This window comes from Kitasatospora sp. NPDC018619 (assembly GCF_044391605.1).
Taxonomy (GTDB): domain Bacteria; phylum Actinomycetota; class Actinomycetes; order Streptomycetales; family Streptomycetaceae; genus Kitasatospora.
The window spans coordinates 111,414-165,900 of the sequence record NZ_JBISAI010000003.1 but is presented as its reverse complement, the minus strand read 5'-3'; the positions used below and the strand labels follow the sequence as shown (position 1 = coordinate 165,900).

The following is a 54,487-nucleotide window of genomic DNA, read 5'->3' as shown; positions in this document are numbered from 1 at the left end:
TGGCCGCCGGTCTCGGCGGCGCGGTGGAAGTAGGCGGCCGGGGCGACCGCCCCGGAGGGCTCGGCGACCAGCCGGCCCCGGCGGGCCAGCACGGCCACCGTGGCGCGGATCTCGTCCTCGGTGACGGTGACGATGTCGTCCACGTGGGCGGTGACGTGCTCGAACGGCAGCACGCCGAGCGAGGGGGTGCGCAGCCCGTCCGCGATGGTCCGGTAGGTGTCGGCGACCGGCCACTCGACCAGGCGGCCGGCCCGCAGGCTGGCCCGGGCGTCGGCGGCCAGCTCGGGCTCCACGCCGATCACCCGGATGCCGGGGCGGGTGAGCTTGAGCGCCGCCGCCGTCCCGCTGATCAGGCCGCCGCCGCTGACCGGCACCAGGACGGTGTCCAGCTCCGCCGGGGCGTCCTCGGCGATCTCCAGGCCGACCGTGCCCTGGCCCGCGATGACGAACGGGTCGTCGTACGGCGGCACCCAGACGTAGCCGTGCTCCGCGGCCAGCTCGGCGGGCAGGGCGTCCCGCTCCGACGGCGGCACCAGGACCACCTCGGCGCCGAACGAGCGGGTGGCGTCCACCTTCACCGCGGGCGAGGTGTCCGGCATGACGATCACGGCCTTGATGCCGAGCTCCCGGGCCGCGTACGCCACCGCCTGGGCGTGGTTGCCGCTGGACTGGGCGACCACGCCCCGGGCGCGCTCGTCCGCGGTGAGCGCGGCCAGCCGGTTGTAGGCACCGCGGATCTTGAAGGCCCCGGTCGGTTGGAGGTTCTCGGGCTTCAGCCAGAGCCGCCGCTCCCCCTCGGCCGCCCAGGGGGCGGGAACCAGCGGGGTGCGCACGGCGACCCCCGCGATCCGCTGCCGGGCCGCGCGCAGCTCCTCCAGACCGACCAGTGCCATTGCGTCACTCTCCTACGGGAGGAAGTTCACTCACCCGGTTTTCCCACTTGGTGGAGAGTACGACGGTGGTACGGGTCCGGGCCACGCCTTTCGTGCCCGAGATCCGCTTGACCACCGACTCCAGGCCGGCCACGTCGGCGACCCGGACCTTCAGCATGTAGGAGTCGTCGCCGGCGATGAACCAGCAGTCCTCGACCTCGTTGAGGTCCTTGAGCCGGAACGCGACGTCCTCGTGGTCCGCCGCGTCGGTGAGTTGAAGGCCGATCAGGGCCGTGACGCCGAAGCCGAGCGAGGCCGGGTTGACCGTCGCCCGGTAGCCGGTGATCACCCCGGCCTGCTCCAGGCGGTTGATCCGGTCCGTGACGCTCGGCCCGGAGAGGCCGACCAGGCGGCCCAACTCGGCGTAGGACGCACGGCCGTTCTCCCGGAGCGCCTGGATGAGCTGTCTGTCCACCGTGTCCATATACCGTCCGCGTCCTTCCGAACCTCACCAGACCCACAGATCATTATCCGGATTCAAAGGCGCTTCGCGCCGACCGACCCGGATATCGCAGAGAACATACTCTCCCGCCCCCGGTCTCCTTACTCCCCCTCAGCCGGTGCGGCGTCCCCGGCGGGCGCCTTCCGGGCGGCCGCGCCCAACTCCCCTTCCCAGCGCAGGTACAGGGAATGCGGCACGTCGACGGCGTCCAGCACCCGCCCGGCCACGAAGTCCACGAGTTCGCGCACGGTGGAGCCGCCGGCGTAGAAACCGGGTGAAGCCGGCAGCACGACCGCCCCCTGCGCGTCGAGCTCCACCAAGTGCTTCAACGTCACCCCGTTGAGTGGTGTCTCGCGGACGCAGACGACGAGGGGCCGCCGCTCCTTGAGGGTGACGCTGGCGACCCGCTGCAGCAGGTCCTTGCTCAGGCCGAGCGCGATCCCGGCCACCGCGCCGGTGGTCGCCGGGACCACGAGCATGCCCTTGGCCGGGTAGGAACCGCTGGACGGGCCGGCCGCGAAGTCCCCGGCCGGCCAGTAGCGGACGTCGTCCAGGCCCTCGTCGCTCCCCAGCCAGGCGGCCAGGTCGGCCCGCCAGTGGGCGTCCCGGAAGGAGATGCCGGTCTCGTCCAGGATGGTGAGCCGGGCGGCGCGGCTGACGATCAGGTCCACCGCCTCGCCGGCGGCCAGCAGCGCGCGGACCACCGAGGCCGCGTACGGCGTCCCCGACGCCCCCGAGACCCCGACCACCCACGGCTGACGCTTCGCAGTTCCCATGGGGCATTTCTATCCGGCCCCGCCGGTTGCGCTCACCCGGCCCCTCGCGGCGGCGCGGCGGGGCGCGCGCCGGAGCCGGGGGGGTCCACGGGACGCTCGGGGGCTGGGAGGATGGGCGGCATGGCAGCGACCCTCGTCGACCTCACCCATCAGGTGACCACCGCGATGCCGGTCTACCCCGGCGATCCGGCCGTCCTGCTGGAGCCCGCGCTCACCACGGCCACCGCCGGGGTGAACGTCCTGGCCCTGCACCTCGGCTCGCAGTCCGGGACGCACGTGGACGCGCCGTACCACGTGGACGTCACCTGGCCGACCCTGGACGGGCTGCCGCTGGAGCGGTTCACCGGCCCCGCCGTGGTCGCCGACCTGCGCGGACTGGAGCCCCGGGCGGCCGTCACCCCCGCGCTGCTGGCACCCGCGCTGGAGCGGGCCGCCGAGGGCACCGTGCTGCTGCTGGCCACCGGCTGGGCCCGGCACTGGGGCACCGACACCTACCTGGCCCACCCCAGCCTGACCCCGGCGGCCGCCGAGGCGATCGTCGCCGCCGGGGTGCGGACGGTCGGGGTCGACGCGCTCAGCGTGGACCCGACCCCCGATCCCGGCCCGGGGGACCCGGCGGTGGCCGCCCTGCTCGCCGACCTCACCGACGAGCACGACCACGGCGCCGCCGACGAGCCCACCCTCGCCGCCCACCGGGTGCTGCTGGGGGCCTCCGGCGGCGGGGTGATCGCCGAGAACCTGACCGACCTGCGGCCGCTGCTGGCGGCCCAGGAGGCCGGCCGGCCGGTGGAGGTCTCGCTGTTCCCGCTGCGGCTGGTCGCGGCGGACGGCGCCCCGGTGCGGGCGGTGGCCCGGCTGGGCTGAACCCGCGGGTAACCCCCCGCGCACTTGGTCTAGACCATCCCCGGTTGACGCCAGTACGCTGTCCGGCCATGGCTGAGATCATCGGAGTGATCGAGCGACTCTGGCGCTACCCCGTGAAATCCACCGGCGGCGAGCGGCTCGACTCCGTCGAGGTGGACGAGCGCGGCCTCGCCGGCGACCGCCTCTACGCCGTCCGCGACGCGGCCGGGAAGCTCGGCTCGGGCAAGAACACCCGCCGCTTCCGCCGGATGGACGGCCTGCTCCGGCTCTCCGCCCGGCTCGGCCACCGGATCGACGGCCCCGAGCTGTTCGATCCGCTCGGCCGCCCGGTCGACCGGCCGAACGCCTTCCTGCGCGCCTACCTCCAGCGCGCGGACGTCGAACTCGCCCGCGAGGACGGCGTCTCCCACTTCGACCGGCTGCCGGTCAGCGTGCTCAGCACCGCCACCCTGGACTGGGTCCGCGAGGCCGTGCCCTTCGCCGTGGTCGACGAGCGCCGGTTCCGCCCCAACATCGTCCTGCGCACCCCGCCCGGCACCCCGCCGTTCGTCGAGGACGCCTGGCTCGGCCGCCAGGCGACCGGCGAGGCCCCCGGCAGCGCCCGGCTCTCCTTCGTCGCCTCCAGCGAGCGCTGCGCGATGACCGGCGCCCCGCAGCCCGGACTGCCGCACGCCCCCGAGATCCTCAAGGCGGTGGTGCACGCCCACGACGGCCTGCTGGACGCGCTCGCCGAGGTCGCCGCCCCGGGCCGGCTGCGCGTCGGCGACCGGCTGCTGCTCGGCTGACCGCGGCCTCAGGACGCGCCGGCCCCGGACTCCGGGACGGCGACCGCGCGCAGGTAGGCCGCGACGAAGATCTCGACGCTCTCGTCCATCGGGGGCAGCCCGGCCCCCGGGAGGGGCTCCAGCACCGGCCGCATCAGCACGTGGTTGAGCAGCGGGCCGAGCAGCAGCTGGACCAGCACCGGCGTGGGCAGCGGCCGGAGCCGGCCGGCCCGCACGTGCGGGCGCAGCAGCCGGTCCAGGCTGTCGAGCATCCGCGGCAGGTTGGCGGCCATCATCCGGGAGGCGGGGCCGTCCGGGCGGCCGAGCAGGTCGGCGAAGACCGCCGGGACGATCCGCGGCTCGTGCGCGAAGGCCGCGACGAAGGTGGTGTGCAGCGCCCGGACGGTCTCCTCCAGACCCTCCGGCGGGTCGGCGGCCAGGGCCTCCAGGGCGGGCAGCGCGGAGTGCCGCTCGAAGACGGCGGCGAGCAGGCCGTCCCGCCCCTCGAAGACGGCGTGCAGGCTGGGCAGCGAGCAGTCGGCCCGGTCCGCCACGGCGTCCAGGGTCACCCCGGCCAGTCCGCGCTCGGCCACCAGCTCCGCCGCGGCCGCGACCGCGCGCTCGCGCACCGGCGGGCGCCCGCCCGGGTCGACCCCCGCCGCCCGGACCGCCTCGTCCAGCGCCGCCCGGGAGCCGCCGAGCCTGCGCAGCAGCGTGCTGCGGGAGATCCCGGCCGTGGTGGCGATCGCCGTCAGCGGGACGTCGGCGACGTCCTGGCCCCGCTCCTTCGCCGCCGCGAGGGCGGCCGTCACCAGCTCCTTCATGTGAGGCATCGTACTACTTGACACCTGGGACGGTTCCAGAGAGTCTATATAGGCAGGATCCACACGGACGGTGATCGACCGAACACCGAAGGGGGAGAGCCATGAGCGTCGTGATCTCCGGGGGCGGGCCGGCCGGGATGATGCTCGGTCTGCTGCTGGCGCGCGCCGGCGTCGAGGTGACCGTGCTGGAGAAGCACGGGGACTTCCTGCGCGACTTCCGCGGCGACACCGTGCACGCCTCCACCGTGCGGCTGATGGACGAGCTCGGCCTCGGCCGGGAGTTCGCCGCCCTGCCGCAGAGCCGCCTCGGCAACCTGGTCGTCCGGGTGCCCGGCGCCGGCCCCGTCGCCCTGAGCGCCTACGAGCGGCTGCGGCCCCCGTACAACTACATCGCCATGATCCCGCAGTGGGACCTGCTGACCTTCCTGGCCGAGCAGGCCCGGAAGGAGCCCGCCTTCACCCTGCGGATGAACACCGAGGCGACCGGCCTGCTCCGGGACGGCGACCGGGTGACGGGCGTGCGCTACCGCACCCGGGACGGCGAGGAGGGCGAGCTGCGCGCCGACCTCACCGTCGCCGCCGACGGCCGGCACTCCACCCTGCGGCGGGCGGCCGGGCTGACGCCCGAGGAGTTCCCGGTGCCCTTCGACGTCTGGTGGTTCCGGCTGCCCCGGCACGACCACGAGCGGGCCCTGCCGCCCACCCTCGCCACCGGCTTCGGGCGCGGCGACCTGGCGCTGAGCTTCGCCCGGTCCGACTACTTCCAGATCGCCTACTTCCGCGCCAAGGGCTCCGACCCGCAGCTGCGCGCCGAGGGCGTCGAGCGGTTCCGCGGCCGGATCGCCGAACTGCTGCCCCAGTACGCGGACCGGGTCGACCGGCTGGCCGGCCTCGACGACCTCCACCTGCTCGACGTCCGGCTCGACCGGCTGCACCGCTGGCACCGGGACGGGCTGCTGCTGATCGGTGACGCCGCCCACGCGATGTCCCCGGCCGGCGGGGTGGGCATCAACCTCGCGATCCAGGACGCCGTCGCGGCCGCCACCCTGCTCGCCGAACCGCTGCGGCGCGGCCGCCCGACCGCGGCGGCCCTGGCCCGGGTCCGGCGCCGCCGGTGGGGGCCGACCGTGGTCATGCAGGGGGTGCAGCGGATCCTGCACCGGGTGATGTTCGAACCGGCCCTCGACGGCCGGCGGGCCGGGCCGCCCACCCGGCTGCTGCGGGTCGTCCGGCACGTCCCCGGCATCCCGCTGCTGCTGTCCCGGGTGATCGCCTTCGGTCCGCTCCCCGAGCACGCTCCGGCCTTCGCCCGGCGTGACGCCTGAAATTCACTCGATCGAGTGCGCGTCGCGCCGGAGGGGGCGGCGGCTGCGGCAGGCTTCTACGTCGTCGCGCCCGACCGGACGTCAGGCCGCCCCGGCAGCAAGGAGACCACCATGTCCGCCATCCCGACGCACCTGAGGTACACCAGGGACCACGAGTGGGTGGAGGCGGTGGGGAAGGACCGCGTCCGCGTCGGCCTCACCGACTACGCCCAGCAGCAGCTCGGCGACATCGTCCTCGTCGAACTCCCCGAGGCGGGAAGCAAGCTCGAGGCCGGCCAGGAGTTCGGCAACGTGGAGTCGGTCAAGTCGGTGAGCATGCTCTACGCGCCGCTCTCCGGTTCGGTCGCCGCGACCAACACCGACCTGGACTCCGAGCCCGAGGCGATCAACTCCGACCCGTACGGCGACGGCTGGATCATCGAGATCACGCCCTCCACGGCGGACGAGCCGAAGCAGCTGCTCACGGCCGCCGAGTACGAGGCCCTCCTCCGCGCGGAGTGACCCGGCCGCCGTCCCCGTGGACCGTCCGTTCGGACGGGCGCTCCACGGGGAACGCCGTGGGCATGACGCTCCCTCACCGCCTGATCGGCACCGGCGACCACCACGTCCTGGTCCTGCACGACTGGTTCGGCACCAGCGCGGGCTGGGGCCCGTTCCTCGACTACCTCGACGGCGACGCCTTCAGCTACGCCCTCCTCGACTACCGCGGCTACGGCCGGCGCAAGGACGTCCCCGGCGCGTACACCCTCGCCGAGATCGCCTCCGACGCGCTCGCCCTGGCCGACCGGCTCGGGTGGGACCGCTTCTCGCTGGTCGGCCACTCGATGGGCGGCAAGGCCGTCCAGCAGGTGCTCGCCGAGGCGCCGCTGCGGGTGCGCAAGCTCGTCGGCGTGGCCCCGGTCCCGGCCGGGGCGTACCCGATGGACGCGGCCGCCGAGGCGCTGTTCTTCGGCGCGGCCGGGGACCGCGAGAAGCGCTTCGCGATCCTCGACCTGGTCACCGGGCAGCGGGCCGGCCGGGTCTGGCTCGACCGGATGGTCGACCAGTCCCTGCGGGAATCCACCCCGGAGGCCTTCGGCGCCTACGTCCGCGACTGGGCGACGGCCGACCTCCGGCGCCGGATCGACGGCAACCCGGTGCCGGTCAAGGTGATCGTCGGCGAGCACGACCTCGCCCTCACCGCCGAGGTGATGCGCGGCACCTTCCTGACCCACTACCCCAACGCCGAGCTGGAGGAGCTCGCCGGCAGCGGGCACTACCCGATGTACGAGGCCCCGGTGGCGCTGGCCGCGTCGGTGGAGGGCTTCCTGCACGGCTGAGGGCGCTGCCCGGGCCGGGCAACCCGTACGGCGGCCCGACCGGGAGCGGCGGCGGGCGCCGTCAGTCGTGGAGGGTCACGCCGGGCAGCGGGTCACCGGCGGCGTCGAACAGCGCCGTCCCGCACTCGCAGCGCTCGCCGGCCAGGGTCTCGGTCGGCGGCAGCTGCCAGACCAGCATCCGCGAGCAGCCCGGGCAGTTCAGGCTGACCAGCTGCTCCTCGGGCTCCGAGCCCCAGGGCAGCACCGGCAGGCCCTCGTGCAGCAGCCCGGCCGGCTCGTGCCCGCCGGTCCGCGCGACCAGCAGCGCGTAGGCGTCGGTGCCGCTGTGCCACTGCAGGAGGGTGCAGCCGAGGCCGCTCAGCACCTCGGCCAGGTGGTCGAGCTGGCGGACCGGGAGGTCGCCGCGGCGCAGCGCCGGATCGGCCTCGGCCGCCTGCCGGACGGCGGTGGTGTCGACACCCGTCGGCTCCACCCCGTGCGCCCGGACCCGGCCGGCCGCGAACGCCGCCAGCTCGCCCGGCTCCTCCTCGCCGGTCCAGTCCAGGTCGAACACCACGTCGTCGACCCGCACGCCGCGGGCGCGCTCGTCGGGGGTCAGGACCAGTTCCGCCAGTTCCGTCAGCTCCGTCACGGCGGCCACGGTACCGGCGGCCGGCCGGCCCGGGCACCGCGGGGGCCGCGCCGGCCGCGCCCTATAGGGCGTGTCTGACAATTCTCGCCGGGTGCGCGGCGAATTGTCAGACACGCCCTAGACGCAGACGCATGGACCGGAGACCCGCGAGCATGGGGCGTCTCATCCTCGTCCTTTACGTTCGATACATGACAGATGAGCGAGTGGACGACACACCGCCGGTGCTGCTGATCGGCGTCGCCGGCGCGGTCAGGCGGCACGTCGGGCTGCAGGTCGCGGCCTCCGGGGCGCGGACGCGGACGCTGTCCGAGCGTGAGCTGCTCGCCCCGGCGTCGCTGGAGGCGGCGGTGCAGGGCGCCGGCGCGGTGCTGCTGGGGTGGCCGTTCCCGACGGCGGACGGGGCGACGGAGGCCGTCGGCGTGCTGGCCCGGGAGGTCGGGCGGGTGGTGTTCCTGGCCCCGGCCGCCCCCGGCCCGCCGGAGGACGGGATCGGGGCGCTGCTCGCCCGCAGCGGCGTGCGGCACACGGTGCTGCGGGCGCACGGCTTCGCCGCCGCCCTGCAGTGGGCCGAGGAGATCAGGGCCGGGGGCCCGGTCCGGGGCTACGGCGGCGCGGCCGGGCTGACCCCGGTGGACGAGCGGGACGTCGCGGCGGTGGCCGTCCGGGCCCTGGTGGAGGACGGCCACGACGGCGCCCGGTACCTGCTCACCGGGCCGGAGGCGCCGACCCAGGCCGAGCAGGTGGAGATCATCGGCGCGGCCGCCGGCCGCCCGGTCACCTGGCAGGAGATCCCCCGCGAGGCCGCCCGCCGCCGGATGGCCGCCACCGGCCGGCCCCCGGCCGCCGTGGACGGCGCCCTGGACTTCGTCCACGCCCGGCTCACCGCCCCCGAGCCGGCCACCACCACCGTCCAGGACGTCACCGGCCACCCCGCCCGCAGCTTCCGCGCCTGGGCGCGGGACCACGCGGCGCTGTTCCGCTGAGCCCGGCCGCCACGGCGGCGGAACGGCGCGGTTCGGCGGAACGGCGCGCCGGGGTCAGACGCCGAGGCCGCGGATCACCAGGTCGACGAGGGCGAAGAAGAACAGCGAGACGCCGACGAAGCTGTTGGTCTGGAAGAACGCCCGGTTGAGCCTCGACAGGTCGTTCGGCCGCACGATGGTGTGCTCGTAGACGAACGCGCCCGCGACGACCAGCAGGCCGGTCCAGAACGCGGCTCCGGCATCCGTCAGGTACCCGAACCAGCCCAGCAGCAGCGTGGTCAGGACGTGGCACACCCGCGCGCCCCGGATGGCCGCCGGCACGCCGTACCGCGCGGGCACCGAGCGGACCCCGTTCTCGCGGTCGGACTCGACGTCCTGGCACGCGTAGATCAGGTCGAAGCCGCCGATCCAGATGCCGACGGCCGCACCCAGCACGACCGCGTCCCACGACCAGCTGCCCGTCACCGCGAGCCAGGCGCCGACCGGCCCCATCGCCTGGGCCAGGCCGAGGATCGCCTGCGGGAAGTCCGTGAACCGCTTGCCGTACGGGTAGACCACCATCGGCACCACGGCGACCGGCGCGAGCGCCAGGCAGAGCGGGTTGAGCAGCGCGGCCGCGCCCAGGAAGACCGCCAGGGCCACCGCCGAGCCGACGTACGCGGTCCTCATGGACACCGCGCCGGTGACCAGTTCGCGGGTGGCGGTCCGCGGGTTCCGGGCGTCGATCTCGCGGTCGATGATCCGGTTCGCCGCCATGGCGAAGGTCCGCAGCCCGACCATGCACACCGTGACGACGAACAGCTCGCCCCAGTGCACCCGCTCGTCGGCGAGGAACATCGCGGTCAGCGCGGCGGTGTACGCGAACGGGAGGGCGAAGACCGAGTGTTCGAACACGACGAGGCGCAGGAAGGCCCGGGTGCGCCCGGGGGTCTCGGCGGCGGCGGTGCTCACAGTCCGTACTCCTTCCAGCGGCGCGACACCAGCGCGGCCGTGGCCGGGTCCGAGGACACCATCTCCGGCCAGCCGCCGTCCCGGGTGTACCCCTCCTCCGGCAGCTTGCGGGTCGCGTCGATGCCCGCCTTGCCGCCCCAGAACTGCTGGTACGAGGCGTGGTCCAGGTGGTCCACCGGGCCCTCGACCACGGTGAGGTCGCGGCTGTAGTCGACGTTGCCGAAGGCCCGCCAGGCGACCTCCTGGTAGTCGTGCACGTCGCAGTCGGAGTCCACCACGATGATCAGCTTGGTGAGCGACATCATGTGCGCGCCCCAGATCGCGTGCATCGTCTTCTGGGCGTGCTTGGGGTACTTCTTGTCGATCGAGACGATCACGCAGTTGTGGAAGCCGCCGGCCTCGGGCAGGTCGTAGTCCACGATGTCCGGGATGATGATCTTCAGCAGCGGCAGGAAGAAGCGCTCGGTGAACTTGCCCAGCGGGCCGTCCTCCGTCGGCGGCCGGCCGACCACGATGGACTGGAGGATCGGGCGGCGGCGCATCGTCACGCAGTCGATCTTCAGCGCCGGGAACGGCTCCTGCGGGGTGTAGAAGCCCGTGTGGTCGCCGAACGGGCCCTCGGGCAGCGTCTCGCCGGGCTCCAGCCAGCCCTCCAGGACCACCTCGGCGTCGGCCGGGACCTGCAGCGGGACGGTCTTGCAGTCGACCATCCGGACCCGCTCCCCGGCGACGAAGCCGGCGAAGAGGTACTCGTCGATGTCCCCGGGCAGCGGCGCGGTGGCCGCGTAGGTGACGGCCGGGGGGCAGCCGAAGGCGATCGCGACCGGCAGGCGCTCGCCCCGCCTGGCCGCCACCGCGGCGTGGTTGCGGCTGTCCTTGTGGATCTGCCAGTGCATGCCGATCGTGCGGCGGTCGTGCCGCTGGAGCCGGTAGAGGCCCAGGTTGCGGATGCCGCTGTCCGGGTCCTTGGTGTGGGTCAGCCCCAGGTTGAAGAAGGAGCCGCCGTCCAGCGGCCAGGTGAAGAGCGCGGGCAGCGCCTCCAGGTCGACGTCGTCGCCGGTGAGCACGACCTCCTGCACCGGGGCGTCGCCGGACTTCACGTGCCGGGGCGGGACGTGCGCCATCGAGGCGAGCTTGCCGAAGGCGTCCCGGAACCCGGTGAAGCCCTGCGGCAGCTCGGGCCTGAGCAGGCCGGCGATCTTCTCGGAGATGTCGTCCGGGCCCTTGAGGCCGAGCGCCTTGGCCAGCCGGCGCTCGGTGCCGAAGACGTTCATCGCGAGCGGCATCGACGAGCCCTTGACGTTCTCGAAGAGCAGCGCCGGGCCCTTGGCCTTCTGTACCCGGTCGACGATCTCGCCGATCTCCAGGTGCGGGTCCACCTCCGCCTTGATGCGCTTGAGGTCGCCCTCGCGGTCGAGGGCCCGGAGGAACGAGCGGAGGTCGTCGTATGCCATGCCTGTCAGTATCCGCCACCCGATAGCCTGGCTTGGTCAAGGGCCCCTGGAAGGCGCCCGCCACCGTCGCCGCCCGGGGGGAGATCCCAAGCCGTGCCGAGGATTCTTCTGACCATCGTCCTTCCGCTCGCGCTCTGGGTCTGGGCGTTCGTGGACTGCCTGACCACGCCCGAGGACGAGGTGAAGCACCTGCCCAAGGTGGTCTGGGTGCTGATCGTGCTGCTCTTCCCGCCGCTGGGGCCGATCGCCTGGCTGATCGCCGGCAAGCGGCGCGGCTTCCTGCGGGCCGCGCCGGCCGGGGCCGGGCCGGGGTACCCGGCCGAGGGGCACCCGGGCCGCACCGCCCCGCGCGGCGGCCGGCCGACGGCTCCGGACGACGACCCCGAGTTCCTCGCCTCGTTGAAGAAGAGCGACAAAGACCACGAGGCCATGCTCAAGCAGTGGGAGGCCGACCTGCGCCGTCGCGAGCGGGAGCTGCGCGACCGCGACGAGCCCGGGGACGACCGGAAGGGCTGACCGGGACCGGTCCTCCCGCTCGCCCGGACAGCCCACCCCCCACGGGCGGGGTGGGCTGCGGCATTTTTGGCGCTTCCCTACGACTGCGCAACCCCTAACCCGAACGGGCGCCCCCTGCCCGCCGGGCTTGAGCGGACCTTGAGCGAGGCCCCAGATAACCGGCCTACATTACTGGGAGACGGCCCTGACCTGCGCTTTCCTTCATGCTCAGATCATCGGACCATCATCTGTTCGACAACCCCCGGTATCCGAACGAACACCGAGCGCTCAGTAGACGATCCGACCGCTTCTGTGCAGGCCTGACAGCTAAACGAACTCGACCTTGTACGGAATCGACGCCGAAACCAGCGCACGGCCCCTCGTACAGTCATAAGTGAAGAAGTGATTCGCAGCCGGGGGCACAGCAGACGTTGGCTGTCGGACAGTTCCCTCACCCTTGGAGTGGTTCGAGATGACGGTTGTGCATGAGGCGCCGGTCGACGGCGAGGTCCCCGAGGTCCCGACCGACGCCCGCGGGCGGGTCGCCGAGCTGCACGAACTGCGCGAGAAGGTCCGCCGCGGCCCCAGCGACAAGGCCACCGAGGCCCAGCACGCCAAGGGCAAGCTGACCGCTCGCGAGCGCATCGAGCTGCTGCTGGACGAGGGCTCCTTCCAGGAGGTCGAGCCGCTGCGCCGGCACCGCGCCCAGGGCTTCGGCCTGGAGGCCAGGAAGCCGCACACCGACGGCGTGATCGTCGGCTGGGGCACCGTCCACGGGCGCACCGTCTTCACCTACGCGCACGACTTCCGGATCTTCGGCGGCGCGCTGGGCGAGGCCCACGCGCAGAAGATCCACAAGATCATGGACATGGCCATCGCGGCCGGCGCCCCGCTGGTCTCGCTGAACGACGGCGCCGGCGCCCGCATCCAGGAGGGCGTCACCGCGCTGGCCGGCTACGGCGGCATCTTCCAGCGCAACACCAAGGCCTCCGGCGTCATCCCGCAGATCTCGGTGATGCTCGGCCCGTGCGCCGGCGGCGCCGCGTACTCCCCCGCGCTGACCGACTTCGTCTTCATGGTCCGCGAGACCTCGCAGATGTTCATCACCGGCCCGGACGTGGTCCAGGCCGTGACCGGCGAGAAGATCACCCAGAACGGCCTCGGCGGCGCCGACGTGCACGCCGGCGTCTCCGGCGTCTCGCACTTCGTGTACGACGACGAGCAGTCCTGCATCGAGGAGGTCCGCTACCTCCTGTCGCTGCTGCCGCAGAACAACCGCGAGATGCCGCCGTCCGTGCTGAGCGAGGACCCGGTCGGCCGCCGCAACGACAGCCTGCTGGACCTGGTGCCCGCCGACGGCAACCGCCCGTACGACATGCGCAAGGTCGTCGAGGAGATCGTCGACCACGGCGAGTACCTGGAGGTCCACGAGCGCTGGGCCACCAACGTGCTCTGCGTGCTCGCCCGGATCGACGGCCACGTCGTGGGCATCATCGCCAACCAGCCGCAGTCGCTGGCCGGCGTGCTGGACATCAACGCGAGCGAGAAGGCCGCGCGCTTCGTCCAGATGTGCGACGCCTTCAACATCCCGCTGGTCACCCTGCTCGACGTCCCCGGCTTCCTGCCCGGCGTCGACCAGGAGCACGGCGGCATCATCCGCCACGGCGCCAAGCTGCTGTACGCGTACTGCAACGCCACCGTGCCGCGCATCTCGCTGATCCTGCGCAAGGCCTACGGCGGCGCCTACATCGTGATGGACTCCCGCTCGATCGGCGCCGACCTCTCCTACGCCTGGCCGACCAACGAGATCGCCGTGATGGGCGCCGAGGGCGCGGCCAACGTCATCTTCCGGCGGGAGATCAACGCCGCCGAGGACCCGGACGCCATGCGCGCCCAGAAGATCAAGGAATACCGCAACGAGCTGATGCACCCGTACTACGCGGCCGAGCGCGGCCTCGTGGACGACGTCATCGACCCGACCGAGACCCGCCAGGTGATCGCTTCCGCCCTGGCCATGCTCCGCACCAAGCACGCCGACCTGCCCAGCCGCAAGCACGGCAACCCGCCGATGTGACGACGCGCGTCCGCACCGCCGTGCCACCCACCTCAGACCACAGCACCGGGGGAGAAACCAGGACATGACCGCTTCCGCCGAACCGCTCGTCCGCATCGTCCGCGGCACGCTCACCGACGAGGAACTCGCCGCCCTGACCGCCGTCCTCGCCGCGCGCGCCGCCGTCGCGCAGCAGGCCTCGACCGCCGCGCCGATCGAGCCGATCGCCCGCTGGCAGCGCCTGGAGCGCCGCCCGGCGTACTCCTCGCCGTTCAGCTGGCAGCAGGCCGCCTGACGGCCCACGGCCCCGGCCGACGGCCGGTCACCCCGCCCGGGTGACCGGCCGTCGGGCGTTGCCCGGGGCGGCGCCCGCCGCCCTCCGGACCGGCCGGCCGAGGCCCGGGGGGCCGGGGGCGGGCTCGGTAGGATGCCTACCGGACGGTACGCGTCCGCCGCCCCGTCCGCCCCCGTAGGATCGGCCGCTGCCGAGACCAGAACTTTCCAGGGAGGCTGCGATGGCCAGGCAGGCCCGCGCGCTGGCGACCCGCCAGGCGGTACTCGTCGCGGCGGCCGAGGTGTTCGACGAGCGGGGCTACGCCGCCGCCACGATGTCCGAGATCCTGGACCGGGCCGGCGTCACCAAGGGCGCGCTGTACTTCCACTTCCACTCCAAGGAGGAGCTGGCGCTCGCCGTCATCGAGGGGCAGGGCGTCTTCATCTCCGGCTGGAACCCGGCCTCGGACAGCCCGGTGCAGAACCTGATCGACCTCGGGTACGCCTTCGCCCGGGCACTGCGGACCGACCCGCTGGTGCGCGGCAGCATCCGGCTGACGATCGAGCACGGCAGCTTCACCCAGCCCCAGCTCGCGGCCTACCAGGGCTGGATGGACACCGTCCGCGTCCTGCTGGAGCACGCCCGGGAGGCCGGCGAGCTCCACCCGGGGGTCGACCTGACCGCGGCCGCCGGGGTGATCACCGGGGCCGTCACCGGCATCCAGCTGAGCTCCCAGGTGCTGGCCGACCGGCAGGACCTGATCCAGCGGCTCTCCGACCTCTGGACGCTGCTGCTGCCCGGCGTGGTCCAGCCGCACGCGCTGGCCCGGCTGAGCGTCGCCGAGCGCGCCGCGCCCTGACCCGCGCCCGCCCGGTCCGCGTTTCCGGCCCGGGCCCGGTCAGACCCGGTAGTCCGCCCGGTGCTCCGCCGCCACCAGGGCGGGCAGCGCCGCCGTCCAGAGCCGGCTCACCGCCTCCGGCCCGGGCCGGCCGGTCTCCTCGCCCGCGAGCAGCACCTGGCCGGCCGCCACCGCGGTGAGCAGCTCGGCGGCGGCCCGCCGGTCCACCTCCGGGAGCAGCTCGCCGGCCTCGGCAGCGCGGTCCAGCAGCCGGTGGACGACGGCGGTCAGGCTGCGCCAGGCGGCGTCGGGGGGCACCGGGGCCGCCGCCCCGGCGGGCCCGCCCCGCGCACCCTCCCGGACCGGGCCCCGGCGGCCGAGCCGGACGCCGGCCCGCACCACCACGTCCTCGCGCAGCATCCGGGCCAGCTCGTGCGAGAAGTCGATCAGGCCCTGGAGGGCCGGGCCCTCGGCCCGCAGGGCCCGCAGCGCGGCCGAGCCGACCTCCCGTCCGGAGGCGCGGCGCACCCCGTCGGCGAGGGCCTGCTTGGACACGAAGTGGAAGTAGAGGGCGCCCTTGCTCACCCCGGCCCGGCGGCTGATGTCGACCAGGCTGGCGGCCTCGAACCCCACCCGGGCGAAGGCCTCCGCGGCGGCGAGCAGTACGGCCTGCCGGGTCCGCCCGGCCCGTTCCTGCTTGACCACTGGTTCCCCCCGGACTCGGCCCGGGCGCGATCCCCGCCTCACCCGGCTGCTGTCGGCGCGGCCCCTGCGGGGGCGGCGCTCGCATGCGGACGGAGCGTTCCGAAACCGCATGGTTGGTATCTAATCTAGCGCCTGCTTCGCCCCCGCCGTCCAGCGGGGACGGGCCCCCACCGATGGTCCGGAGCCTCCCGAACAGGCATTCGCCCAGCCCAGGGGGCGGGTAGCGTGGTCGGGCCGGAGCCTTCGGCCTGGGCACCCCAGTCGCCGAAGACAAACCGGGTGGTATGTATGTTCTGCTCGGGCGGCCGTGGCGGCCGTTCCGACCGACACCCTGAAGCGGGGGCCCGTCATGCCATCGATCGTAGAGCCGGACCCCCACGGCCCGTACGCCCACCCCGGCCCGCCCTCCGGCGGCGGCCCCGCCACCGGCTACGACTTCCACGACCGGACCGTCTCCCGGCACCTGGTGCACCGCGCCTCGGTGTCCGAGGTGTTCCTCACCGGCTGGCAGGCCACCGGCCCCCACGACTTCCTGCTCGGCGCCCAGTGGCCCCGGCTGCACGGCTTCTACCGGCTCCCCGGGGACCGCTACCACGACCCGGTGCTGCTGGCCGAGACGATCCGGCAGGCCGGACTGCTGGTCGGGCACGCCGGGTTCGGGGTGCCGCGCGGCCACCACTTCGTGATGGAGGACCTCTCCTACGCGCTCGACGGCACCGGACTGCCCGGCCTGGCCGTCACCACCGGCCCCGCCTCGCTGATGCTGGCCGTCGGCTGCGAGGACGTCCGGATGCGGCACGGCGAGCTGTCCTCGCTGCGGGTGTGCGTCGACGCCACCCGGGAGGGCCGGCCGGTCGGCCGCGGCAGCGGCCGGCTGCGGGTGCTCTCCCCCGCCTCGTACGCCCGGCTGCGCGGCCCCGGGCGGCGCACCGCGCCCCCGCGCCCCCCGGCGCCCGCCGCACCCGAGCTGGTCGGCCGCGCGCAGCCCGCGGACGTGGTGCTCGGCCCGACCCTGGCACCGGACACCTGGCTGCTGCGCACCGACACCACCCACCCGGTGCTGTTCGACCACGAGCTGGACCACGTGCCGGGGATGCTGGTGCTGGAGGCCGCCCGGCAGGCCGCCCAGCGGCTGCGCCACCCCGTCCCGGTGGTGCCGGTCGAGCTGGTCACCTCCTTCGACCGCTACATCGAACTGGACCGGCCGTGCTTCGTCCGGGCCGTCCCCGAGCCGACCGCCCGGGCGGGGGCGGCGGGCGGCCGGCTCGCGGTGCGGGTCCAGCTGCTCCAGGACGGCCGTACGGCGGCCGAGTGCCTGCTGCTCACCGCCCCGTTGGACGGACCGGCCGAGGGCCCGACGGTGCCGGTGCGGCGGGACGCCTACGACGGCCGTCCCGCCGCACCGGGCCTCGGCGGCACCCGGCTGCCGCTGGCCAGCTAGGACCCGCCCTCACCGGGCGCTGCCGGGTGCTGCGCGGCGCCGGGGCCGCTCAGGCCGCCACCAGGGCGGCCGGCCGGCCCGCGTGCATCACGCTGAGGTTGGTCGCCAGCCGGGCCGGGTCCTGGGCCAGCCAGAGCCGCAGCGCCGCGCCCAGGGCGGCGCTGGCCGACTCGATCCGGACGTCGGTGATCTGCGCGATCCTCGCCGCCCCGGGCACCAGCAGGTCGGCCAGCGCCGTGGGCAGCCAGACCGTCAGGGCGCACGGCGCGGGCACCGCCAGCGCCCCCAGCAGCCGGTAGGCGTCCCCGGGCGCGCTGAGCGTCGGGATGATGTCCAGCAAGGCGTCGGACACCACCTCGGACACGTCGCTCCGGTGTCCCTGGGCGAGCCTGCGGAGCAGCATGCGCTCGGCGGCGGTGATTCGGACGGTCAGCATGACCTCGTCGCACTCCATTGCGCGATTTCCTCCTCAATTCCCTCTCGCACCGACCGGCGGCCGGCACGCACTACCCCTGTCGCACCTCGGCCCGGCTACCTGTGGGAGAGAGCCGGGCCGGTGGGTGGTCGTGTGCCCCGGTCAGATCCCCGCGTAGGAGTGCTTTCCGGTGACGAAGATGTTCACTCCGTAGTAGTTGAAGAGCCAGCAGGCGAACGCCGCCAGCGCCAGGTAGGCGGCCTTGCGGCCCTTCCAGCCGGCCGTCGCGCGGGCGTGCAGGTAGCAGGCGTAGGCGACCCAGGTGATGAACGACCAGGTCTCCTTCGGGTCCCACTCCCAGTACTTGCCCCAGGCCGCCTCGGCCCAGATCGCGCCCGCGATGATGGTGAACGTCCACAGCGGGAAGACCAGGGCGTTGATCCGGTAGGACAGCTTGTCGAAGGTGGACGCGGCGGGCAGCCGGCGCCAGATCGAGGCCGAGGTGCCCAGCGGACCGGTGGTCAGGCCGGCCGCCGTCCGCTTGTCGAAGGAGTCCTTGCCGAGGTACAGCAGCGTGGCGATGAACGCCGCGTAGAAGGCGCCGCCGCAGAAGATCGCGGTGGAGACGTGGATCGCCAGCCAGGGCGAGTGCAGCGCCGGGACGAGCTGCTCCGAGTCGGTGTACAGCACCGTGGTGGCGATGCCGAGGGTCAGCAGCCCCGCGAGGACGACCGGCAGGCCGAGCCAGCGGACGTTCTTCCTGCTCGCCAGCAGCACCAGGTAGGCCGCCGTCATGGCGAAGGCGAAGGCGCACGAGAACTCGTACATGTTGCCCCACGGCCAGCGGGAGACCGACAGGCCGCGGGTGACGATCCCGCCCGCGTGCAGCAGCGCGCCGAGCACGGTCAGCGAGACGGCGATCCGGCCGGCCAGGTCGGCCCGCTGGCTGGTGCCGGCCGCGCCCGGGCCGTCCTCCTCCTCGGCGCCGCGCCCGCTGGTGACCACCGTCGCGCCCTCGCCCGCGACCGCGGTGCGGGTGAGCGTGGTGGTGCCGCCGCCGGCCCCCGCCACGGTGACGGTGACCTTCTTGGCGCCCTTCTTCGCGGCCGGCCGCCCGGCCTCGGCGACGGTGTCGGCGAGGCTGCCCGCCTGCTCCTTCGAGCGGACGGCGACGGCGCCCTTGCTGCCGAAGGTCCACTCGATCATGTGGGCGAACATGGCGAGGGTGTAGACCACCATCGCCGAATAGATCAGCTTGTTGGAGAGGTCGGCCAGCTGGGGGTCGACCGCCGAGGCGAGTTGCACCGTCTACTCCTTGGCGTTCTGGTCGGCAGGGACTGCGGGGGCCGAGGACGCCTCCGGGGCCGTGGGTGCCCCGGTCTCCTCGGGTACGTCCGTCTCGGTGTCGTCGTCCTCGTCCGCGCGGGCCGGGGCGTCGTCCTGGAGGTCGACCGCGAGCTCCGCCAGCTCCTCGGCGATCCTCGCCGACTCGCTGCGGGCCAGGCCGGCCAGCTCCACCTGGGTGCCGCCGCCGGGCAGGGCGACCGCCCGCACCCAGATCCGGCGGCGCTGGAGGAACAGCGAGCCGACCAGGCCGAGGATCGCGAGCACGCCGCCGGTGAGGGCGATCGCGTTGCCCGGGCGGTGCGAGACGTTGAAGCTGGCCCACTGCTTGTAGCCCTCGAAGGTGACGGAGCCGTAGCCGTCCGGGAGCGCCCAGGCCTCGCCGGGCTTGAGCCGGGCCTTGGCGGGCTGGCCGTCCTGGGTGAGCTGGGTGAGCTTGCGGGTGTTGAGCTGGTAGACGTTCTGCGGCAGGCCCGAGTCGGTGCCGAGGTCCCCCGCGAAGGCGTTCAGCACCAGCTCGGGGGCGGCGTCGCCGGGGAAGAGCGAGACCGGGCCGGTGCCCTCGAAGCTCAGCGGGGCGGTCGGCAGGAAGAAGCCGGAGAAGCCCATCTGGGTCCGGTTGCCGTCGGGGCCCACGCCGTAGTCGGAGACCTTCACGACGCCGGTGGAGGTGAGGTTGCCGTCCTGCGGCAGGAACGGGACGGCGCCCTGGTAGACGACGTCGCCCTTGCCGTTCCTGACGGTGACGAACGGGGCGTAGCCGTGGCCGATCAGGTAGACCTTGCTGCCGCCGATCTCCAGCGGGTGGTTGACCTCGATCGTCGACTTCTTCAGCTTCGACTCGTCGCTGCCCTCGTAGTACTCGACGTTCGCGGTGAACTGCCGGGCGGCACCGATCTGGTCGCCCTTGGTCTGGAACTTCGACGTGAAGCCGTCCAGCTTCAGGTAGAAGGGGTCGAGGTCCTGGGTGCCGTAGAAGCGGGTGCCGTTGAAGTCGTCGAGCTGGGTGATGGTGTTGGAGTAGCCCTCGCCCTCCACCATCAGCTTGCCGCCGGTGCCCGAGGCCAGGCTGGCCCAGGCGAAGCCGCCGAGCAGCGCGAACAGCGACAGGTGGAACAGCAGGTTGCCGACCTCGCGCAGGTAGCCCTTCTCGGCCGCCACCGCGCCGCCGGACAGGTGGGCGCGGAAGCCGCGCTTGCGCAGCAGCCGGTGCGCGGCTTCGTTCACCGCGTCGGCGTCCGCCTCGGTGCGCCAGGCCGCGTGCACCGGCATCCGGGTCAGGTTGCGCGGGGCGGCCGGCGGCTGGGAGCGCAGCACGCCGACGAACTGCCAGGTGCGCGGGACGATGCAGCCGGCCAGCGAGACGAACAGCAGGATGTAGATCGCGGAGAACCAGACCGAGCTGTAGACGTCGAACAGCTGGAGCTTCTCGTAGACCGGCGCGACGGTGGTGTGCTGCGCCTTCCAGGCCTCGACCTTCAGCTGGCCCTGGCCGTTCTGGTACTGCGGGATCAGCGAGCCGGGGATGGCGGCCAGCGACAGCAGGAAGAGCAGGATCAGGGCGACCCGCATCGAGGTCAGCTGGCGCCACATCCAGCGCGCCCAGCCGAACGCCCCTATGCCGGTGGGGCCGTCGGACTCGACCGGCGCGGTGCTGAGCCGCTCGGCGGCGCCGTCGTCGGGTGCCGGCGGCTGCTCGGTCTCGGTCGTGGTGTTGCTCACGGTCAGATTCCGATCTGGAAGTCGGCGGTCCAGGACTGCAGCTGGCTCATCATCGAGTCCCAGACCCCGGTGACGAGCAGCAGACCGACCGCGACGAGCATGCCGCCGCCGATCCTCATGACGAGCGGGTAGTGCCGCTTGACCCAGCCGAAGGCGCCCAGCGCCCGGCGGAAGGCCAGAGCGGCCACGATGAACGGTACGCCGAGGCCCAGGCAGTAGAAGGTCATCAGCATGGCCCCGCGCGCGGCGTCCGCCTGGTTGAGCGCCAGGTTCTGGACGGTCGCCAGGGTCGGGCCGATGCAGGGCGTCCAGCCGACGCCGAAGACGACGCCCAGCAGGGGGGCACCGAGCAGTCCGACCGTCGGACGGCGGTGGGAGCGCACCTCGCGCATGCTCAGCCCGGGGACGAGGCCCATGAAGGCGAGGCCCATCACGATCGTCACCGCCCCGAGCACGATCGAGATGACCCGCTTGTGCTCCTGGAGGGTGCCGCCGAACTGCCCGAACAGCGCCCCGGTCGAGACGAACACGGCGGTGAAGCCGAGGATGAACAGCGAGGCCCCGAGCAGCATCCGGCCGCGCCGGGCGCCGCGCGCGTCCGCGAGGTCGGCGGCGGAGAAGCCCGTCACGTACGACAGGTAGCCCGGGACGAGCGGCAGCACGCACGGCGAGAAGAACGACACCAGCCCGGCCAGCAGCGCGATCGGCGCGGCCACCAGCAGCGCTCCGCTCTGGAGGGTCCCGGTGTTGTCGGCGAGCTGCTGGGGCAGGCTCACTGCTTCTGCTCCGCGACCACCGGCCGGAGGATCGACTCCAGCGCCTCCTCGGTGGTGCCGCCGACGGCGCGGGCGGCCAGCCTGCCGTCCCGGTCGACGACCAGGGTGGTCGGGATGGACTGCGGGTTGAGGCTGCCCTTGGGGAACTTGAGCAGCTGGGTGCCGGCCGGGTCGAAGAGGCTCGGGTAGGTGACGCCCTGCTCCTGCTCGAAGCGGACGGCGTTCTGCTTCTCGGGGTCCCGGGTGTTGATGCCGAGGAACTGGACGCCCTGGTCCCGGTACTTCTCGGAGACGCTCTGGAGGCTCTTGGCCTCGGCCCGGCAGGGGCCGCACCAGGAGCCCCAGACGTTCAGCACGACGACCTTGCCCCGGTAGTCGGAGAGCTTGGCCGGGGTGCCCTCCAGGGTCGTCCCGGAGATGTCCGGCGCCTCCCCGCGGCTGCCGGCGGCCGCCGTCGACAGGTTGGTGCCCTTGACCGTGACGAACCCGACCTGGCCCTCGCCGCTGCCCGACGAGCCCGAGGAGGAGCAGCCGGTGAGGGCGAGCGCAGCGGCGGCGGCGACGGTGGCGGCGGCTGCTGCGGCGACACGGGGACGGGGGCGCGTCATGGCAGACATGTGAAAAGTTTCGCATGGAGTTCCGGGCAGGTTCGCCGGGGCCCTGCCTTGCGCGTCGCACCCCTTCTGACCTGCGACGCAATCGGGCCACCCGGCTTTCGCCGGGTGACCCGAAGTCATACTTACACGCCCCTTACGGGTCGGTGTGCCGGGCCGCGGCCTACGCGCCGAAGCTCTTGCCCACCGGCTTGTCGCCCTTGCGGCCCTTGCCCACCAGGTGCGCAGGCAGCAGGTCGCGGGCCGGCTCGCGGTAGCCGACCGAGACGATCCGGTCGCCCTCGAAGGTGAAGCTGGTCAGCGAGGCCAGCGAGCACTGGCGGTTGCGCGGGTCGTGCCAGAGCCGGCGGCGCTCGGCGAAGGAGCGCAGGATCCAGATCGGCAGCTGGTGGCTGACGCAGACCGCCTCGTGCCCGCGCGCGGCGTCCCGGGCGGCACCGATCGCGCCCATCATCCGCACCGCCTGGCCGAGGTAGGGCTCGCCCCAGGAGGGCTTGAACGGGTTGGTGAGGTACTTCCAGTAGCCCGGGTTGCGCAGCGAGCCGTCGCCGACGCCGAAGGTCTTGCCCTCGAAGACGTTCTCCGCCTCGATCAGCCGCTCGTCCACCGCGACGGGCAGGCCGTGCGACTCGGCGATCGGCGCGGCGGTCTCCTGGGCCCGCTCCAGCGGGGAGGCCACCACGTGGGTGATGTCCCGGTCGGCCAGGTCCTCGGCGACCCGCTCGGCCATCTTCCGGCCCAGCTCGGACAGGTGGTAGTCCGGCAGCCGCCCGTACAGGACGCCCTCCGGGTTGTGCACCTCGCCGTGCCGCATCACGTGGACGACGGTGATCTCTTTAGCGCTCACTTCTCGACTACTCCTGGGATCGGGTTCTGGTCGCGGCGGTCAGGCCGTGGCGGCCGCGGCGGCGCGCGCGGCGGCCGGCAGGGCGGCGGCGATCCGCTCGATCGCCCGCTCGTCGTGGGCCGCCGAGACGAACCAGGACTCGAAGGCGGACGGCGGCAGGTAGACGCCCTCGGCCAGCATGGCGTGGAAGAAGGCGGTGAAACGGTACGCCTCCTGGGTCCTGGCCTCGTCGTAGTCGGTGACGGGCGCCTCGGTGAAGAACACCGAGAACATGTTCCCGGCGGTCTGCAGCCGGTGGGCCACGCCCTCCTTGGCGAGCGCGTCGGTGACCAGGCCGGCGACCTCGGCGGCGACCCGGTCCACCGTCGCGTACACCTCGTCGGTGCAGCCGCGCAGCTGGGCCAGGCCGGCTGCGGTGGCGACCGGGTTCCCGGACAGGGTGCCCGCCTGGTAGACCGGGCCGGCCGGGGCCAGGTGGGCCATCACGTCGGCGCGGCCGCCGAAGGCCGCGGCCGGGAAGCCGCCGCCCATGACCTTGCCGAAGGTCAGCAGGTCCGGCGCCCAGCCCTCGTTCGCCGCCTCCAGGCCGTACCAGCCGGCCTTGGAGACGCGGAAGCCGGTCATCACCTCGTCGGAGATGAACAGCACGCCGTTCTCGCGGCAGAGCCGGGCCAGGCCGCCGTTGAAGCCGGGCAGCGGCGGGACGACGCCCATGTTGCCGGGCGAGGCCTCGGTGATCACGCAGGCGATCTCGCCGGGGTGGGCGGCGAACGCCTGCTCGACGGCGGCGAGGTCGTTGTACGGCAGCACGATGGTGTCGCCGGCCTGGGCGCCGGTGACGCCCGGGGTGTCCGGCAGGCCGAAGGTGGCGACGCCGGAACCGGCGGCGGCCAGCAGGGCGTCCACGTGGCCGTGGTAGCAGCCGGCGAACTTCACGACCTTCGCCCGGCCGGTGAAGCCGCGGGCCAGGCGGATCGCGGACATCGTCGCCTCGGTGCCGGAGGAGACCAGGCGGACCTGCTCGACCGGGGCGACCCGGGAGACGATCTCCTCGGCCAGCTCGACCTCGCCCTGGCCGGGGGTGCCGAAGGAGGTGCCGCGGGAGACCGCCTGCTGGACGGCGTCGATCACGGCGGGGTGCGCGTGGCCGAGGATCATCGGGCCCCACGAGCACACCAGGTCGACGTACTCGCGGCCGTCGGCGTCGGTGAGGTAGGGGCCGGTGCCGGACACCATGAAGCGCGGCGTGCCGCCGACCGCGCGGAAGGCGCGCACCGGGGAGTTCACGCCGCCGGGCGTCACCACGGAGGCGCGGTCGAACAGCGACTGGGACTGGGGGGCTTCGTAGGGGTAGCTCACAAAAGACATGGTCTCAAATCGTGTCCTCACGCTCTGCATGTCCGACCCGATCATCTGGAACGATGATCCGGGCACCGTTGTCTGTACGGTTGTCCGTACAGCAGGGGCCGCTGACTGCACCGGTCCGGGGACCAGTCAGACTGTGTGCACGCAGTGCGCAGGACTTCCGGTCCGTGTGCAGGGGTGTGGAGAGGACTGCCGCGTACCGCGAGTGGGTACGGCGGCGCATGACGGGTAAGGAGCACGTCCGGTGGGCGCCGGATGTGCGGGGGTCTGTCGATTCCGGCGAATTCCGGTGAGGATGGTCCGAGTGTCCGAGGCGCAGGACGGCTATGACGAGGCTGCGGGGGGCTCCCGACGGCCCGCCGAGGCCGCACGCGGGGGTACGGGAGCGGGTACGGGTCGTGGTCGTCGCGGCGGTGAGAGGCGGGGTGAGGGACGCGTGGGGGTGACCTACAAGTACTTCGGAGCCCCGGACCGCGCGACGGCCGCCAGAGTCCCCACCGCCCTCGGGCCGGGCGGACTCGGCCTGGAGGCCGGCGAGCTCGGCGCGCTGGGGCGGCTCGGCGACCTGATGGAGACCAGCGGCTCCCCCACCGGCCACCTCTCCACCAAGATCAAGCCCGAGACGATGAGCGCCATGGTGCTCACCGGCATCCAGGGCGTCCCGCTGCACCAGGTGCCGCCTCTGGAGCTGGTGGTCCTGCACCCCGACTACGCCGTCGTCCAGCTCCCCCACAACGTGGTCGAGCCGCTGCGCAAGGCCGACGAGACCGAGCTCGGCGCCGCCGCCTTCATCTGGTCCACCGTGCCGGACCGGCGCGGACCGCGGGACGCGTTCGTGATCTACAGCATGCTGCACGAGTGGCAGGACTTCGCCAACCGGCTGCACGAGGCCGGGCACCAGCTGTACTGCCTGGTCTGGCCCTAGCGCAGCGCTCCGGCCCGCCGCGGTGAACGCGGGCCGGAGCGCAGCGGATTGATTGCCCGTCAGCCCCGCCGTGCGGCCGGGCGCAGGACGGCGGCGGCCAGCAGCAGAGCCGCCGTCAGCAGGCCGGCGCCCACCGCGAAGGCGAGCCGGAAGCCGCCCGTGAGCGCCTCGGCGGCGGGCTGCCCGGCGGCCCTCAGCGCCCCGGCGCGGCCGTTGGCGAGGGTGGTGAGGACGGCGACCCCGAGCGCGCCGCCGACCTGCTGGGTGGTGTTGAACAGTCCGGAGGCGGTGCCCGCGTCCTTCGGCCCGGCGCCCGACATGCCGAGCGCGGTGAGGGCCGAGATCGCCAGCCCGAAGCCGGCCGCGAGCAGCATGGTGGGCAGCAGGTCGACGGCGTAGTGGGCGTCCGCGGGCAGCCTGGCCAGCAGGGCCAGTGCGCCGACCAGCAGCGCGAGCCCGGCCAGCAGCACCGGGCGTTCGCCGAAGCGGGCGTTCAGCCGGGCGGAGAGCGCGAGCGAGACGGTGCCGATGGCGAGCGCCGCCGGCAGCATCGCCAGGCCGGTCGCGGCGGGGCCGTAGCCGCGGACGTCCTGGAGGTAGAGCGCGACCAGGACCTGGAACGAGAACAGCGCGGAGACCATCAGCACCTGCACCGCGTTGGCGCCGGAGACGTTGCGCGAGCGGAACATCCGCAGCGGGAGCAGGGGGTGCGCGGCCCGGGCCTGGCGGAGCAGGAAGCCGGCCAGCAGGGCGAGCGAGAGCGCGCCGAGGCCGAGGGTGCGGGCCGAGGCCCAACCGTGCCCGCCGGTGCCCACGATGGCGTAGATGCCGAGCATCAGGGCCGCGGTGACCAGGACGGCGCCGAGGACGTCCGCCCCGGCCCGCAGGCCGGGGCCGCGGTCGGACTCCAGCACCCGCAGGGCCAGCACGACGGCGGCCAGGCCGAGCGGCAGGTTGATCAGGAAGATCCAGTGCCAGTCGAGGGCCTGGGTGAGCACCCCGCCGAGCACCTGCCCGACCGAGGCGCCGGCCGCGCCGACGAAGCTGAACGCGCCGATCGCCCGGCCGCGCTCGGCCGGCTCGGGGAAGAGCGTGACGATCATGCCGAGGCTGACCGCGGAGGCCATCGCGCCGCCGACGCCCTGGAGGAAGCGGGCGGCGATCAGCGCCTGCTGCCCGGTGGCGCCCGCGCAGAGCAGCGAGGCCGCGGTGAAGAGGGCGAGCCCGGCGACGAACACCCGCTTGCGGCCGATCAGGTCGCCGAGCCGGCCGGCCAGCAGGAGCAGGCCGCCGAAGGCGATCAGGTAGGCGTTGACCGTCCAGGTGAGGTCGGCGGGCGAGAAGTGCAGGTCGCGCTGGATCGCGGGCAGCGCCACGGTGACGATCGAGCCGTCCAGGATGATCATCAGCATGCCCGCACAGAGCACCGCGAGGGCGAGGGTGCGGGAGCGGGCGGGGGCCGCGGAAGCCGTCGGGGGCGCGGCCGGGACGTGCGTGGTCATGGCGGTTCTCCCGGTTCGTCGAGTACCGGGTAGGACGCTATCAGATCGTTTTGTTCGGGACTATCTATCTCGGGACGAGAATCGGGTCCGGTCCCGGCGGCGCGGTCACCCCCGGGACCGGCGGGCGCGGCGGACGGTGCGCTCGACCTCGACCGGCTCCGCGAGGTGGCCCTCCACCAGGTGCGTCAGGGCCGAGACGAACACCTCGCGCTCGGGCTGCGGGAGCGACTCCAGCAGCTCGCGGTGCACCCGGTCGGCGATCGCGGTGCCCTGCGCCACGGCCCGTCCGCCCGCTTCGGTGACCGAGACGATCCGGGCCCGCCGGTCGGTCGCGGACGGGCGGCGCTCGGCCAGGCCCGCCTTCTCCAGCTCGTCGACGGTGACCACCATGGTCGTCTTGTCCAGGTCCGCCAGCTCGGCCAGCTGGATCTGGGTGCGCTCGGCCTCCTGCGCGTGGAACAGCACGCAGTAGGCGCGCGGGGTGATCCCGAGCTCGGTGAAGGCGGCCGCCATCCGGGTGGCCAGCACGTGGCTCGCGTGGTCCATCAGCCCGGAGATGTCGCGGATCTGGCGCACGGGCGGCGGGGTCGTCGTCATGCTTCCGAGGTTAGCAACGGCCCGTCTGCTCCGGGATGATCCCGTTGCTGACCAACACGGCTCTACGGGATGCCCAACTCGAACAGCGCATAGCCCCCGTACCAGCCCGCCGCGAGGACCGGCATCGCCAGCAGCCCGGCCAGCGAGGAGGTCCGCACCCGGCGCAGCGCCACCGCCAGGCCGATGCAGAGCGGGAAGGCGGGCAGCAGGTAGCGCGAGATGTTGCCGAAGATCTGGTTGGTGCTCAGCGCCGTCACGAGGGTCAGCCCGGTGTAGAGCCAGAGCACCAGCGGCGGCCGGCTGCGCCAGAGCAGCACCAGCAGCCCGGGCAGGGCGATCAGCAGGACGATCGCGATCAGGTCCGGGACGGGGTTGGCCTGCCAGTACGTCCAGTGGCCGGCGAGCACGTCGCGGATCGTGCGCACGGTGGACACGCCGCCGTCGAAGTAGCGGTTCCAGGCGCCCTGCTGGAGCTTGAAGTAGCCGCCCCAGTCGCCCATCTTCCAGCCGACCCAGGCGACGTAGCCGAGCAGGCCCCAGGGGGTGATCAGCATCGCGGTCAGCGGACGGGCCACCCCGTCGGTGCGGCGGACCAGCGCGACCAGCGCGGCGATGGAGACGGCGGCGATCAGCACGGCGGCGGTCGGCCGGTTGAGGCCCGCGAGCAGCGTCAGCAGGCCCGCGGAGAGCCAGCGGCGGGTCATCACGCAGTAGCAGGCCCAGGCGGACAGCGCGACGAACAGCGAGTCCGAGTAGACCGCCCACTCCACCCCGGAGCCCGGGAACAGCCCCCAGAGCACCGCCGCGATCACACCCGCCCGGAAGCCGCCGATCCGCTCGGCGACCGCGAAGATCCCGGCCGCGGCGACCAGCGAGGCGATCACCGAGACGACCATCCCGGAGCCGTACGGGCCGAGCCCGGTGACGGCCCCGACCAGCCGCATCAGCCAGGGGTAGAGCGGGAAGAAGGCGGCCGAGTTCTCGTAGTAGGTGGCCAGCGGGAAGCCGTGCAGCGGGATCAGCTGCGGGTCGTACCCGTTCTCGGCGATCCGCTGGTACCAGACGCCGTCCCAGGTGCCCAGCACGTCCCAGGGCCTGGTGGCGCCACCGCGGCCCGCCTGCTTCGTCAGGTAGTCGCCGGTGTGCGAGAGCAGCAGCATGAAGACGGTCACGCCGATCGCCTTGACCACCGCGTACGCGCCCAGGGCGGGCCCGAAGCGGTCCACCAGCGCGCCGAACCTCCCGGGTGGGCGGCCGGTGCGTTCCTCGGCGGCCGGCGCCGGCGCCGCCTCGGGCGCGCCGGGCTGGGTACTGGACGACTCGGTGCTCGATGCCGTGCTCATCTGGTCTGGGTACTCCCCGCCCCGCTCGTGGTTTGCGCGGCTACGGCGCAGCGATTTTCCCGTGAGCCTACGGCACGCCCCCGACCGCAGGCCCCTGGCGCCCCCGGTCCACCGCGCCCGGAGCGCCGGGCCGCCCCCGCACGGCCCGCGCCGGACAGCGCGCGGCCGCCGCCGCCCGGGCGGGGGCGGCGGCGGCCTGCGGGCGGGGTCGGTCAGCCGTGGACGTAGACGATGCCGAGCTTGGTGAGCTGCCAGAGCTGGCCGGCGGCGCCGGTGTCGGTGGCGAGTTCGACGTACGGGTTGCCCTTGGCGTCGAGGGTGGCGCCGGGCGCCAGGACCTTGCTCTGGTCCTGGGAGTCGGCGATCCGGTAGCGGCCGTCGCCGGCCGGCTTGAACACCCAGTGCTGGTTGCCGCCGCCGGTGCAGCCCCACTGCTGGATCCGGGTGCCGGGGGCGGTGGAGGCGGCGTCGGCGTCCAGGCACATGTTCCGGTTGCCGCTGAAGTCGAGCTCGAAGCTGCCGCCGGCCTTGGCCTCCAGGACGAAGGACTGGTTGAGGCCGCCGGTCGCCGGATAGGTGATCGCGGGCCGGCCGTTGGTCGAGTCGCCGTAGCTGCCGCCGCCGGAGAGGTCGAGCACGTTGCCGCTGGCCGCGTTGGTCAGCTGGTACCAGGCGCCGTCCTCGGGGACGTCGCCGAACGGCTGCCCGGGCGTGAGCGGCTGGATCGAGGTGGTGTTCTGCTGGTTGAGCGTGCAGTACGCCTGCGCCAGCTCGGGCCGGGCGAAGAACTGGCCGAGGCAGACGCCCTCGCCGCGGTAGCCGGCCACCCGCAGGTGGTACGACTGGCGGACCATGTTCATGCACAGCCCCGGGATGCCGATCTGCGAGTCGCAGCCGTTGCGCACCCACTCGGCGAGGTTGATGACGTCCCCGTTGGTGTACTCGTACGGGGAGGACGTCCACTCCGCGCAGACCTCGTGGCCGAAGGCGACCCGCCGCTGGTCCAGGTAGCGCACGCCGGGCACCTGCTCGGCCGCGCCGCGCAGCGCGTCGCTGAGGGTGGGCACCACCCAGTTGTGGCCCCAGGCGAGGTCCTCGGGGAAGGCCGGGCAGCCGTCGGCGACCTTGCCGAGGTAGTCGTTGCGCCGGATGTCCGGGGTGATCGGGTTGAAGTACGACTGGTAGACCAGCTGGTACGAGGAGTCCGGGTAGCCGGCCCGGCGCATGGTCTGCCGGATGTTCCGGAGCGCCGCGACGACCTTGGGCCGGACGCCCTCGGCGCGCCGGCGGATCTCGTCGCTGCCGATGGTGTCCCGGCAGCCCTGGTCCTTGGGGATCGGGAAGTACTGCGCGAGGCAGTGCATCATGATGCCGCTGAAGTCGAAGTCGTCGTTGGCCCCGATGGTCACGACGACCATCTTGACGTCGTACTTCGCGGCCGTTTCGGCCAGTTTGACGTCCTGCTTGGGCTCGCCGAAGTCGCCGCTGCCGGGGCCGGTGATCCGGGCCAGCTCCGGGTCGCTGACCAGGTCGCCGGTCTGGGCGCCGGAGCAGGCCAGGTCGATCGGGGTGACCCCGGGGATGTCGGTGACGAAGATCTCCGACTTGGGGTGCCGGTGGCAGTAGTTGGTGGGGCTGTCCGTCTCCGGGAAGTAGCCGTCGTCGGTGTCGGTGCCGGCGCCCTCCCCGGAGATGGCGCTGTCGCCGAGGGCGACGATCGCGGCCGGACGGGTGGCCGCGGGCGCGGCCGGGGCCTGGTCGGCCAGCGCGGTGGGGGCGCCGGCCAGGCCGAGGGTGACGAGCAGGGTTCCGGCGGCGAGCAGGGCGGCGCACCGGGAGGACCCGGTGCGCGGCCGCCGCGCCGTCGGCAGGGGGGACCTGGTCACACGCGACTCCTTGCGGGGGGGTGGGGGCCGCCCCGGCGGGGGCGCCGAGCGGCGCGGAGCAAGAGAGGAGCAGGAAAGGTGAGCAGGTCTCACATTCTAGGAACTGACAAGTAACACAACAAGACTCGTGACACCGGCGGAACCCGACGGGCCGACGGGCCTTTGGGCACACCGAAGAGCCGCCGCCCCGCGCCCCAGGAGGGAAGCGCGGAACGGCGGCTCGCACCGGCCGAACCGGGTGTGCGGACTCAGCCCACGTTGGCGCACTTGTTGCCGAACGCCGGGTTCAGCAGGCCGATGATGTCGATGGTGTTGCCGCAGACGTTCACCGGAACGTGCACCGGGACCTGGATCTGGTTGCCCGAGACGACACCGGGGGAACCGGCGGCGACACCCTGGGCGCCGGCGCTGGCCATCGCGCTACCGGCACCGGTGGCCACGATGCCCACCACGGCCGCGCCGACGGCGGCGGTCTTCTTGATGCTCATGTGAGCCTCCTGACTGATCGACAGATATGCACGGGGAGTGCGACATCTAGAACGAGACCCCACCGGAGCGGTTGCGACGGTCCCCGGACTGTCACCCGTCCGGCTCAACGGCGGCGGAGGCCGGGCATTCGGGTGATCGGAGGACCGGACCGTATCCCCCCGCGGCGTGCCTCGTTCTCCCTGACGGAACCCGGTCTCCACGGCCCCCCGCGCGGCGGGCCTCCCGTACCCGGCGCCCGGCAACCCGTGCCGGAACGCCCGACCGGAATTCCGTCGGTCGCGCTTTCGTCCGAACCTTTCCCGGCCGTGCGGGAATCGTCCGGGAGGCAATGCGGCCCGGCAGCCGCGGCGACGCCCGAGCCACGGGCGGAACACGCCGGCGTGCGCCGCCCGAGTGACAATCACGGCAATCCCTGAAGCCTTCGGGTGAGTATTTCGTGCTTGCCCGACTCCCGACATTTCCCTTCCGTCGGGCAGAAATCGGAGGAATGACATGCGCAACTTCAAGAAGGCCGCCGCCCTGTCCCTGGCCGCCAGCGGCCTGGTGCTCGGCGCCGCCGGCGGTGCGTTCGCCAGCGCGGGCGCCGAGGGCGTCGCCGCCGGCTCGCCCGGCGTGCTCTCGGGCAACCAGATCCAGGTGCCGATCCACATCCCGATCAACCTGTGCGGCAACACCATCGACATCATCGGCCTGCTGAACCCGGCGTTCGGCAACGCCTGCGTCAACGAGGGCTGAACCCGCTCTCGCCGCGCCGGCGACAGCTGATTCACCCGAGCCCGTGCCGTGCCCCGCAGCGCCGGGGCACGGCACGCTCCACCCGTGTGTGATCGAGGAGATCAACCCCCCATGCAGAACATGAAGAAGGCCGCCGTCCTCTCCGCCGCCGCCGCCGGCCTGGTGCTGGGCGCGGCGGGCTCCGCCGCCGCCAGCGCGGGCGCCGAGGGCGTCGCCGCCGGCTCGCCCGGTGTCATCTCCGGCAACCAGATCCAGATCCCGGTGCACGTGCCGATCAACCTGTGCGGCAACTCCATCAACCTCATCGGCGCGCTGAACCCGGCGTTCGGCAACGCCTGCGGCAACGTCGACGCGCCGCCCGCGGACGACTGCTGATCGCCGATCGGCACGCGTTCCGGCCGTCCTGCCCCCCGACCAGTCGGCCGGGGGGCAGTTCGGCGTCCCCGGGCAGCCGCCCGGGACTCCCGATCCACCGGAGGGTGATCACGATGGTTTCGAAGAAGAGCACGGCCGCCCTGGCCGCCGCCGCGGGCGCCGCGGTCCTGCTCGGCGCCGGTACGGCGCAGGCCGCCGCCGCGCCGGCCGGTCCGGCCACGCTGACCAAGACCGACCTCGGCCAGGCGCTCGGCGGGACGACCACCGGCCTCGGCTACGGCATCGCGCCGATCAAGAGCCTGCGGCTGGACCCGTGGGCGAACTCCTCGGCCGACTTCCTCAACAACGGCGCGGCCCTCCAGCCGGACCAGGGCCTGCCCGCCGTCGGCACCGGGACGCTGACCGGCCCGCTGAGCGCCGGCGGCGGCGTCAAGGACCTCCCGCTGGTCGGCGGGCTGACCGGCCTCCTGCCGGGCTGAGCCGCCCGGGGCGGGTCCGGCGGACCCGCCCCACGGGCCCGCCGGAGCGCGGGCGCGGCAGAGCCCGGTGCCCCGGCCGCGCGGTCGGGACACCGGGCTCTGCCGCCCGGGACAGCCTCAGAGCCGGGCGAGGTCGGTCAGCCCGCTCTGCCCCACCACGGTGGTGGTGGTCGTCGTGGCGGTGTCGGCCAGGGCGCCCGCGGCGTCGGTCAGGGAGATCCGGCTCTCGTCGCCGCCGAGGCTGGCCTTGGCGCCCGGGATCACCTGCACCGCGCCGGAGACCAGCCGCGGGTCGATCTCGTCCACCTTCAGCCGGCCGTCGGCGAGCTGGCCGGCGCCGTCCTGGGCGAGCGAGAGCGGCTTGCCGAGGGTCAGGCCGGGGGTCTTGGCGTGCAGCGGCGCGGCCGGGGCCTCCAGCAGCACCCTGCCGAGGTCGGCGCCCTGGTCGAGCAGCGGGAGCGGGAGGTCGGCCTTGGCGCTCGGGCCGACCTTGCCGGTGGCCAGCTGGGGCAGGACCTGCTCCGGGAGCAGCGCGCCGTCGGTGCTGGTGGTCCGGTCGGGCACCGCGGGCATGACGAGCGAGGTCGGGATGCCGGCCGTGAGCCGACTGCCCAGCGGGGCGAGCGGGATGTCCGCCGGGACCTGCTGGGTGGCCAGCGCGTCCTCCAGGGCGCCGACCTGGTCGAGACCGACCGGGGCGGCGACACTGGCCGCTCCCGGGGAGGCGAGCACACCGGCACCGACCGCCAGCAGCATCGCGCCGGCCCGCTTGGAGAACTTCATGCTTTTCACCGTTCTGCTGTCCGAACAGGGGATCACTGGGAAGGGCTGCGGGGGCGCAGCCGGAAAGCGTCCTGCTCAACGAGTGACCGGGAAAGTGGATTGCGGCGGTTAACCGGTTCGGGTTAATAATCCGACCGGCCAACCGCCGCCGTCGCGCCTCCGGGACTCATTTCAAAAATCCCCGTAACCTTCCGTGCCGTCGTTCTTTGATCTGGACGTCAGTGACTGCAGACCGGGTCTGAGCGTTCTCAGCGCCGTACGCACGGAATCCAAAGAGCATTTCAGAGAGGGATCTCGCCATGATCCAGAAGTCCTTGGCCGCCGCCGGCCTGGCCGTCGCCGCGCTGGCCGGTGCCGCCGCGCCCGCCTCCGCCATCGGTGACGCGGACGGCGCCGCTGCCTCGATCGAGGGCAACGGCGGCACCAACTTCACGGGCACGGTCGGGAACAACAGCCCGAACTTCCACTTCCTGGACAACCCGAACATCTGCCTGCCGGAGATCCACAACATCGCCGTCGGCGTGCTCGGCGTGGCCGTCCCGGTCGAGGTCCCGATCGCCAACAACGGTGGTCGGCAGTACTGCACCGTCGGCCAGGGCACCCAGAGCCAGGGCGACGGCGGCGTGTCCCACCTGATCGGCTGATCGGTCGCCGCCCGGTTCTCCCTGCACCACCCTCCGAAACACCCCCGAATCGCCCGTCGATTCACCCCGAGAGGAAAACGAGAAATGATCAAGAAGACCCTCACCGCGGCCGGCCTGGCCGCCGCCGCCCTCGCGATGTCCGCGGGCTCGGCCTCCGCCATCGTCGACTCGGACGGCGCCGCCACCTCCGTCCAGGGCAACGGCGGCACCAACCACACCGGCACCATGGGCAACGGCAGCCCGAACAGCCACGTTCTGGACAACCCGAACATCTGCCTGCCGGAGATCCACAACATCGCCGTCGCCGTCATCGGCGTCGCGGTTCCGGTCGAGGTCCCGGTCCTGAACAACCAGCCGAAGCAGATCTGCAACGTGGGCCAGAACACCCAGTCCACCGGCGACGCGGGTGTCTCGCACCTGATCGGCTGATCCAGGGGCACGGCACGGACGGAGGGCCCGGGGAGGAACAGCTCCCCGGGCCCTCCGGGCTTTGCGGACGGAGTGTCCGTCCGGCCGCGTCGGCGCGGCCGGACGGGTGAGGGCGGGCCGGCGCGGCGCGTGGGGCGCCGATCCGGGCCGCCGGATGTGATCACGTGTCAGAGCGCCCGCGGGGCGCTCCCAGAGAGAGGGCAGTTCCATGAAGAGCAAGCTGGCCAAGGCCGCCCTGACCGCCGCCGCCGCACTGGCGCTCGCGGGGGCCGCCACCCCGGCCTTCGCCCACGTGGGCGTCGCCGGCGGCGGCGAGTTCGTCGCCTCCGCCGACCACCCGTTCGCGGCCTTCGAGGCCTTCGGCCTGGCCCACGCCGGGGACACCGCCGCCGGCGGCTTCGGTGCCGGCGCGGCCACCTCCACCGACCTGGTGGGCGGCGGCGTGGGCTTCGGCCACGCCGGCGGCGTGAACGTCTAGCCGGAAACCGGAAGGCCGGGCCGCTCCCCCCGGGCGCGCCCCGGCCTTCCGCCGTACGGCGCCCGCTACGCGAGCATCCCAGCGGCTTCGAGGGCCCAGTAGGTGAGGATCTGCTCCGCGCCCGCGCGGCGGATCGAGGTGAGCGTCTCCATGATCATCCGCTCCCGGTCGATCCAGCCGTTCGCGGCGGCCGCCTCGACCATCGCGTACTCGCCGGACACCTGGTACGCGGAGACCGGCACCGGCGAGGCGTCGGCGATCTGCCGCAGGACGTCCAGGTAGGCCATGGCCGGCTTGACCATCACCATGTCCGCGCCCTCGGCGAGGTCCTGCTCCAGCTCCCGCAGCGACTCGCGGGCGTTGGCCGGGTCCTGCTGGTAGGCCTTGCGGTCGCCCTTGAGCGAGGAGCCGACGGCCTCGCGGAACGGGCCGAAGAAGGCCGAGGCGTACTTGGCGGTGTAGGCGAGGATGCCCACGTCCTGGTGCCCGGCCTCGTCCAGCGCCCGCCGGATCACGCCGATCTGGCCGTCCATCATGCCGGACGGGCCGACCAGGTGGACGCCGGCGTCGGCCTGCACCCGGGCCATCTCGGCGTAGCGCTCCAGGGTGGCGTCGTTGTCGACGCTGCCGTCGGCCGCCAGCACGCCGCAGTGGCCGTGGTCGGTGTACTCGTCCAGGCAGAGGTCCGACATGACCACCAGGGAGTCGCCGACCTCGGAGACCACGTCCCGGATCGCCTGCTGGAGGATGCCGTCCGGGTTGGTGCCCTCGCTGCCGACGGCGTCCTGCACCTGCGGGACGCCGAACAGCATCAGGCCGCCCAGGCCGGCCTCGGCCGCCTCCACCGCCGTCTTGCGCAGGGTGTCCCGGGTGTGCTGGACCACGCCCGGCATCGAGGTCACCGGGACGGGCTCGCTGACGCCCTCGCGGACGAACAGCGGCAGGATCAGCTCCGCCGGGTGCAGCCGGGTCTGGGCCACCAGCCGGCGCATCGCCGGGCTCTGGCGCAGCCGGCGCGGGCGTACGTACGGGAATTCAGCGGACACGGCTTCTCTCTCCGAACGGTTGTGCAGTACCGGGGGCGACGGTCGGCCGCCCCCGGCCACGAGGGGGGTCAGCGGGCCTTGCGGCGCGATCCGGGACGGCGCTCGCTGGGCCGGTAGACCGGCTCACCGGCGGCCGTCGCGGTGTCGCGGCGCTTGGCCCCGAAGTCTGCCAGGGCCTGGGCCAGTGCGGCCGCCGACGGCGCCGGGGCCATCACGTCGACCCGCAGGCCGTGCTCCTCGGCGGTCTTGGCGGTGGCCGGGCCGATGCAGGCGATGACGGTCACGTTGTGCGGCTTGCCGGCGATGCCGACCAGGTTCCGGACGGTCGAGGACGAGGTGAACAGCACCGCGTCGAAGCCGCCGCCCTTGATCGCCTCGCGGGTCTCGGCCGGCGGCGGCGAGGCGCGCACCGTCCGGTACGCCGTCACGTCGTCGACCTCCCAGCCGAGCTCGACCAGGCCGGCCACCAGGGTCTCGGTGGCGATGTCGGCGCGCGGCAGCAGCACCCGGTCGATCGGGTCGAAGACCGGGTCGTACGGCGGCCAGTCCTCCAGCAGGCCGGCCGCGGACTGCTCGCCCGAGGGCACCAGGTCCGGCTTGACGCCGAAGTCCACCAGGGCCTGCGCGGTGGTCTCGCCGACCGCCGCGACCTTGATCCCGGCGAACGCGCGGGCGTCCAGGCCGTACTCCTCGAACTTCTCCCGGACGGCGCGCACCGCGTTCACCGAGGTGAAGGCGATCCACTCGTAGCGCCCGGTGACCAGGCCCTTGATGGCCCGCTCCATCTGCTGCGGGGTGCGCGGCGGCTCGACCGCGATGGTCGGCACCTCCTGCGGCACCGCGCCGTACGAGCGCAGCTGCTCGGACAGGCCGGTGGCCTGCTCCTTGGTGCGCGGCACGAGGACGTTCCAGCCGAACAGCGGCTTGGTCTCGAACCACGAGTGCGAGGCCCGGTGGGCGACCTGCTCGCCCACCACGGCTATCACCGAGGTGGCCGGGTCGACCGGGGCGGAGACCGGCGAGGGCAGCACCCGGGCGGCCTTCAGGTCGGCCGCGATGCCGGACAGCGTGGAGGTGAAGGTCCGCTGGCGGGTGGTGGTGCCGGAGAGCGTGGCGCTCAGCGCCGACTCCGGCTTGCGGCCGCCGGCGACCAGCGCGGCGGCGGTGGCGGGCAGCTGGCCCAGGGTGGTGCGGACCACCAGGGTGGTCTCCGGCACGCCCAGGTCCACCGGGCCGCCGGCCAGCAGCGCGGCGCCGTCCACGAGGCGCACGTCGGTGCAGGAGCCCGCCCGCAGCGGGACGCCCGCGTACGCCGGGACGCCGACCGACTGGGCGACGCCCGGGATCACCTCGAACGGGATCCCGTCACCCGCGCAGCGGAGCATCTCCTCGGCGGCGCAGCCGTCCAGGCCGGGGTCGCCGTCGACGGTGCGCACCACGTGCTTGCCGGCGCGGACGGCCTCGGCGACCAGCTTGGCCAGGTCGAAGTCGGCGCCCTCGGCGGCCGGGGCGTGCACCTGCACGCCGGCCGGGCAGTGGCTGCGCACGGCGGCGGCGGTCAGCGGGTCGGCGACCAGCACGTCGGCGGTGGACAGCACCTCGACGGCGCGCAGGGTCAGCAGGCCCGGGTCCCCGGGGCCCGCGCCCAGGAAGGTGCACCGTCCGGTGGCGGGCTGTCCGACCGGGAACAGGGCGTCGGTGGCGGTGGTGGGGCTCATCGGGCTCGCTCCCCCATCAGGGCGGCCGCGCCCGCGGCGAGCAGCCGGTCGGCCAGCGCGCGGCCGAGGGCCACCGCCTGCCGTTCGGCGGTCTCGTCGAGGACGATCGGACCGTTGGCGGACATCTTCAGCAGGGCGGTTCCGTCGGGGTCGCCGACCACGCCGTCCAGCCGCAGTTCGTTCTCCCGGCCCCAGGTGGCCAGCGCGGCCACCGGCGCCGAGCAGCCGGCCTCCAGGGCGGCCAGCAGCGCGCGCTCGGCGGCCACGGCCACCCGGGTGGGGGCGTGGTCCAGGGCGGCGAGCGCGGCGGTCAGGCCGGTGTCGGCGCTGGTGCACTCGATCGCGAGTGCGCCCTGGCCGGGAGCCGGGACCATCACCTCGGTGCCGAGGTGCTGGGAGATCTCGGCGCTGCGGCCGAGCCGGTTCAGGCCGGCCGTGGCCAGCACCACCGCGTCCAGCTCGCCGCCGGTCACGAAGCCGATCCGGGTGTCCACGTTGCCGCGGATCGCGACGGTCTCCAGCTGGGCGCCACGGGCGGCGGCCCAGGCGTTCAGCTGCGCCATCCGGCGGGGCGAGCCGGTGCCGATCCGGGCCGGGCGGCCGGCCCCGGCCAGCTTCTCCACCAGCTCCTCCAGGGCCAGGCCCTCGGCGGCGACCAGGGCGTCCCGGACGTCCTCGCGCTCGGGGACGGCGGCCAGCGCCAGGCCCTCGGGGGCGGCGGTGGGCAGGTCCTTCAGCGAGTGCACGGCGAAGTCGATCCGGCCCTCCAGCAGCGCGTCGCGCAGCGCGGAGACGAACACGCCGGTGCCGCCGATCTGCGCCAGCGACTCCCGGGAGGTGTCGCCGTAGGTGGTGATCTCGACCAGCTCGACGGGGCGCCCGGTGACCCTGGTCACCTCGCGGGCCACCATGCCCGACTGCGCCATGGCGAGGGCGCTGCGCCGGGTGCCGAGCCGCAGGGCCGCGGTGGCCGAGGGCTGCTCCGTGATCGGTTGACCATTCATGAGGTGATCGTCCCGGTGGTACTCGTGGGATGGCTGACGGTTCATCTGGCGCTCCCGGCCGGAGGCTGGGGCGCGCCGCCGACGGGCGTGCCCGACACGGCGTGCACGGCCGCCGGGTCGAGGTCGAACAGTTCCCGCAGCGCCTCCGCGTAGGAGGCGCCGCCGGGCTCGGCGGCCAGCTGCTTCACCCGGACGGTCGGGGCGTGCAGCAGCTTGTCGACGACGCGGCGGACGGTCTGGGTGATCTCCGCGCGCGAGCGCTCGTCCAGGTCGGGCAGCCGGGTGTCGAGCCGGCCGAGCTCGGCGGCGACCACGTCGGAGGCCATCGAGCGCAGGGCGACCACGGTCGGCGCGATCCGGGCGGCCCGCTGGGCGGCGCCGAAGGCGGTCACCTCGTCGGAGACGATCCGGGTGACCTGGTCGACGTCGCCGGCGCCCGGGCCCGCGGCGTCCGTGCGGGAGAGGCTCTCCAGGTCGACCAGCAGGGCGCCGGGCAGCTCGTGCACGGCCTGGTCGACGTCGCGCGGCATCGCCAGGTCGAGCAGGGCGAGCGGCTGGGGACAGGTGCGGGTCGCGACGGCGGCCGCCACGTCCGCGGCCGTGATCACCACGCCGGCCGCGCCGGTGCAGGAGATCACCAGGTCCACGTCGGCGAGCGCCTCCGGCACCTTGGCGAGGTCCAGGACCCGGGCCACGTCCGGCCCGAGGATCTCGACCAGCCGCTCGGCGCGGGCCGGGGTCCGGTTGGCGACCAGCAGGTCGGTCACGCCGGAGCGGACCAGGGTGGCGGCGGCCAGCGAGCTCATCGAGCCGGCGCCGACCACCAGCGCGCGCTTGCCGGCGATCTCGCCCGCGCCCGCGGCGACCTGCTCCAGGCCGAAGGTGACCAGCGACTGGCCGGCCTTGTCGATGCCGGTCTCGCTGTGCGCCCGCTTGCCGACCCGCAGCGCCTGCTGGAACAGCTCGTTCAGGCCGCGCCCGGCGGTGTGCTCCTCCTGGGCCTTGGCCAGCGCGTCGCGCAGCTGGCCGAGGATCTGGCCCTCGCCGACGACCATCGAGTCCAGGCCGCAGGCCACCGAGAAGAGGTGGTGGACGGCGCGGTCCTCGTAGTGGACGTACAGGTGGGAGGTCAGCTCCTCCAGGTCCACCCCGCTGTGGTGGGCCAGCAGCAGCGACAGCTCGGCGACGCCGGCGTGGAACTTGTCCACGTCCGCGTACAGCTCGATCCGGTTGCAGGTGTTCAGCAGCGCGGCCTCGGCGACCGTCGCGGTGGCGGCCGCGTCGTGCAGCAGCCGGGTCGGCACCTCACCGGTCAGCGCGGCGCGTTCCAGCACCCCGACCGGGGCCGTGCGATGGCTCAGCCCTACGACGAGAAGGCTCATGCCCGCCCCCCACAGCTCTCGGTGTTCATGCGGGCATCACCGCGGAGAGATCCCCGTCGCCGCCCTTGGCGGACTTTCCCTTGGCCGGCTCGGCCTGGTCCTTGCCCGCCGGCTCGGCGGAGCCCCGGCCCTTGCCGCTGCCGCCGGCCGCGCGGCGCAGCTTGGCGGCGGCCGCGCGGACCGGACCGGGGGCGCGGTCCAGCACCGACTCGGCGCGGTCGTCCGGCTCCTCGCCGGCCTTGCGCTGCTCGTGGAAGGCCAGGATCTGGAGCTCGATGGAGAGGTCCACCTTGCGCACGTCCACGCCGTCCGGGACGGCCAGCACGGTCGGGGCGAAGTTCAGGATGCTGGTGACGCCGGCCTCCACCAGGCGGTCGCACACCTGCTGGGCGGCGCCGGGCGGGGTGGTGATCACGCCGATGGAGACGTGCTGGCTCTCGACGATCGACTCCAGCTCGTCCATGTGCCGCACCGGCAGCCCGGCCGCGGTGGAACCGACCACGTTGGGGTCGGCGTCCAACAGGGCGGCGACCCGGAAGCCGCGGGAGGCGAACCCGCCGTAGTTGGCGAGCGCGTGGCCGAGGTTCCCGATGCCGACGATGACGACCGGCCAGTCCTGGGTCAGGCCGAGCTCGCGGGAGATCTGGTAGACGAGGTACTCGACGTCGTAGCCGACACCGCGGGTGCCGTAGGAGCCGAGGTAGGAGAAGTCCTTGCGCAGCTTGGCCGAGTTCACGCCCGCCGCGGCGGCCAGCTCCTCGGAGGAGACGGTCGGCACCGAGCGCTCGGAGAGCGCGGTGAGGGCACGCAGGTAGAGGGGCAGGCGGGCGACGGTCGCCTCCGGGATGCCCCGGGCACGCGAGGGTCGGCGCGCGGCGCCCTGGTCGGGCGTCTGCGAACTGCTCTGTGGTGATCGGCCGATTGCCACGGTGCTCCTGTGGGTGAAGCTGGGCTTTGGCAGCCAGGCTATGCGTTTGTGAACGTGTGCACAAAGATGGTGTCCGTTTTGTCCCCGCACAGTGATGCGCATCACGCCATCGAACGCATAGCACCGGCCTGCGTCAGCACGACCTCCGGGGCCTGGGAACCGGGCAGCCAGGGGCCGTACGGGGCCTCCCGGCGCAGCAGCGGGACGGCGGCGCCGGACGGCCGGGAGCGGGCCCGGCCGAGCCGGGGCCAGGGCACCCCGGCGGCCTCGCGCAGCGGGCCGGTCCAGTCGTCCGGCGGGCAGGACGGGGCGTCCAGGCAGTGCCGCAGCAGCTCGGCGGTCACCCGGGCGTCCCCCAGCGCGGTGTGCGCCGGGTACCAGCCGAGGTCCGCCGCCTCCACGCAGGCCGCCAGGCCGTGGCCGCGGGCCTGCGGCAGGTGGGCGCGGGCCAGCCGCATGGTGCACAGCAGCGGGACGGGCGGCAGCGGGACCCCGATCCGGGCGAACTCGCGGTCGAGGAAGAGGTGGTCACAGCTGACGTGGTGACCGACCAGCACCCGGCCGGCCAGCAGCTCCAGCAGCAGCGGGGCGATCTCGCGGAAGCGCGGGGCGCCCTCGACGTCGCTCTGGCGTATCCGGTGCACGTGGGTCGGGCCGACCGGGCCCAGCGGGTCCAGGAGGGTGGCGAACTCCCCCTCGGGGCGGAGCCGCTCGTCGAGCAGCACCACCGCGACCTCGACCACCCGGTGCCGCCACGGGCTGCGGCCGGTCGCCTCCACGTCCACCACCGCGAAGCCGCGGGCCCCGGAAGGGACTCCGGGCGGCCCGGGGACAGGACCGGGAAGCATGGCGCACTCCTCGTGTGCTCAGCCCCCCACGGGCGCAAACGCGTTCGATCGTAAGCCGACCGACCCGCCCCTCCCCAAGCCGGAACGGAGTGTCTTCGACAACGATTCGGCGAACCGCCCCCGCCGATCGGCGGGGGCGGTGCACGGGCGAACGGCCGGTCAGGCCCCGCTCAGCCGCCGAGGGCGGCGCGCAGCCGGCGCTCGTCGACCCGCCAGAAGTCGTGCTGGCGGCCGTCGACCAGGGTGACCGGAATCTGCTCCCAGTAGCGCCGGTACAGCTCCTCGTCCGCGGTGATGTCCTTCTCCTCGAAGGACGCCCCCAGGTCCGCCGTGACCCGGAGGATCACCTCGCGCGCCTCGTCGCACAGGTGGCAGCCGGGCTTGCCGACCAGGGTCACGGTCCGGCCCGCGGGCTCGGGGCTCTTGCGTCGCAGCAGTGGGCTCACCTCCCCATTCTCCGCCACCGCCCGCGCCCCCGGGGCCGCCCCCTCCAGGGGGGCCGTTCGGCCCGCGGGTACGGCTCCACCACGGCCGCCGCCCGCCCGGCTGGCTATCCTCGGTGACATGGCCGTGCTCAGAAGGCTCACCCAGGCAAGGCGTTCCGGCAGCGGGCGGAGCGCCCTGGCCGGCGAAGCCGCGGCCGAGGCGGCCGAGGCCGCGCTGCGGGCCGAGGCCGCCCCCGGCGCCGGGCCGCAGGACGCTCCGGACGGCGGGCCGCAGGACACCGCCGCCCCGGAGGCCGGCCGGGCCGCCGGCCGCGCCCCGAAGGCCCCGGCCGGGAACCACACCCCGGACCCGGACGACCCCCGCGCCGCCGCCTTCTTCGACTGCGACAACACCATCCTGCGCGGCGCCGCGATCTTCTACCTCGGCGTCGGCCTCTACCGCCGCGGCTTCCTCACCCGCCGCGACATCGCCCGCTTCGCCTGGCAGCAGGCCTGGTTCCGGCTGCACGGCGCCGAGGACCCGGACCACATCTCGGACGCCAAGCAGTCCGCCCTCGGCATCGTGGCCGACAAGCCCACCGCCGACCTGGAGGCGATCTGCGAGGAGATCTTCGAGGAGGTCGTGGCGGACAAGATCTGGCCGGGCACCCGCGCCCTGGTCCAGATGCACCTGGACGCCGGCCAGCGGGTCTGGCTGGTCACCGCCGCCCCGCTGGAGGTGGCCCGGATCATCGCCCGGCGGCTCGGCATGACCGGCGCGCTGGGCACCGTCGCCGAGGCCCGGGACGGGCGCTACACCGGCCGGCTGGTCGGCGACCTGCTGCACGGCCCGGCCAAGGCCGCCGCCGTCCGGGCCCTGGCCCGGCGCGAGCGCCTGGACCTCGACCGCTGCGCCGCCTACAGCGACTCGGCCAACGACATCCCGATGCTCTCGCTGGTCGGCCACCCGTACGTGGTGAACCCGGACGGCGCGCTGCGGCGCCACGCCCGGGCCCAGGGCTGGCGGGTGCGGGACTTCCGGACCGGGCGCAAGGCGGCCCGGGTGGGGCTGCCGGCGGCGGCCGCGCTCGGCGTGCTGGCCGGCGCCGCGGCGGCCGGGGTGGCGCTGAACCGGCGCCGCCACCGCGGCTGAACACCCGGCGGGCCGCCGCCCCCGGGCCTCGCTCCGACGGGTGACGGGGCGTCAACCATGCCTCTGACCTGGCCCCTCGTACGGGCGAACTCCCTGGCGCGGTGCGGCAGTCCGGGCCGTCTGCACGAACCTGTCGGCCACTGACCGGTTCTGATCGTTCGCCAGGCCGGGAAAGTCAGGGGTTGCCGAGCCCCAAGGCTGGGAAACCGCCCTCCAGGCCGCCAAATTGGTCACCCTGGGCGCCCGTTCGATCACGTTGAGCCGGATGAACGATGACAGCTCCGATCAGTGTCAGCCGAATATGCACAACAAATGGATCCCAAACGGCCACTTCGACCACACGGTGTAGCTGTCATTGCACAAAGCGTTATTCTCTCCTGGATGCACGTCACCACGCGTCCCGCTCGAACGGACGCGTCGGGGAGTGCTCTCCGCGCAGGCGGAGGTGATCCGTCCACAGTTCTGCCTCTGGGAGTCCCGTGTACCCACCCGTCCGGAACGACGCGCCTGCACCCTCCCGCCCGTCGTCCGTGCCCCTGCGCCCCCGCACCGGCCTCCGCGACCGGCCGACGGCCGAGCGGCAGATCTCCACCGGCCTCGCCCTGCTGCGCACCCTGCTCCGCAGCCAGCTCGCCGCCGCGCCCCGACTCGCCCTCGCCGGAGGATCGTTCGTCCAGCCCCAGGCCTCCGGACCGGCCCTGCGCACCACCGCCGCCGGCTCGGCCGGGACCGGCTCGCGCGGCCGCACCGGCAGCGCCGGCCGGGGCCGCACCCGGACCGCGCCCAGCCCCGGCTACGAGACCGAGCACAACCCGGTCATGGAGCTGGTCGAACGGGCCCAGGCCGGCGAGAGCGAGGCCTTCGGCCGGCTCTACGACCACTACGCGGACACCGTCTACCGGTACATCTACTACCGGGTCGGCAGCCGGGCCACCGCCGAGGACCTCACCAGCGAGACCTTCCTGCGCGCCCTGCGCCGGATCGGCACCTTCACCTGGCAGGGCCGGGACTTCGGGGCCTGGCTGGTCACCATCGCGCGCAACCTGGTCGCCGACCACTTCAAGTCCAGCCGCTTCCGGCTGGAGGTCACCACCGGCGAGATGCTCGACTCCAACGAGTGCGAGCGCAGCCCCGAGGAGTCGGTGCTGGAGTCGCTCTCCAACGCCGCCCTGCTGGAGGCGGTGCGCCGGCTCAACCCGCAGCAGCAGGAGTGCGTCACCCTGCGCTTCCTGCAAGGGCTCTCGGTGGCCGAGACGGCCCGGATCATGGGCAAGAACGAGGGCGCCATCAAGACCCTCCAGTACCGGGCCGTACGGACCCTGGCCCGGCTGCTCCCGCCCGACGCGCGATGAGCCGGGCCGAGGACGCCCCGGGTGCCATACGCCCCGGTCGGCCGTCACCGTTCGCGCCCGGCCGACACGTCAGGGTGAACGGTCGGTCCGATGATCTGCCGTGCGTAACCGACCGCCCGCACCGCTCGTTGGCCAGCGTGCAAGCCCCCACCAGGCATACGGTCAAGTCGAATTGCGGCCTATCACCCGATGGAGTGGCTATGGCCAGCCGGGGCAACCGTCCGGCAGGCCGGGGTGTCGACAACGACGAAGGGAGGTGTGGCCCGTGACGGCAAACGTGCTGGAGCACCGGCGGGCGAAGGCCTTCGCCGAGGCGCTGGAGGCCCACCAGGCGGAGCAACGCGCTACGGCCGACGCCGCACCGGACGGCGCCGCTGCCACCGGTGCCGGTACGGTCGCGATGGCCGGTCTGGTCGGGCTGACCGACGCACTCGGGGCGCTGCCCGGGCCGGTGCTGGACCGGGAGGTCCGTACGGTCCAACGCGCCCAGCTGATGGCCGCGTTCGAGCAGGCCTTCGCCGGCGGGGCGGGCACCGCGGTGCCCCGCCAGCGCCGCCACCGGGCGATCCGGACGGCGCCGCGCGGCCGGTGGAGCCGCCGGTTCGCGATCGGCGGGCTGGTCGCCGGGCTGGCCGTCGGCAGCCTGGCCGGCGCCGCCGCGGCCAGCTCCAACGCCGTCCCCGGGGACACGCTGTACGGCCTGAAGCGCGGGTTGGAAGGGCTCCGGCTCGACTTCGCGGGCTCCGACTCCGAACGCGGCGAGCTGCTCCTCGACAACGCCGCCACCCGGCTCGGCGAGGCCAAGACGCTGGTCGGCCGCTCCGGCCCGGCCGGTGCGCTCAGCCCCGCCACGGTCGACCAGGTCCGTCGCGCCCTGGACGACATGCACGCCGACGCCCTCCGGGGCCGCGAGCTGCTGCGCTCGGTCTACCGCAGCAACGGCTCGCTCGACCCGATGCGGGCGCTGGCCGGCTTCGCCCACGACGAGGACGGCCGGTGGAGCGAGCTCCAGGGCAGGCTGCCCGCCCAGCTCACCCGGCAGGCCGACCTGGTGAACCGGCTCTTCGACGACATAAGCGAGGACGTCGCGCCCCTGCGTCTGGTCCTGCCCGCCGCCCCGGGCGGCGGCACGGCCGGCGACGGAGCGGGCGGCGGTCCGTCCCACGCGAACGGCGGCTCCCCGGCCGGATCCCCGGCGGCCGGAGCCGGCGGCCCGGCCGGCACCGACCAGGCCCCGGGCGCCGGCGGCAACCGCCCCGGTGCCCCCGAGCACGCCCCGGCCCCCGGCTCCGGCGCCTCCGGCAGCGGCGGCAAGGGCGTCCTGCCGGACGCCCTGCCCAGCGGCGCCCCGGACGCCGTCAACGGCCTGGTCGGCGGGCTCACCAGCGGGCTCACCGGCGCCAAGCCCTCGCCGAGCGCCGACGCGGCCCCGCCGCAGGCGCCGCAGCAGGCCACCCCGAGCGCCCCGAACGCGGCCCAGCCGCAGGGTGTCGAGGTGCCCCCGCTGCTTCCGGACCTGCTGCCCGGGCTGCGCATCCTGGGCGGCTGACGGCAGGACGGCGGGGCCCGGCGGAGTGCGATATCCGCCGGGCCCCGCCGTCCCCCTGGTCACTCGGGCGCGCCGGAGCGCCCGGGGCGCCGGTCGGCGGAGCAGCCGGAGGAGGACGGTCAGAAGAACACCGAACGCCGCCGCACCAGCAGCTGGTACAGGGTGTGCTGGATGGTCTCGCGCACCTCGTCGGCCAGGTCGAAGACCAGCATCGGGTCGTCGGCGGCCTCCGCCGGGTAGGCGTCGGTGGCGATCGGCTCGCCGAAGCGGATCGTCCACCTGGTCGGCAGCGGCAGCACCCCGAGCGGCCCCAGCCAGGGGAAGGTCGGGGTGATCGGCACGTACGGCAGGCCCAGCAGCCGGGCCAGCGTCTTCACGTTGCCGATCATCGGGTAGGTCTCCTCGGCCCCGACGATCGAGCAGGGCACGATCGGCACCCTCGCCCGCAGCGCCGAGGAGACGAAGCCGCCGCGGCCGAACCGCTGGAGCTTGTAGCGCTCGGAGAACGGCTTGCCGATGCCCTTGAAGCCCTCCGGCCAGACCCCGACCACCTCGCCGCGCTCCAGCAGGGCCTGGGCGTCCTCGTTGCAGGCCAGGGTGTGGCCGGCCTTGCGGGCCAGCTCGTTGACGCCGGGCAGCACGAAGACCAGGTCGGCGGCGAGCATCCGCAGGTGCCGCCGGGCGGGGTGGTGGTCGTGGATGACGACCTGGGTCATCAGGGCGTCCAGCGGGATCGTCCCGGAGTGGTTGGCGACGATCAGCGCGCCGCCCTCGGCCGGGATGTGCTCCACGCCCTGGACGTCGATCCGGAAGTACTTCTCGGCCAGCGGGCGCAGCAGCGCGAGCAGCACCTCCTCGGTGAGCTCGCGGTCGAAGCCGAACTCGTCCACCTCGTAGTCGCCGGTCACCCGGCGGCGCAGGAAGGCCAGCCGCTCGGCGGCACGGCCCTCCCAGCCCTTGCCGAACAGCCTGGTCGCCGCGGGGCCGAGCGGCCCGGCCAGCGCCCCGCCGACGGCCTCGGCGAGCCGGTCGGCCAGATCCGGCCCCTGTGGCGAGCTCCAGCTGGGGGCGGACTCGATCGGGATGACCTTGGCCTCGCCCGGCGCGTTCTCGGCTGCGGCACTCATCGCGGGTTCAGCTCCTCGGTCGGCGGGGGCGGTTCGGTACGGCGGGGGGCGCGGGGCGTTCCGGGCCGAGCAGGGCGGCCAGCCGGTCGGCGACGGCGGCCAGCCTCTGCGGCGGCAGCAGGCCCGGCCCCACGGCGGCGGCGAAGTCGGCGAAGGCCTCCGGGGTGGTGAACGCCGGGCGGTAGCCGAAGGTGTCGCGCAGCCGCGCGGTGTCCACCACCCGGCCGTGGGTGAGCAGCCGCAGCTGCTCGGGCGCGACGTCCAGCAGCCGGGTCTGCCGGGCCAGGACGGCCGTCCAGCTGACGGCCGGCAGCAGCAGCGGCAGGGTCGGCCGGCCGAGCCGGCGGGCGCACTGGGAGAGCAGCATGACCCCCTCCCCCGCCACGTTGAAGGTCCCGGTGTTGACGGTGCCCGGCACGGGCTCGTCGGCGGCCCGGCAGAGCACCGCGACGGCGTCGTCCTCGTGCACGAACTGGAGCCGCGGGTCGTAGCCCAGGACGGTCGGCAGCACGGGCAGCGCGAAGTACTCGCTGAGCGGGGTGTCCGCGGCCGGGCCGACGATGTTGGCGAAGCGCAGCACCGTCACGGCGACGTCCGGGCGGCGCCGGGCGAAGCCGCGCACGTACCCCTCGACCTCCGCCGCGTCCTTGGCGAAGCCCCCGCCGGGCGGGTCCTTGGGCTGCATCCGCTCGCTGAACACCGCCGGGTCGCGGGGCGCGGAGCCGTAGACGCCGGTGGTGGACTTCACCACCAGCCGGCGCACGCCGGGGGCCTTCTGGCAGGCGCCGAGCAGCTGCATGGTGCCGATCACGTTGGACTCCTTCACCGCGGAGCGGTGGGTGGAGCCCAGGCCGGTGGCGCTGACGCTGAGGTGCACCACGGTGTCCACCCGGTGCTCGGCGAGCACCCGGGAGAGCGCCGGGCGGCGCAGGTCGAGCTGGTGGAAGCGGTAGGGGGCGGCCGGTCCGGCCGGCTCCTCGGACGGCAGCCGGGGCGGCTGCACGTCGACGCCGACCACCAGGTCCACGCCCGGCCGGCGGCGGACCTCGGCGACGAATCGGGCGCCGAGACGGCGCGCCACGCCGGTCACGAGCACGACCACGCCCACGGTGCTGCCCCCGCTTCCTCGGCCCGAGCGGCCTGCGTGCACCGTACCGCGCCGCCCCGCCGGGCCGTGAAACGACACCGCCCGCCCGGGCCGCGGGGGCCTGGGCGGGCGGTGGAACGCCTGGACCCCGCGAGGGCGGGGCCGATCGCTTTCTTCCTGCGCCGCTGTCCGCGAGTGCACGGACGGCGCCCGCGGAGGCGGAGCCGAGGCGCAGGAGAGGCGTTACTTCTTGTTGCGACGCTGGACTCGGGTCCGCTTCAGAAGCTTGCGGTGCTTCTTCTTGGCCATACGCTTGCGACGCTTCTTGATGACAGAGCCCACGGAACAACCCTCGCTCACTGAGACTCTCGCCCGTGAGAGACGGAGTCCATACGACTGACGTGAGGGCCTAGCCTACCGTCCATGCCGCGAAGGCCGTAATCGTGCTCCCCGGGACCGGGAAACCCGCGGGAAATCCCCGGCGAACGGGGGAGGGGCCACCGCTGCGGACCCCGCCCCCGCGCGCCGCCGCTACGCGCTCTCGAGCCGCACGTAGGACTCCTTGAGGTACTCGTGCACCGCCTGCTGGGGCACCCGGAAGGACCGTCCGACCCGGATGGCCGGCAGCTCTCCGCTGTGCACCAGCCGGTACACCGTCATCTTGGACACCCGCATGACCGCGGCGACCTCCGCCACGGTCAGGAAGACGACTTCCTGAAGGGGGCGCTCGACGGAACTCATGACCATCACCCGACCCTTACCCGTGTGCAAGGCACCGGCTTCCCCTCCGGTGACTCCACCGGCACACGTGTATCCCCAGAGTAGTTATGGGTGGTACCAGTGGGAAGAGGGGAAGTGCAGTCCTCGTACGGTGAGAGATAGGACGGTTGCAGTACGTGGCCGGTCGGCGGATGGCACCGCTCGGCGTACGCACGGCCCGGGCCGGGCGGGGCCGGGACGGCGGGTTCAGGCCAGCAGCCCGTGCTGGGGGAACACCGCCCGGCGGGTGGCGATGATGGCCTGATCGAGCCGGTCGGCCGGATCGTAACCCGAGTCGAAGTCGCGCCAGGCCGGGCGGGCGCCGTCGGTCATCCGCAGCGGGGCCGGGCGGCGGGTGCGGCGGTAGACCTCGGCGCGCCAGGACTCGGGGGTCTCGGTGGCCGGGTCGACGGGCCGGGCGGCGGCGGTGGCGACCAGGTGGGTCCAGGTCCGCGGGACGACGTCCACCACGGCGTAGCCGCCCCCGCCGGTGGCCACCCAGCGGCCGCCGGCGCAGCGGTGGGCGAGGTCGTGCAGCGCCTCGGCGATCAGCCGCTGGGCGTCCACGGTGACGGCGAGGTGGGCGAGCGGGTCCTCCAGGTGCGTGTCGGCGCCGTGCTGGGTGACCAGGACCTGCGGCCGGAACGCGTCGAGCAGTTCGGGCACCACGGCGTGGAAGGCCCGCAGCCAGCCCGCGTCGCCGGTGCCCGCGGGCAGCGGCAGGTTGGCCGCGGAGCCGGGGGCGTCCTCGCCGCCGGTCTCGACCGCCCAGCCGGTCTGCGGGAAGAGTGTGGCGGGGTGCTCGTGCAGCGAGACGGTGAGCACCCGGGGGTCGTTCCAGAAGGCCGCCTGGACGCCGTCGCCGTGGTGGACGTCCACGTCGACGTAGGCAACCCGCTCGGCGCCGAGTTCGAGCAGCCGGGCGATGGCCAGGGCCGGGTCGTTGTAGACGCAGAAGCCGGAGGCCCTGCCGGGCATCGCGTGGTGCAGCCCGCCGGTGAAGTTGACGGCGTGCGGGGCCTCGCCGCGCCAGACCGCCTCGGCGGCGGCCACCGACTGGCCGGCGATCAGCGCGGAGGCCGAGTGGATGGCCGGGAAGGACCAGTTGTCGTCGGTGCCGAGCCCGTGCACCGGGTCGGAGCGCTCGGGGTGGGCGGCGGCCGCGCGCACCGCCTCGACGTACTCCCGGGTGTGCACCAGCCGGAGGGTGGACTCGCCGGCGGCCGGCGCGGAGCGGACGGTCACCCTGGGGCCGCCGTCCAGGCCGAGCGCCTCGACCAGGCGCATGGTGAGGGCCAGCCGGGTCGGGTCCATCGGGTGGCCCGGGCCGAAGTCGTAGGCGGTGACGGCCTCGTCCCAGAAGAGGTGCAGGCCGCAGGGGGTATCACGCTCGGCTTCGGGCATGGCCTCCACCGTAGTGGGTGGCGGTGGCCGGGCCGCCGCCAGGGCGCGCCGGGGCGGTGCGGGAGGGGGCCCTCGGGCAGCGGGTGCGCGACGGGGGCGCGGCAGTTGTGGGGCTGCCGTGGAGGCCGGTGTCGAGGCGGTGCAGACAAAAGCCCTGTGGCTCCATATCCTCTCCGCCATGAAGCCATTCAGCGTGCAACGCCTTGGGGTAATTCTCGCTGCAATACTGGGTTTTGGCGTCTTCTTCGCCGCCCAGCCGGCCTCCGCCGCCGTCAGCGGCACCGCCTTCGCGGTCGACAAGTCGACGGCCAAGGCGGGAGACCAGCTGACCCTGACGCTGTCCCTCACCAACTCCGAGAACAGTGCCATCTACTTCGCCTACGAAGCCGTCCAGCCGACCTGGCCGGCCAACACGCAGGCCGGAGCGTTCACCGTCGTCAGCTGCACCGGTGACACCTCCGACTGCACGTTCAGCGGGAACAGCGCCAACTTCCACTTCAACGCGCCGATCGCGCCCGGCGCGACGAAGAGCGTCACGCTCACCGTCAAGATCACCGACGCTCCGACCTGGGGCACCGCCCCGTACACCCTCAACTGGGCGCCGTACGTCTACTACGAGTTCGGCCAGGTCGGCGGCACCACCACCGCCAAGGACCAGACCTGGACCTACGGGGTCCCCGAGCTCCAGACCGTGATCAGCTGACCCCCGTCCCGTCGACCGCCCCCGCCGTCACCCGACGGCGGGGGCCCGCGTCGGCACCGGGGCCGGGGCGAAGCGCTCGGCCAGCGGCAGGACGGCGAGCACCAGGAGCATCGGGGCGAGCAGCGCCCAGCGGTACGAGCTCGCGTCCGCGATCGCCCCGACCAGCGGCGAACCGACCAGGAATCCCACGTAGTTGAAGAGGTTGAGCCGGGCCACCGCGGCGTCCGAGTCGTCCGGCAGGAGCCGGCCGCCGGCCGCGAACACCTGCGGGATGATCGCGCAGATGCCGAAGCCCAGCAGGGTGAAGCCGGCGATGCCCGCCCAGGCGGCGGGCGCGGCCGCGGCCGCCGCGAAGCCGAGCGCGGCCAGCGCGGCACCGGTGCGGACCACCGGGACGGCACCGAAGCGCTGCACCGCGCGGTCGCCCAGGGCCCGGCCGAGCAGCATCGCCACCATGTAGCCGAGGTAGGAGAGCTTGGCGAGGTCCTCCCGGCTGCCCAGCCCGTCGGTGAGGTACTTGACGCTGTAGTTGGAGACCGAGGCGTCCGCGACGTACGCGAAGGCCATCGCCAGGCAGAGCGGCAGCAGCGGACGCCAGGGGACGGACCGGGCCGCGGCCTCGGCGGCCTCCCGGACGGCGTCCCCGAGCTCGGCCGGGCCGGCGAGGAAGGTGCCCGCCAGCAGCGCGAGCGGGGCGATCACCGCGGCGGCCGTGCCGAACAGCAGCGGCAGCCCGAGGCCGCCGTGCGAGCCGAGGCCCGCCAGGGCCGCGCCGAGGATGCCGCCGAGGCTGAACGCGGCATGGAACCCGATCATGATCGAGCGGCCGTAGCGGTGCTGGAGCCCCACCCCGAGCATGTTCATACTGGCGTCCAGCGCGCCCACCAGCAACCCGAACGCGCCGAGCGCCAGGGCGAGTTGCCACAGCCCGCCGCCCAGCCCGACGGCCGCCAGGCTCAGGCAGACGGCGGGCTGGACCACCCGCAGCACGGCCCGCGCACCGGTGCGCCTCACCAGTTTCTCGGAGGCGATCGAACCGACCCCGGCCAGCACCGGCACCGCGGCCAGGAAGACCGGCAGCAGTCCGTCGCCCAGCCCGTACCGGCGCTGGATCTCCGGGATGCAGGTGACCAGCAGGGCGAAGGTGGTGCCCTGGAGCAGGAAGCCGACGGCGAGCGCGGCCCGCCCGGCGCCCAGGCCGGGCGGGACCACGGGCCGGTTCACGGGCGGGGCGGCGCTCAAGCGGACCTCCAGACGACCTCGCTACCGACCGGTAGGCGATGTTGGCGAGAGCGTAGGGGGTGCGCCGGGTTTACGGGAGGGGTCGCGCAGCGGTCATTTGCCGCCCGAGGCCAGCTCCCGGGAGCGGTCCCGGGCCGCCTCCAGGGCGCCGAGCAGCGCCGCGCGTACGCCGTGGTTCTCCAGCTCGCGGATCGCCGCGATGGTGGTGCCGGCCGGGGAGGTGACCGCCTCGCGCAGCTTCACCGGGTGCTCGCCGGAGTCCCGCAGCATCACCGAGGCGCCGATCGCGGACTGCACGATCAGGTCGTGCGCCACCTGCCGGGGCAGCCCCAGCAGGATGCCGGCGTCGGTCATCGCCTCCACCAGGAAGTAGAAGTAGGCCGGCCCGGAGCCGGACAGCGCGGTGGCCGCGTCCTGCTGGGACTCGGGCAGCCGCAGCGCCTTGCCGACCGAGCTGAAGATCTCCTCGGCGCGTACCAGGTGCTCCTCGCCCGCGTGCGAGCCGGCCGAGATGACGCTCATCCCCTCGTCCACCAGGACCGGGGTGTTGGGCATCACCCGGACCACCGGGGTGCCCGCCGCCAGCCGCTCCTCGAACCAGGCGGTCGGCACGCCGGCCGCGGCCGAGATCACCAGCCGGTCCGCGCCGACGTGCGGGGCCAGCTCCTCCAGCAGGGTGCCCATGTCCTGCGGCTTGACCGCGAGGATCAGGGTGTCGGCGAGCTTGGCGGCCTCGGTGTTGGAGACGGCCACCACGCCGTAGCGGGCCGCGAGTTCGACCGCGCGCTCGGGCCGGCGGGCGGTCACCAGGACGTCGGCCGGGTCCTTGCCGGCCCGCAGCAGGCCGGAGAGCAGGGCCTCGCCGATCTTGCCGGTGCCCAGGAAGGCGATCTTCTGTCCGTGCGCTGCGCTGCTGCCCATGGTCCGCTCCTTGCCTCGGTACTGCGGCCATCCTCGCACCGCCCGGCGGCCCGCGCGGGGAGCGTCCGCTCCGTGGTCGCCGCCGGGCCGGGCGGCGCCGGACGGACGGCCGGGGCCACCGCCGGGCGGGGGGCGCAGGACGGACGGCCGGGCGGCCCCTAGGAGAAATCTCGGGGGTTTCCCCTATGGCCTCCGGCGCTCCGGCGGGCGCACCGTGGAGCCATGGCACACGACGAAATGTCCCGACGTGAGAACCGGCAACTCGCCGTCGCCTCGGCGACCGTGGGACCGTGGCGGACCGCCGCAGGGGTCGGTGCGGTGGTGGGTGCGACGGCTCTGGGAATCGAGGCGATCTCCGGTGACTGGTCGCTGGGCATGCTGGCCTCACCGGCCGGCTGGGGGCTGTTCTTCTTCTTCCTGGTCGGCACCGTCGGCGGCCAGCTGCGGCGGGACGCCACCGACCGGCGGCTGCGCCGCTGGGCGAACGAGCACCCCTGGCAGTCGGCGCTCCCGGCCGCCGGCGGGCTGCTGGCGCTGAACACGCTGGCCCAGCTGTTCCTCGGCGACGAGGGCCTGCTCGGCGCGTTCTTCCTCTCGCTGCTGCCGGCCGGCCTGCTGCTGGCGGTCGCCGGGGTGGTCGGCTCGGTCAAGCAGGCCCGCGGCAAGGGCTGAGCGGGCCCGGCGCCCGCAGCGGGACGGCGGGCCCGGGCGGCATGCCGAATAGCGGCCGCGGAACGCCCAACCCGCTTCCTCCGCTTACGCGTTCACCACTCCGTGTGCCCCCGGCCGACGGACCGTCACACCCCGTCGGCATACTGGCGCGATGCCTACAGCCGAAGACCCGGAGCCGCGCCCCGAGCCGCGCCCCGAAACGAGCGGGAAGGACCCGTTCGCGGACCTCGTCCTGGACGAGGAGTTCATCAGGGGCGCCACCGTCAAGGAGCCGAGCGGGCGCACCCGCATGCTTTCCGCCCGGTGGAAGCACACCCCGCCGGTCGACCCGGGCGGCCGGCGCTCGGT

Annotated in this window: 59 protein-coding genes (2 of these 59 only partly in view); 24 read left to right on the top strand and 35 right to left on the bottom strand. The window is 73.9% G+C overall.

The annotated features are described in order from the left end of the window. The 3 genes from ACH5AR_RS05745 to ACH5AR_RS05735 form a co-directional block, all read right to left on the bottom strand. Positions 1-893, bottom strand: partial view of a threonine/serine dehydratase gene (locus tag ACH5AR_RS05745; protein WP_396300128.1) — the 5' portion only. Its footprint begins 70 nt before the window's first position; the window shows 893 of its 963 coding nt (coding positions 1-893); it begins with the start codon at positions 891-893; the stop codon falls past the left edge of the window. Positions 894-897: 4 nt separating this feature from the next. Next, positions 898-1,356 (bottom strand): Lrp/AsnC family transcriptional regulator, encoded by a 459-nt coding sequence (locus tag ACH5AR_RS05740; RefSeq protein ID WP_030055719.1) that lies wholly within the window; start codon positions 1,354-1,356, stop codon positions 898-900. Between the two features lie 119 nt (positions 1,357-1,475). Beyond that, complete coding sequence (locus tag ACH5AR_RS05735) at positions 1,476-2,150, bottom strand: UbiX family flavin prenyltransferase (RefSeq protein ID WP_396300127.1); 675 nt, start codon at positions 2,148-2,150, stop codon at positions 1,476-1,478. A gap of 120 nt (positions 2,151-2,270) precedes the next feature. Here ACH5AR_RS05735 and ACH5AR_RS05730 point away from each other — a divergent pair, with 120 nt between their 5' ends. Further along, a complete protein-coding gene (locus ACH5AR_RS05730) occupies positions 2,271-3,014 on the top strand; it encodes a cyclase family protein (protein ID WP_396300126.1) in 744 nt (247 codons plus the stop codon). Positions 3,015-3,082: 68 nt separating this feature from the next. After that, the gene (locus ACH5AR_RS05725) at positions 3,083-3,799 is read left to right on the top strand and encodes an MOSC domain-containing protein (protein WP_396300125.1); all 717 of its coding nucleotides are present in this window, start codon (positions 3,083-3,085) and stop codon (positions 3,797-3,799) included. 8 nt (positions 3,800-3,807) lie between these two features. Here the strand turns inward: ACH5AR_RS05725 and ACH5AR_RS05720 are convergent, their stop codons facing one another. Then, entirely contained in the window at positions 3,808-4,602 is a 795-nt protein-coding gene (locus tag ACH5AR_RS05720) for a TetR/AcrR family transcriptional regulator (RefSeq protein ID WP_396300124.1), read from the bottom strand. A 101-nt stretch (positions 4,603-4,703) separates the two neighbouring features. On the opposite strand from ACH5AR_RS05720, the gene ACH5AR_RS05715 reads away from it, so the two are divergent. The 3 genes from ACH5AR_RS05715 (at position 4,704) to ACH5AR_RS05705 (ending at position 7,246) form a co-directional block, all read left to right on the top strand. Further along, positions 4,704-5,927: an FAD-dependent oxidoreductase gene (locus ACH5AR_RS05715; protein WP_396300123.1), complete on the top strand. Its 1,224-nt coding sequence runs from the start codon at positions 4,704-4,706 to the stop codon at positions 5,925-5,927. Positions 5,928-6,038: 111 nt separating this feature from the next. After that, positions 6,039-6,428, top strand: a complete 390-nt coding sequence (gcvH, locus tag ACH5AR_RS05710; protein WP_396300122.1) for a glycine cleavage system protein GcvH — start codon at positions 6,039-6,041, stop codon at positions 6,426-6,428. 62 nt (positions 6,429-6,490) lie between these two features. Then, positions 6,491-7,246, top strand: a complete 756-nt coding sequence (locus tag ACH5AR_RS05705) for an alpha/beta fold hydrolase (RefSeq protein ID WP_396300121.1) — start codon at positions 6,491-6,493, stop codon at positions 7,244-7,246. A gap of 61 nt (positions 7,247-7,307) precedes the next feature. Here the strand turns inward: ACH5AR_RS05705 and ACH5AR_RS05700 are convergent, their stop codons facing one another. Then, positions 7,308-7,877: a hypothetical protein gene (locus ACH5AR_RS05700; RefSeq protein WP_396300120.1), complete on the bottom strand. Its 570-nt coding sequence runs from the start codon at positions 7,875-7,877 to the stop codon at positions 7,308-7,310. A 188-nt stretch (positions 7,878-8,065) separates the two neighbouring features. Here ACH5AR_RS05700 and ACH5AR_RS05695 point away from each other — a divergent pair, with 188 nt between their 5' ends. Continuing rightward, complete coding sequence (locus ACH5AR_RS05695; protein ID WP_396300119.1) at positions 8,066-8,860, top strand: hypothetical protein; 795 nt, start codon at positions 8,066-8,068, stop codon at positions 8,858-8,860. A gap of 54 nt (positions 8,861-8,914) precedes the next feature. Here the strand turns inward: ACH5AR_RS05695 and mqnP are convergent, their stop codons facing one another. Continuing rightward, positions 8,915-9,811, bottom strand: coding sequence for a menaquinone biosynthesis prenyltransferase MqnP (gene mqnP, locus ACH5AR_RS05690; protein WP_396300118.1), 897 nt, complete (start codon positions 9,809-9,811; stop codon positions 8,915-8,917). Then, positions 9,808-11,265, bottom strand: coding sequence for a menaquinone biosynthesis decarboxylase (locus tag ACH5AR_RS05685; protein WP_396300117.1), 1,458 nt, complete (start codon positions 11,263-11,265; stop codon positions 9,808-9,810). The genes mqnP and ACH5AR_RS05685 overlap by 4 nt, the downstream gene beginning before the upstream one ends. Positions 11,266-11,358: 93 nt before the next feature. Between ACH5AR_RS05685 and ACH5AR_RS05680 the strand changes: the two genes are divergently transcribed. From ACH5AR_RS05680 to ACH5AR_RS05665, 4 genes are all read left to right on the top strand, one after another. Then, entirely contained in the window at positions 11,359-11,781 is a 423-nt protein-coding gene (locus ACH5AR_RS05680) for a PLD nuclease N-terminal domain-containing protein (RefSeq protein ID WP_396300116.1), read from the top strand. 451 nt (positions 11,782-12,232) lie between these two features. Then, positions 12,233-13,834 carry an acyl-CoA carboxylase subunit beta gene (locus ACH5AR_RS05675; RefSeq protein WP_396300115.1) on the top strand — a complete coding sequence of 534 codons (1,602 nt, stop codon included), beginning with the start codon at positions 12,233-12,235 and terminating at the stop codon, positions 13,832-13,834. 64 nt (positions 13,835-13,898) lie between these two features. Then, positions 13,899-14,108, top strand: coding sequence for an acyl-CoA carboxylase epsilon subunit (locus ACH5AR_RS05670; protein WP_396300114.1), 210 nt, complete (start codon positions 13,899-13,901; stop codon positions 14,106-14,108). A 220-nt stretch (positions 14,109-14,328) separates the two neighbouring features. Then, complete coding sequence (locus ACH5AR_RS05665) at positions 14,329-14,946, top strand: ScbR family autoregulator-binding transcription factor (RefSeq protein ID WP_396300113.1); 618 nt, start codon at positions 14,329-14,331, stop codon at positions 14,944-14,946. Positions 14,947-14,985: 39 nt separating this feature from the next. Here ACH5AR_RS05665 and ACH5AR_RS05660 read toward each other — a convergent pair whose 3' ends face one another. Next, on the bottom strand, positions 14,986-15,630 hold the full coding sequence (locus tag ACH5AR_RS05660) for a ScbR family autoregulator-binding transcription factor (RefSeq protein WP_396300112.1): 645 nt from the start codon (positions 15,628-15,630) through the stop codon (positions 14,986-14,988). Positions 15,631-15,979: 349 nt separating this feature from the next. Between ACH5AR_RS05660 and ACH5AR_RS05655 the strand changes: the two genes are divergently transcribed. Then, complete coding sequence (locus ACH5AR_RS05655; protein WP_396300111.1) at positions 15,980-17,071, top strand: ScbA/BarX family gamma-butyrolactone biosynthesis protein; 1,092 nt, start codon at positions 15,980-15,982, stop codon at positions 17,069-17,071. A gap of 49 nt (positions 17,072-17,120) precedes the next feature. On the opposite strand, the gene ACH5AR_RS05650 is transcribed toward ACH5AR_RS05655, so the two are convergent. From ACH5AR_RS05650 to hemL, 7 genes are all read right to left on the bottom strand, one after another. Further along, positions 17,121-17,525, bottom strand: coding sequence for a hypothetical protein (locus tag ACH5AR_RS05650; RefSeq protein ID WP_396300110.1), 405 nt, complete (start codon positions 17,523-17,525; stop codon positions 17,121-17,123). A gap of 123 nt (positions 17,526-17,648) precedes the next feature. Then, positions 17,649-18,791 carry a c-type cytochrome biogenesis protein CcsB gene (gene ccsB / locus ACH5AR_RS05645; RefSeq protein ID WP_396300109.1) on the bottom strand — a complete coding sequence of 381 codons (1,143 nt, stop codon included), beginning with the start codon at positions 18,789-18,791 and terminating at the stop codon, positions 17,649-17,651. Between the two features lie 3 nt (positions 18,792-18,794). Continuing rightward, positions 18,795-20,552, bottom strand: a complete 1,758-nt coding sequence (locus ACH5AR_RS05640; protein ID WP_396300108.1) for a cytochrome c biogenesis protein ResB — start codon at positions 20,550-20,552, stop codon at positions 18,795-18,797. A gap of 2 nt (positions 20,553-20,554) precedes the next feature. Further along, a complete protein-coding gene (locus tag ACH5AR_RS05635; protein WP_396300107.1) occupies positions 20,555-21,328 on the bottom strand; it encodes a cytochrome c biogenesis CcdA family protein in 774 nt (257 codons plus the stop codon). Then, positions 21,325-21,945: a TlpA family protein disulfide reductase gene (locus ACH5AR_RS05630; RefSeq protein ID WP_396300106.1), complete on the bottom strand. Its 621-nt coding sequence runs from the start codon at positions 21,943-21,945 to the stop codon at positions 21,325-21,327. The genes ACH5AR_RS05635 and ACH5AR_RS05630 overlap by 4 nt, the downstream gene beginning before the upstream one ends. A 160-nt stretch (positions 21,946-22,105) precedes the next feature. Next, a complete protein-coding gene (locus tag ACH5AR_RS05625; RefSeq protein ID WP_396300361.1) occupies positions 22,106-22,756 on the bottom strand; it encodes a histidine phosphatase family protein in 651 nt (216 codons plus the stop codon). A gap of 72 nt (positions 22,757-22,828) precedes the next feature. Further along, positions 22,829-24,157 carry a glutamate-1-semialdehyde 2,1-aminomutase gene (hemL, locus tag ACH5AR_RS05620; protein ID WP_396300105.1) on the bottom strand — a complete coding sequence of 443 codons (1,329 nt, stop codon included), beginning with the start codon at positions 24,155-24,157 and terminating at the stop codon, positions 22,829-22,831. A gap of 439 nt (positions 24,158-24,596) precedes the next feature. Between hemL and ACH5AR_RS05615 the strand changes: the two genes are divergently transcribed. Further along, positions 24,597-25,079: a hypothetical protein gene (locus ACH5AR_RS05615; RefSeq protein ID WP_074004012.1), complete on the top strand. Its 483-nt coding sequence runs from the start codon at positions 24,597-24,599 to the stop codon at positions 25,077-25,079. A 59-nt stretch (positions 25,080-25,138) separates the two neighbouring features. Here ACH5AR_RS05615 and ACH5AR_RS05610 read toward each other — a convergent pair whose 3' ends face one another. From ACH5AR_RS05610 to ACH5AR_RS05590, 5 genes are all read right to left on the bottom strand, one after another. Continuing rightward, positions 25,139-26,581: a DHA2 family efflux MFS transporter permease subunit gene (locus tag ACH5AR_RS05610; RefSeq protein WP_396300104.1), complete on the bottom strand. Its 1,443-nt coding sequence runs from the start codon at positions 26,579-26,581 to the stop codon at positions 25,139-25,141. Between the two features lie 105 nt (positions 26,582-26,686). Then, a complete protein-coding gene (locus ACH5AR_RS05605) occupies positions 26,687-27,178 on the bottom strand; it encodes a MarR family winged helix-turn-helix transcriptional regulator (RefSeq protein ID WP_396300103.1) in 492 nt (163 codons plus the stop codon). Positions 27,179-27,240: 62 nt separating this feature from the next. Next, a complete protein-coding gene (locus tag ACH5AR_RS05600; RefSeq protein WP_396300102.1) occupies positions 27,241-28,521 on the bottom strand; it encodes a glycosyltransferase family 39 protein in 1,281 nt (426 codons plus the stop codon). Positions 28,522-28,733: 212 nt separating this feature from the next. Then, entirely contained in the window at positions 28,734-30,407 is a 1,674-nt protein-coding gene (locus tag ACH5AR_RS05595; protein ID WP_396300101.1) for an RICIN domain-containing protein, read from the bottom strand. Positions 30,408-30,655: 248 nt separating this feature from the next. After that, positions 30,656-30,895: a chaplin gene (locus tag ACH5AR_RS05590; RefSeq protein ID WP_396300100.1), complete on the bottom strand. Its 240-nt coding sequence runs from the start codon at positions 30,893-30,895 to the stop codon at positions 30,656-30,658. Between the two features lie 493 nt (positions 30,896-31,388). Here ACH5AR_RS05590 and ACH5AR_RS05585 point away from each other — a divergent pair, with 493 nt between their 5' ends. From ACH5AR_RS05585 to ACH5AR_RS05575, 3 genes are all read left to right on the top strand, one after another. Continuing rightward, a complete protein-coding gene (locus ACH5AR_RS05585; RefSeq protein ID WP_396300099.1) occupies positions 31,389-31,631 on the top strand; it encodes a chaplin in 243 nt (80 codons plus the stop codon). 111 nt (positions 31,632-31,742) lie between these two features. Next, a complete protein-coding gene (locus ACH5AR_RS05580; protein WP_396300098.1) occupies positions 31,743-32,006 on the top strand; it encodes a chaplin in 264 nt (87 codons plus the stop codon). 104 nt (positions 32,007-32,110) lie between these two features. Beyond that, entirely contained in the window at positions 32,111-32,485 is a 375-nt protein-coding gene (locus ACH5AR_RS05575; RefSeq protein ID WP_396300097.1) for a hypothetical protein, read from the top strand. 117 nt (positions 32,486-32,602) lie between these two features. Here the strand turns inward: ACH5AR_RS05575 and ACH5AR_RS05570 are convergent, their stop codons facing one another. Further along, on the bottom strand, positions 32,603-33,268 hold the full coding sequence (locus ACH5AR_RS05570) for a hypothetical protein (RefSeq protein ID WP_396300096.1): 666 nt from the start codon (positions 33,266-33,268) through the stop codon (positions 32,603-32,605). Positions 33,269-33,567: 299 nt separating this feature from the next. Between ACH5AR_RS05570 and ACH5AR_RS05565 the strand changes: the two genes are divergently transcribed. The 3 genes from ACH5AR_RS05565 (at position 33,568) to ACH5AR_RS05555 (ending at position 34,819) form a co-directional block, all read left to right on the top strand. Further along, positions 33,568-33,912 (top strand): rodlet layer protein, encoded by a 345-nt coding sequence (locus ACH5AR_RS05565; protein WP_396300095.1) that lies wholly within the window; start codon positions 33,568-33,570, stop codon positions 33,910-33,912. Positions 33,913-33,996: 84 nt separating this feature from the next. Continuing rightward, positions 33,997-34,341: a rodlet layer protein gene (locus tag ACH5AR_RS05560; protein WP_396300094.1), complete on the top strand. Its 345-nt coding sequence runs from the start codon at positions 33,997-33,999 to the stop codon at positions 34,339-34,341. A gap of 208 nt (positions 34,342-34,549) precedes the next feature. After that, positions 34,550-34,819, top strand: a complete 270-nt coding sequence (locus tag ACH5AR_RS05555) for a hypothetical protein (RefSeq protein ID WP_396300093.1) — start codon at positions 34,550-34,552, stop codon at positions 34,817-34,819. Between the two features lie 65 nt (positions 34,820-34,884). On the opposite strand, the gene hemB is transcribed toward ACH5AR_RS05555, so the two are convergent. From hemB to ACH5AR_RS05520, 7 genes are all read right to left on the bottom strand, one after another. After that, positions 34,885-35,865 (bottom strand): porphobilinogen synthase, encoded by a 981-nt coding sequence (gene hemB / locus ACH5AR_RS05550; protein WP_396300092.1) that lies wholly within the window; start codon positions 35,863-35,865, stop codon positions 34,885-34,887. A gap of 68 nt (positions 35,866-35,933) precedes the next feature. Further along, the gene (locus ACH5AR_RS05545; protein WP_396300091.1) at positions 35,934-37,583 is read right to left on the bottom strand and encodes a uroporphyrinogen-III synthase; all 1,650 of its coding nucleotides are present in this window, start codon (positions 37,581-37,583) and stop codon (positions 35,934-35,936) included. After that, entirely contained in the window at positions 37,580-38,587 is a 1,008-nt protein-coding gene (hemC, locus tag ACH5AR_RS05540) for a hydroxymethylbilane synthase (protein ID WP_396300090.1), read from the bottom strand. The genes ACH5AR_RS05545 and hemC overlap by 4 nt, the downstream gene beginning before the upstream one ends. A gap of 41 nt (positions 38,588-38,628) precedes the next feature. Then, positions 38,629-39,969, bottom strand: coding sequence for a glutamyl-tRNA reductase (locus ACH5AR_RS05535; protein WP_396300089.1), 1,341 nt, complete (start codon positions 39,967-39,969; stop codon positions 38,629-38,631). A gap of 25 nt (positions 39,970-39,994) precedes the next feature. After that, positions 39,995-40,897 carry a redox-sensing transcriptional repressor Rex gene (locus ACH5AR_RS05530; RefSeq protein ID WP_396300088.1) on the bottom strand — a complete coding sequence of 301 codons (903 nt, stop codon included), beginning with the start codon at positions 40,895-40,897 and terminating at the stop codon, positions 39,995-39,997. A 101-nt stretch (positions 40,898-40,998) separates the two neighbouring features. Further along, complete coding sequence (locus tag ACH5AR_RS05525; protein WP_396300087.1) at positions 40,999-41,745, bottom strand: exonuclease domain-containing protein; 747 nt, start codon at positions 41,743-41,745, stop codon at positions 40,999-41,001. 170 nt (positions 41,746-41,915) lie between these two features. Continuing rightward, positions 41,916-42,191, bottom strand: coding sequence for a glutaredoxin family protein (locus tag ACH5AR_RS05520; protein WP_396300086.1), 276 nt, complete (start codon positions 42,189-42,191; stop codon positions 41,916-41,918). Positions 42,192-42,309: 118 nt separating this feature from the next. Here ACH5AR_RS05520 and ACH5AR_RS05515 point away from each other — a divergent pair, with 118 nt between their 5' ends. The 3 genes from ACH5AR_RS05515 (at position 42,310) to ACH5AR_RS05505 (ending at position 46,224) form a co-directional block, all read left to right on the top strand. After that, positions 42,310-43,323: an HAD family hydrolase gene (locus ACH5AR_RS05515; protein WP_396300085.1), complete on the top strand. Its 1,014-nt coding sequence runs from the start codon at positions 42,310-42,312 to the stop codon at positions 43,321-43,323. 530 nt (positions 43,324-43,853) lie between these two features. Beyond that, the gene (locus ACH5AR_RS05510) at positions 43,854-44,675 is read left to right on the top strand and encodes an ECF subfamily RNA polymerase sigma factor, BldN family (RefSeq protein WP_396300084.1); all 822 of its coding nucleotides are present in this window, start codon (positions 43,854-43,856) and stop codon (positions 44,673-44,675) included. Between the two features lie 265 nt (positions 44,676-44,940). Further along, complete coding sequence (locus ACH5AR_RS05505) at positions 44,941-46,224, top strand: DUF5667 domain-containing protein (RefSeq protein ID WP_396300083.1); 1,284 nt, start codon at positions 44,941-44,943, stop codon at positions 46,222-46,224. 119 nt (positions 46,225-46,343) lie between these two features. Here the strand turns inward: ACH5AR_RS05505 and ACH5AR_RS05500 are convergent, their stop codons facing one another. The 5 genes from ACH5AR_RS05500 to ACH5AR_RS05480 all read right to left on the bottom strand — a co-directional run bounded on the left by ACH5AR_RS05500 (position 46,344) and on the right by ACH5AR_RS05480 (position 50,601). After that, complete coding sequence (locus tag ACH5AR_RS05500) at positions 46,344-47,351, bottom strand: lysophospholipid acyltransferase family protein (RefSeq protein WP_396300082.1); 1,008 nt, start codon at positions 47,349-47,351, stop codon at positions 46,344-46,346. A gap of 7 nt (positions 47,352-47,358) precedes the next feature. Beyond that, entirely contained in the window at positions 47,359-48,459 is a 1,101-nt protein-coding gene (locus ACH5AR_RS05495) for an NAD-dependent epimerase/dehydratase family protein (protein WP_396300081.1), read from the bottom strand. 222 nt (positions 48,460-48,681) lie between these two features. Next, positions 48,682-48,780 carry a 30S ribosomal protein bS22 gene (locus ACH5AR_RS05490; protein WP_003948845.1) on the bottom strand — a complete coding sequence of 33 codons (99 nt, stop codon included), beginning with the start codon at positions 48,778-48,780 and terminating at the stop codon, positions 48,682-48,684. Between the two features lie 189 nt (positions 48,781-48,969). Then, positions 48,970-49,179, bottom strand: coding sequence for a helix-turn-helix domain-containing protein (locus ACH5AR_RS05485; protein ID WP_045699258.1), 210 nt, complete (start codon positions 49,177-49,179; stop codon positions 48,970-48,972). A 225-nt stretch (positions 49,180-49,404) separates the two neighbouring features. Then, complete coding sequence (locus ACH5AR_RS05480; RefSeq protein WP_396300080.1) at positions 49,405-50,601, bottom strand: acetoin utilization protein AcuC; 1,197 nt, start codon at positions 50,599-50,601, stop codon at positions 49,405-49,407. Positions 50,602-50,779: 178 nt separating this feature from the next. Here ACH5AR_RS05480 and ACH5AR_RS05475 point away from each other — a divergent pair, with 178 nt between their 5' ends. Further along, positions 50,780-51,304 (top strand): hypothetical protein, encoded by a 525-nt coding sequence (locus ACH5AR_RS05475; protein ID WP_396300079.1) that lies wholly within the window; start codon positions 50,780-50,782, stop codon positions 51,302-51,304. A 27-nt stretch (positions 51,305-51,331) separates the two neighbouring features. On the opposite strand, the gene ACH5AR_RS05470 is transcribed toward ACH5AR_RS05475, so the two are convergent. Further along, the gene (locus tag ACH5AR_RS05470; protein WP_396300078.1) at positions 51,332-52,546 is read right to left on the bottom strand and encodes an MFS transporter; all 1,215 of its coding nucleotides are present in this window, start codon (positions 52,544-52,546) and stop codon (positions 51,332-51,334) included. A 93-nt stretch (positions 52,547-52,639) separates the two neighbouring features. Then, entirely contained in the window at positions 52,640-53,467 is an 828-nt protein-coding gene (gene proC / locus ACH5AR_RS05465) for a pyrroline-5-carboxylate reductase (protein ID WP_396300077.1), read from the bottom strand. Between the two features lie 222 nt (positions 53,468-53,689). On the opposite strand from proC, the gene ACH5AR_RS05460 reads away from it, so the two are divergent. After that, positions 53,690-54,139: a hypothetical protein gene (locus tag ACH5AR_RS05460; protein ID WP_396300076.1), complete on the top strand. Its 450-nt coding sequence runs from the start codon at positions 53,690-53,692 to the stop codon at positions 54,137-54,139. A gap of 151 nt (positions 54,140-54,290) precedes the next feature. After that, a protein-coding gene (locus tag ACH5AR_RS05455; protein ID WP_396300075.1) for a hypothetical protein crosses the window boundary here: on the top strand, positions 54,291-54,487 show its 5' portion. It continues 502 nt past the right edge of the window; the window shows 197 of its 699 coding nt (coding positions 1-197); the start codon lies at positions 54,291-54,293; its stop codon lies off the right edge, out of view.

Bases quoted from the DNA above. Each gene is read 5' to 3' on its own strand.
- ACH5AR_RS05740 (WP_030055719.1), bottom strand. From the start codon at position 1,356: ATGGACACGGTGGACAGACAGCTCATCCAGGCGCTCCGGGAGAACGGC.
- ACH5AR_RS05735 (WP_396300127.1), bottom strand. From the start codon at position 2,150: ATGGGAACTGCGAAGCGTCAGCCGTGGGTGGTCGGGGTCTCGGGGGCG.
- ACH5AR_RS05730 (WP_396300126.1), top strand. From the start codon at position 2,271: ATGGCAGCGACCCTCGTCGACCTCACCCATCAGGTGACCACCGCGATG.
- ACH5AR_RS05725 (WP_396300125.1), top strand. From the start codon at position 3,083: ATGGCTGAGATCATCGGAGTGATCGAGCGACTCTGGCGCTACCCCGTG.
- ACH5AR_RS05720 (WP_396300124.1), bottom strand. From the start codon at position 4,602: ATGAAGGAGCTGGTGACGGCCGCCCTCGCGGCGGCGAAGGAGCGGGGC.
- ACH5AR_RS05715 (WP_396300123.1), top strand. From the start codon at position 4,704: ATGAGCGTCGTGATCTCCGGGGGCGGGCCGGCCGGGATGATGCTCGGT.
- gcvH (WP_396300122.1), top strand. From the start codon at position 6,039: ATGTCCGCCATCCCGACGCACCTGAGGTACACCAGGGACCACGAGTGG.
- ACH5AR_RS05705 (WP_396300121.1), top strand. From the start codon at position 6,491: ATGACGCTCCCTCACCGCCTGATCGGCACCGGCGACCACCACGTCCTG.
- ACH5AR_RS05695 (WP_396300119.1), top strand. From the start codon at position 8,066: ATGACAGATGAGCGAGTGGACGACACACCGCCGGTGCTGCTGATCGGC.
- ACH5AR_RS05685 (WP_396300117.1), bottom strand. From the start codon at position 11,265: ATGGCATACGACGACCTCCGCTCGTTCCTCCGGGCCCTCGACCGCGAG.
- ACH5AR_RS05675 (WP_396300115.1), top strand. From the start codon at position 12,233: ATGACGGTTGTGCATGAGGCGCCGGTCGACGGCGAGGTCCCCGAGGTC.
- ACH5AR_RS05670 (WP_396300114.1), top strand. From the start codon at position 13,899: ATGACCGCTTCCGCCGAACCGCTCGTCCGCATCGTCCGCGGCACGCTC.
- ACH5AR_RS05665 (WP_396300113.1), top strand. From the start codon at position 14,329: ATGGCCAGGCAGGCCCGCGCGCTGGCGACCCGCCAGGCGGTACTCGTC.
- ACH5AR_RS05655 (WP_396300111.1), top strand. From the start codon at position 15,980: ATGCCATCGATCGTAGAGCCGGACCCCCACGGCCCGTACGCCCACCCC.
- ACH5AR_RS05650 (WP_396300110.1), bottom strand. From the start codon at position 17,525: ATGGAGTGCGACGAGGTCATGCTGACCGTCCGAATCACCGCCGCCGAG.
- ACH5AR_RS05630 (WP_396300106.1), bottom strand. From the start codon at position 21,945: ATGTCTGCCATGACGCGCCCCCGTCCCCGTGTCGCCGCAGCAGCCGCC.
- ACH5AR_RS05625 (WP_396300361.1), bottom strand. From the start codon at position 22,756: ATGCGGCACGGCGAGGTGCACAACCCGGAGGGCGTCCTGTACGGGCGG.
- hemL (WP_396300105.1), bottom strand. From the start codon at position 24,157: ATGTCTTTTGTGAGCTACCCCTACGAAGCCCCCCAGTCCCAGTCGCTG.
- ACH5AR_RS05610 (WP_396300104.1), bottom strand. From the start codon at position 26,581: ATGACCACGCACGTCCCGGCCGCGCCCCCGACGGCTTCCGCGGCCCCC.
- ACH5AR_RS05605 (WP_396300103.1), bottom strand. From the start codon at position 27,178: ATGACGACGACCCCGCCGCCCGTGCGCCAGATCCGCGACATCTCCGGG.
- ACH5AR_RS05600 (WP_396300102.1), bottom strand. From the start codon at position 28,521: ATGAGCACGGCATCGAGCACCGAGTCGTCCAGTACCCAGCCCGGCGCG.
- ACH5AR_RS05590 (WP_396300100.1), bottom strand. From the start codon at position 30,895: ATGAGCATCAAGAAGACCGCCGCCGTCGGCGCGGCCGTGGTGGGCATC.
- ACH5AR_RS05585 (WP_396300099.1), top strand. From the start codon at position 31,389: ATGCGCAACTTCAAGAAGGCCGCCGCCCTGTCCCTGGCCGCCAGCGGC.
- ACH5AR_RS05580 (WP_396300098.1), top strand. From the start codon at position 31,743: ATGCAGAACATGAAGAAGGCCGCCGTCCTCTCCGCCGCCGCCGCCGGC.
- ACH5AR_RS05570 (WP_396300096.1), bottom strand. From the start codon at position 33,268: ATGAAGTTCTCCAAGCGGGCCGGCGCGATGCTGCTGGCGGTCGGTGCC.
- ACH5AR_RS05565 (WP_396300095.1), top strand. From the start codon at position 33,568: ATGATCCAGAAGTCCTTGGCCGCCGCCGGCCTGGCCGTCGCCGCGCTG.
- ACH5AR_RS05560 (WP_396300094.1), top strand. From the start codon at position 33,997: ATGATCAAGAAGACCCTCACCGCGGCCGGCCTGGCCGCCGCCGCCCTC.
- ACH5AR_RS05555 (WP_396300093.1), top strand. From the start codon at position 34,550: ATGAAGAGCAAGCTGGCCAAGGCCGCCCTGACCGCCGCCGCCGCACTG.
- ACH5AR_RS05545 (WP_396300091.1), bottom strand. From the start codon at position 37,583: ATGAGCCCCACCACCGCCACCGACGCCCTGTTCCCGGTCGGACAGCCC.
- hemC (WP_396300090.1), bottom strand. From the start codon at position 38,587: ATGAATGGTCAACCGATCACGGAGCAGCCCTCGGCCACCGCGGCCCTG.
- ACH5AR_RS05535 (WP_396300089.1), bottom strand. From the start codon at position 39,969: ATGAGCCTTCTCGTCGTAGGGCTGAGCCATCGCACGGCCCCGGTCGGG.
- ACH5AR_RS05525 (WP_396300087.1), bottom strand. From the start codon at position 41,745: ATGCTTCCCGGTCCTGTCCCCGGGCCGCCCGGAGTCCCTTCCGGGGCC.
- ACH5AR_RS05515 (WP_396300085.1), top strand. From the start codon at position 42,310: ATGGCCGTGCTCAGAAGGCTCACCCAGGCAAGGCGTTCCGGCAGCGGG.
- ACH5AR_RS05500 (WP_396300082.1), bottom strand. From the start codon at position 47,351: ATGAGTGCCGCAGCCGAGAACGCGCCGGGCGAGGCCAAGGTCATCCCG.
- ACH5AR_RS05485 (WP_045699258.1), bottom strand. From the start codon at position 49,179: ATGAGTTCCGTCGAGCGCCCCCTTCAGGAAGTCGTCTTCCTGACCGTG.
- ACH5AR_RS05480 (WP_396300080.1), bottom strand. From the start codon at position 50,601: ATGCCCGAAGCCGAGCGTGATACCCCCTGCGGCCTGCACCTCTTCTGG.
- ACH5AR_RS05475 (WP_396300079.1), top strand. From the start codon at position 50,780: ATGAAGCCATTCAGCGTGCAACGCCTTGGGGTAATTCTCGCTGCAATA.
- proC (WP_396300077.1), bottom strand. From the start codon at position 53,467: ATGGGCAGCAGCGCAGCGCACGGACAGAAGATCGCCTTCCTGGGCACC.
- ACH5AR_RS05460 (WP_396300076.1), top strand. From the start codon at position 53,690: ATGGCACACGACGAAATGTCCCGACGTGAGAACCGGCAACTCGCCGTC.